58 protein-coding genes (1 of these 58 cut by a window edge) are annotated in these 55,561 nt (G+C 67.0%); 30 read left to right on the top strand and 28 right to left on the bottom strand.

Features of this window, described 5'->3' with window-relative positions; genetic code table 11:
- From TL10_RS20470 to ripD, 3 genes are all read right to left on the bottom strand, one after another.
- Positions 1–268, bottom strand: the 5' end (the start) of a protein-coding gene (locus TL10_RS20470; protein WP_276525130.1) for a sensor histidine kinase. 1,079 nt of this gene lie to the left of the window's left edge; 268 of the gene's 1,347 nt are visible here — the first part of the coding sequence; it begins with the start codon at positions 266–268; its stop codon lies off the left edge, out of view.
- Between the two features lie 78 nt (positions 269–346).
- Positions 347–841 (bottom strand): thiol peroxidase, encoded by a 495-nt coding sequence (tpx, locus tag TL10_RS20465; RefSeq protein WP_043392110.1) that lies wholly within the window; start codon positions 839–841, stop codon positions 347–349.
- 47 nt (positions 842–888) lie between these two features.
- A complete protein-coding gene (ripD, locus tag TL10_RS20460) occupies positions 889–1,569 on the bottom strand; it encodes an NlpC/P60 family peptidoglycan-binding protein RipD (protein WP_043392842.1) in 681 nt (226 codons plus the stop codon).
- Positions 1,570–1,840: 271 nt separating this feature from the next.
- On the opposite strand from ripD, the gene TL10_RS20455 reads away from it, so the two are divergent.
- The gene (locus tag TL10_RS20455) at positions 1,841–2,497 is read left to right on the top strand and encodes an MOSC domain-containing protein (RefSeq protein ID WP_043392112.1); all 657 of its coding nucleotides are present in this window, start codon (positions 1,841–1,843) and stop codon (positions 2,495–2,497) included.
- A gap of 3 nt (positions 2,498–2,500) precedes the next feature.
- Here the strand turns inward: TL10_RS20455 and TL10_RS20450 are convergent, their stop codons facing one another.
- From TL10_RS20450 to TL10_RS20435, 4 genes are all read right to left on the bottom strand, one after another.
- Positions 2,501–3,700, bottom strand: a complete 1,200-nt coding sequence (locus tag TL10_RS20450; RefSeq protein WP_043392115.1) for an MFS transporter — start codon at positions 3,698–3,700, stop codon at positions 2,501–2,503.
- A gap of 65 nt (positions 3,701–3,765) precedes the next feature.
- The gene (locus TL10_RS20445; protein ID WP_043392117.1) at positions 3,766–4,650 is read right to left on the bottom strand and encodes a LysR family transcriptional regulator; all 885 of its coding nucleotides are present in this window, start codon (positions 4,648–4,650) and stop codon (positions 3,766–3,768) included.
- 62 nt (positions 4,651–4,712) lie between these two features.
- A complete protein-coding gene (gene katG, locus TL10_RS20440) occupies positions 4,713–6,839 on the bottom strand; it encodes a catalase/peroxidase HPI (RefSeq protein ID WP_231575522.1) in 2,127 nt (708 codons plus the stop codon).
- 103 nt (positions 6,840–6,942) lie between these two features.
- Entirely contained in the window at positions 6,943–7,392 is a 450-nt protein-coding gene (locus tag TL10_RS20435) for a Fur family transcriptional regulator (RefSeq protein ID WP_043392121.1), read from the bottom strand.
- A 351-nt stretch (positions 7,393–7,743) separates the two neighbouring features.
- Between TL10_RS20435 and TL10_RS20430 the strand changes: the two genes are divergently transcribed.
- The gene (locus TL10_RS20430) at positions 7,744–8,823 is read left to right on the top strand and encodes a GGDEF domain-containing protein (RefSeq protein WP_043987056.1); all 1,080 of its coding nucleotides are present in this window, start codon (positions 7,744–7,746) and stop codon (positions 8,821–8,823) included.
- Here TL10_RS20430 and TL10_RS20425 read toward each other — a convergent pair.
- Positions 8,813–9,502: an Rv0518 family GDSL lipase gene (locus tag TL10_RS20425; RefSeq protein WP_110789158.1), complete on the bottom strand. Its 690-nt coding sequence runs from the start codon at positions 9,500–9,502 to the stop codon at positions 8,813–8,815. The genes TL10_RS20430 and TL10_RS20425 overlap by 11 nt on opposite strands.
- 40 nt (positions 9,503–9,542) lie before the next feature.
- Entirely contained in the window at positions 9,543–10,763 is a 1,221-nt protein-coding gene (locus TL10_RS20420; protein ID WP_043392127.1) for an acyltransferase family protein, read from the bottom strand.
- A 206-nt stretch (positions 10,764–10,969) separates the two neighbouring features.
- Here TL10_RS20420 and TL10_RS31295 point away from each other — a divergent pair, with 206 nt between their 5' ends.
- Positions 10,970–11,266, top strand: a complete 297-nt coding sequence (locus TL10_RS31295; protein WP_043392129.1) for a hypothetical protein — start codon at positions 10,970–10,972, stop codon at positions 11,264–11,266.
- 33 nt (positions 11,267–11,299) lie between these two features.
- A complete protein-coding gene (locus TL10_RS20410; protein WP_043987054.1) occupies positions 11,300–12,451 on the top strand; it encodes an alkaline phosphatase family protein in 1,152 nt (383 codons plus the stop codon).
- A 44-nt stretch (positions 12,452–12,495) separates the two neighbouring features.
- On the opposite strand, the gene TL10_RS20405 is transcribed toward TL10_RS20410, so the two are convergent.
- Positions 12,496–12,687, bottom strand: coding sequence for a hypothetical protein (locus TL10_RS20405; protein ID WP_081936564.1), 192 nt, complete (start codon positions 12,685–12,687; stop codon positions 12,496–12,498).
- 211 nt (positions 12,688–12,898) lie between these two features.
- Here TL10_RS20405 and yaaA point away from each other — a divergent pair, with 211 nt between their 5' ends.
- From yaaA to TL10_RS20390, 3 genes are all read left to right on the top strand, one after another.
- Positions 12,899–13,645: a peroxide stress protein YaaA gene (gene yaaA / locus TL10_RS20400; protein WP_043987053.1), complete on the top strand. Its 747-nt coding sequence runs from the start codon at positions 12,899–12,901 to the stop codon at positions 13,643–13,645.
- 174 nt (positions 13,646–13,819) lie between these two features.
- Positions 13,820–14,794, top strand: a complete 975-nt coding sequence (locus tag TL10_RS20395; RefSeq protein WP_043987052.1) for a TerC family protein — start codon at positions 13,820–13,822, stop codon at positions 14,792–14,794.
- Positions 14,795–14,835: 41 nt separating this feature from the next.
- Positions 14,836–15,753 (top strand): alpha/beta fold hydrolase, encoded by a 918-nt coding sequence (locus tag TL10_RS20390; protein WP_043392140.1) that lies wholly within the window; start codon positions 14,836–14,838, stop codon positions 15,751–15,753.
- A gap of 16 nt (positions 15,754–15,769) precedes the next feature.
- Here TL10_RS20390 and TL10_RS20385 read toward each other — a convergent pair whose 3' ends face one another.
- The 4 genes from TL10_RS20385 to TL10_RS20370 form a co-directional block, all read right to left on the bottom strand.
- Positions 15,770–17,071 (bottom strand): competence/damage-inducible protein A, encoded by a 1,302-nt coding sequence (locus TL10_RS20385; RefSeq protein ID WP_452297015.1) that lies wholly within the window; start codon positions 17,069–17,071, stop codon positions 15,770–15,772.
- 43 nt (positions 17,072–17,114) lie between these two features.
- A complete protein-coding gene (locus tag TL10_RS20380) occupies positions 17,115–17,372 on the bottom strand; it encodes a hypothetical protein (RefSeq protein WP_390892799.1) in 258 nt (85 codons plus the stop codon).
- Between the two features lie 6 nt (positions 17,373–17,378).
- Positions 17,379–20,261 (bottom strand): glycoside hydrolase family 2 protein, encoded by a 2,883-nt coding sequence (locus tag TL10_RS20375; protein WP_052506482.1) that lies wholly within the window; start codon positions 20,259–20,261, stop codon positions 17,379–17,381.
- A 131-nt stretch (positions 20,262–20,392) separates the two neighbouring features.
- Positions 20,393–21,130 carry a glucose 1-dehydrogenase gene (locus tag TL10_RS20370; protein ID WP_043987051.1) on the bottom strand — a complete coding sequence of 246 codons (738 nt, stop codon included), beginning with the start codon at positions 21,128–21,130 and terminating at the stop codon, positions 20,393–20,395.
- Between the two features lie 58 nt (positions 21,131–21,188).
- On the opposite strand from TL10_RS20370, the gene TL10_RS20365 reads away from it, so the two are divergent.
- The 5 genes from TL10_RS20365 to TL10_RS20345 all read left to right on the top strand — a co-directional run bounded on the left by TL10_RS20365 (position 21,189) and on the right by TL10_RS20345 (position 26,559).
- A complete protein-coding gene (locus TL10_RS20365; RefSeq protein ID WP_081936565.1) occupies positions 21,189–21,968 on the top strand; it encodes an HAD family hydrolase in 780 nt (259 codons plus the stop codon).
- 137 nt (positions 21,969–22,105) lie between these two features.
- Complete coding sequence (locus TL10_RS20360; RefSeq protein WP_043392144.1) at positions 22,106–23,239, top strand: nitronate monooxygenase; 1,134 nt, start codon at positions 22,106–22,108, stop codon at positions 23,237–23,239.
- Positions 23,240–23,280: 41 nt separating this feature from the next.
- Complete coding sequence (locus TL10_RS20355) at positions 23,281–23,682, top strand: hypothetical protein (RefSeq protein ID WP_043987081.1); 402 nt, start codon at positions 23,281–23,283, stop codon at positions 23,680–23,682.
- 73 nt (positions 23,683–23,755) lie between these two features.
- A complete protein-coding gene (locus TL10_RS20350; protein ID WP_043987050.1) occupies positions 23,756–24,325 on the top strand; it encodes a TetR/AcrR family transcriptional regulator in 570 nt (189 codons plus the stop codon).
- Positions 24,322–26,559, top strand: a complete 2,238-nt coding sequence (locus TL10_RS20345) for a molybdopterin-dependent oxidoreductase (protein ID WP_043987049.1) — start codon at positions 24,322–24,324, stop codon at positions 26,557–26,559. Before TL10_RS20350 ends, TL10_RS20345 begins: the two co-directional genes overlap by 4 nt.
- Here TL10_RS20345 and TL10_RS20340 read toward each other — a convergent pair whose 3' ends face one another.
- The gene (locus TL10_RS20340) at positions 26,560–27,075 is read right to left on the bottom strand and encodes a hypothetical protein (RefSeq protein ID WP_043987048.1); all 516 of its coding nucleotides are present in this window, start codon (positions 27,073–27,075) and stop codon (positions 26,560–26,562) included.
- Between the two features lie 282 nt (positions 27,076–27,357).
- Here TL10_RS20340 and TL10_RS20335 point away from each other — a divergent pair, with 282 nt between their 5' ends.
- The gene (locus tag TL10_RS20335) at positions 27,358–28,617 is read left to right on the top strand and encodes a cytochrome P450 (RefSeq protein WP_043987047.1); all 1,260 of its coding nucleotides are present in this window, start codon (positions 27,358–27,360) and stop codon (positions 28,615–28,617) included.
- Here the strand turns inward: TL10_RS20335 and TL10_RS20330 are convergent.
- Positions 28,589–28,933 (bottom strand): hypothetical protein, encoded by a 345-nt coding sequence (locus TL10_RS20330; RefSeq protein WP_043987080.1) that lies wholly within the window; start codon positions 28,931–28,933, stop codon positions 28,589–28,591. The two genes, TL10_RS20335 and TL10_RS20330, sit on opposite strands and share 29 nt — an antisense overlap.
- A 169-nt stretch (positions 28,934–29,102) precedes the next feature.
- Here TL10_RS20330 and TL10_RS20325 point away from each other — a divergent pair, with 169 nt between their 5' ends.
- The gene (locus TL10_RS20325; RefSeq protein ID WP_043987046.1) at positions 29,103–29,846 is read left to right on the top strand and encodes a helix-turn-helix domain-containing protein; all 744 of its coding nucleotides are present in this window, start codon (positions 29,103–29,105) and stop codon (positions 29,844–29,846) included.
- Here TL10_RS20325 and TL10_RS20320 read toward each other — a convergent pair.
- Positions 29,836–30,543, bottom strand: a complete 708-nt coding sequence (locus TL10_RS20320) for a L,D-transpeptidase (protein ID WP_081936594.1) — start codon at positions 30,541–30,543, stop codon at positions 29,836–29,838. The genes TL10_RS20325 and TL10_RS20320 overlap by 11 nt on opposite strands.
- Positions 30,544–30,703: 160 nt before the next feature.
- The gene (locus tag TL10_RS20315; RefSeq protein ID WP_052506481.1) at positions 30,704–32,005 is read right to left on the bottom strand and encodes a DUF7159 family protein; all 1,302 of its coding nucleotides are present in this window, start codon (positions 32,003–32,005) and stop codon (positions 30,704–30,706) included.
- 367 nt (positions 32,006–32,372) lie between these two features.
- Here TL10_RS20315 and TL10_RS20310 point away from each other — a divergent pair, with 367 nt between their 5' ends.
- Positions 32,373–32,579: a hypothetical protein gene (locus tag TL10_RS20310; RefSeq protein ID WP_234711495.1), complete on the top strand. Its 207-nt coding sequence runs from the start codon at positions 32,373–32,375 to the stop codon at positions 32,577–32,579.
- A gap of 80 nt (positions 32,580–32,659) precedes the next feature.
- A complete protein-coding gene (locus tag TL10_RS31000) occupies positions 32,660–33,076 on the top strand; it encodes a DUF6188 family protein (RefSeq protein WP_043392166.1) in 417 nt (138 codons plus the stop codon).
- A 12-nt stretch (positions 33,077–33,088) separates the two neighbouring features.
- Here TL10_RS31000 and TL10_RS20300 read toward each other — a convergent pair whose 3' ends face one another.
- A complete protein-coding gene (locus tag TL10_RS20300; RefSeq protein WP_043987076.1) occupies positions 33,089–35,017 on the bottom strand; it encodes a flavin-containing monooxygenase in 1,929 nt (642 codons plus the stop codon).
- Positions 35,018–35,098: 81 nt separating this feature from the next.
- Here TL10_RS20300 and TL10_RS20295 point away from each other — a divergent pair, with 81 nt between their 5' ends.
- Positions 35,099–36,382 (top strand): cytochrome P450, encoded by a 1,284-nt coding sequence (locus TL10_RS20295; RefSeq protein WP_043987042.1) that lies wholly within the window; start codon positions 35,099–35,101, stop codon positions 36,380–36,382.
- A 4-nt stretch (positions 36,383–36,386) separates the two neighbouring features.
- Here TL10_RS20295 and TL10_RS20290 read toward each other — a convergent pair whose 3' ends face one another.
- Positions 36,387–36,770: a cupredoxin domain-containing protein gene (locus TL10_RS20290; protein ID WP_043987041.1), complete on the bottom strand. Its 384-nt coding sequence runs from the start codon at positions 36,768–36,770 to the stop codon at positions 36,387–36,389.
- The gene (locus TL10_RS20285) at positions 36,767–37,678 is read right to left on the bottom strand and encodes a dienelactone hydrolase family protein (protein ID WP_043987040.1); all 912 of its coding nucleotides are present in this window, start codon (positions 37,676–37,678) and stop codon (positions 36,767–36,769) included. Before TL10_RS20285 ends, TL10_RS20290 begins: the two co-directional genes overlap by 4 nt.
- Before the next feature lie 124 nt (positions 37,679–37,802).
- Between TL10_RS20285 and TL10_RS20280 the strand changes: the two genes are divergently transcribed.
- The gene (locus TL10_RS20280) at positions 37,803–39,602 is read left to right on the top strand and encodes an N-acyl-D-amino-acid deacylase family protein (RefSeq protein ID WP_043987039.1); all 1,800 of its coding nucleotides are present in this window, start codon (positions 37,803–37,805) and stop codon (positions 39,600–39,602) included.
- Complete coding sequence (locus TL10_RS20275; protein ID WP_020100212.1) at positions 39,592–40,035, top strand: nuclear transport factor 2 family protein; 444 nt, start codon at positions 39,592–39,594, stop codon at positions 40,033–40,035. Before TL10_RS20280 ends, TL10_RS20275 begins: the two co-directional genes overlap by 11 nt.
- On the opposite strand, the gene TL10_RS20270 is transcribed toward TL10_RS20275, so the two are convergent.
- Both TL10_RS20270 and bfr read right to left on the bottom strand, forming a co-directional pair.
- On the bottom strand, positions 40,032–40,514 hold the full coding sequence (locus TL10_RS20270) for a carboxymuconolactone decarboxylase family protein (RefSeq protein WP_043392181.1): 483 nt from the start codon (positions 40,512–40,514) through the stop codon (positions 40,032–40,034). The two genes, TL10_RS20275 and TL10_RS20270, sit on opposite strands and share 4 nt — an antisense overlap.
- A 114-nt stretch (positions 40,515–40,628) precedes the next feature.
- Positions 40,629–41,108: a bacterioferritin gene (bfr, locus tag TL10_RS20265; RefSeq protein WP_043392183.1), complete on the bottom strand. Its 480-nt coding sequence runs from the start codon at positions 41,106–41,108 to the stop codon at positions 40,629–40,631.
- A gap of 272 nt (positions 41,109–41,380) precedes the next feature.
- Here bfr and TL10_RS20260 point away from each other — a divergent pair, with 272 nt between their 5' ends.
- Together TL10_RS20260 and TL10_RS20255 are read left to right on the top strand one after the other, a co-directional pair.
- Positions 41,381–42,028, top strand: coding sequence for a hypothetical protein (locus TL10_RS20260; protein WP_043987037.1), 648 nt, complete (start codon positions 41,381–41,383; stop codon positions 42,026–42,028).
- Positions 42,028–42,216 carry a (2Fe-2S)-binding protein gene (locus TL10_RS20255; RefSeq protein WP_043392187.1) on the top strand — a complete coding sequence of 63 codons (189 nt, stop codon included), beginning with the start codon at positions 42,028–42,030 and terminating at the stop codon, positions 42,214–42,216. The genes TL10_RS20260 and TL10_RS20255 overlap by 1 nt, the downstream gene beginning before the upstream one ends.
- A gap of 12 nt (positions 42,217–42,228) precedes the next feature.
- Here the strand turns inward: TL10_RS20255 and TL10_RS20250 are convergent, their stop codons facing one another.
- Genes TL10_RS20250 through TL10_RS20240 form a run of 3 tightly spaced genes read right to left on the bottom strand, consistent with a single transcriptional unit; the run spans position 42,229 to position 44,338 of the window.
- Entirely contained in the window at positions 42,229–42,999 is a 771-nt protein-coding gene (locus tag TL10_RS20250; RefSeq protein ID WP_043392189.1) for an enoyl-CoA hydratase/isomerase family protein, read from the bottom strand.
- Complete coding sequence (locus TL10_RS20245; RefSeq protein ID WP_043987036.1) at positions 42,996–43,703, bottom strand: EthD domain-containing protein; 708 nt, start codon at positions 43,701–43,703, stop codon at positions 42,996–42,998. Before TL10_RS20245 ends, TL10_RS20250 begins: the two co-directional genes overlap by 4 nt.
- Positions 43,704–43,714: 11 nt before the next feature.
- A complete protein-coding gene (locus tag TL10_RS20240; RefSeq protein ID WP_043987035.1) occupies positions 43,715–44,338 on the bottom strand; it encodes a PaaI family thioesterase in 624 nt (207 codons plus the stop codon).
- Positions 44,339–44,854: 516 nt separating this feature from the next.
- Here TL10_RS20240 and TL10_RS20235 point away from each other — a divergent pair.
- The 5 genes from TL10_RS20235 (at position 44,855) to TL10_RS20215 (ending at position 49,781) form a co-directional block, all read left to right on the top strand.
- Entirely contained in the window at positions 44,855–45,547 is a 693-nt protein-coding gene (locus TL10_RS20235) for a LuxR C-terminal-related transcriptional regulator (RefSeq protein ID WP_043987034.1), read from the top strand.
- 18 nt (positions 45,548–45,565) lie between these two features.
- A complete protein-coding gene (locus TL10_RS20230; protein WP_043987033.1) occupies positions 45,566–46,045 on the top strand; it encodes a nucleoside deaminase in 480 nt (159 codons plus the stop codon).
- 175 nt (positions 46,046–46,220) lie between these two features.
- Complete coding sequence (locus TL10_RS20225; RefSeq protein WP_234711494.1) at positions 46,221–46,919, top strand: VC0807 family protein; 699 nt, start codon at positions 46,221–46,223, stop codon at positions 46,917–46,919.
- Between the two features lie 29 nt (positions 46,920–46,948).
- Positions 46,949–49,306, top strand: a complete 2,358-nt coding sequence (gene lon, locus TL10_RS20220) for an endopeptidase La (RefSeq protein ID WP_043392199.1) — start codon at positions 46,949–46,951, stop codon at positions 49,304–49,306.
- A gap of 85 nt (positions 49,307–49,391) precedes the next feature.
- On the top strand, positions 49,392–49,781 hold the full coding sequence (locus tag TL10_RS20215) for a nitroreductase family deazaflavin-dependent oxidoreductase (protein ID WP_043392202.1): 390 nt from the start codon (positions 49,392–49,394) through the stop codon (positions 49,779–49,781).
- Positions 49,782–49,784: 3 nt separating this feature from the next.
- On the opposite strand, the gene TL10_RS20210 is transcribed toward TL10_RS20215, so the two are convergent.
- The gene (locus TL10_RS20210) at positions 49,785–50,801 is read right to left on the bottom strand and encodes an ABC transporter ATP-binding protein (RefSeq protein ID WP_043987031.1); all 1,017 of its coding nucleotides are present in this window, start codon (positions 50,799–50,801) and stop codon (positions 49,785–49,787) included.
- Positions 50,802–50,804: 3 nt separating this feature from the next.
- Positions 50,805–51,854, bottom strand: a complete 1,050-nt coding sequence (locus TL10_RS20205) for an ABC transporter permease (protein WP_043392206.1) — start codon at positions 51,852–51,854, stop codon at positions 50,805–50,807.
- Between the two features lie 86 nt (positions 51,855–51,940).
- Here TL10_RS20205 and TL10_RS20200 point away from each other — a divergent pair, with 86 nt between their 5' ends.
- From TL10_RS20200 to TL10_RS20185, 4 genes are all read left to right on the top strand, one after another.
- Positions 51,941–52,273, top strand: coding sequence for a TfoX/Sxy family protein (locus TL10_RS20200; RefSeq protein WP_043987030.1), 333 nt, complete (start codon positions 51,941–51,943; stop codon positions 52,271–52,273).
- Between the two features lie 88 nt (positions 52,274–52,361).
- The gene (locus TL10_RS20195; RefSeq protein ID WP_043987029.1) at positions 52,362–53,594 is read left to right on the top strand and encodes an NAD(P)/FAD-dependent oxidoreductase; all 1,233 of its coding nucleotides are present in this window, start codon (positions 52,362–52,364) and stop codon (positions 53,592–53,594) included.
- Positions 53,595–53,654: 60 nt separating this feature from the next.
- Positions 53,655–54,194 (top strand): GNAT family N-acetyltransferase, encoded by a 540-nt coding sequence (locus TL10_RS30265; protein WP_082068020.1) that lies wholly within the window; start codon positions 53,655–53,657, stop codon positions 54,192–54,194.
- Between the two features lie 161 nt (positions 54,195–54,355).
- The coding region (locus TL10_RS20185) for an HNH endonuclease signature motif containing protein (RefSeq protein WP_082068025.1) at positions 54,356–55,561 on the top strand (1,206 nt) is incomplete at its 3' end.

The following is a 55,561-nucleotide window of genomic DNA, read 5'->3' as shown; positions in this document are numbered from 1 at the left end:
TGGCGGCACCGATACGGACGGTGCGCACCAGCGAGCCCTCCGACTGGGGTGTCCCCGTGGGGCTCTGCTTGGCGATGCTCAGCAGGGTGTTGACGTCCGGCAAGCTGCTCAGGGAGTCCAGCCGGCGGTCGAGCTGGCTGTACTGGTCCTTGGTGACGCCGATCCACACCCAGGTACCGATGATCAGCACCGTCGCGACCACCGACAACGCGGCGACAACGACGATGGCCCGCAACGACAAGGCCGGTATCGGTGATCGCAGCTGCACCAGGTCATCATGCCCGATGCAAAAACGCGGACGGGGCACATGCCCCTGGCACGTGCCCCGTCCGTCGAAGAGCTGGTGTTACTTGGCGGCGGCCAGCGCCGCGTCGTAGTCCGGTTCCTGGGCGATCTCGGGGACCAGTTCGGTGTACGCCACGTTGCCGTCAGCGCCGATCACCACGATGGCGCGGGCGAGCAGACCGGCCATGGGGCCGTCGGCCAGCACGATGCCGTAGTCCTGGCCGAAGCTGTCGCGGAACGCCGACGCGGTGATGACGTTCTCGATGCCCTCGGCACCGCAGAAGCGCTTCTGCGCGAAGGGCAGATCCTTGGACACGTTCACCACGGTGGCACCGTCGGCCGCCGCGCGCTCGTTGAAGGTCCGCACGCTGGTGGCACACACCGGGGTGTCGATCGACGGAAAGATGTTGAGCACCACGGGCTTACCGCTGAACTGCTCGTTGGTGACCGCACCGAGGTCGACACCGGTCAGGGCGAAAGCCGGAGCCGCGGACCCGACAGCGGGCAGGTCGCCGACGGTGTTGAAGGGGTTTCCACGCAGGGTTATCTGTGCCATACCCGACAGTCTGTCAAGACCACGTCACGTTCGCAGCGTGGGGGTGGCTACTGCCACTCGATGATGCGGCTCAGGTACGGGTCCATGCCGTTGGTCCGCACCTGGGTCACCGACACGGAGGGCTCGGTGCCCTCGATCATCTGGCCGTTGCCGACGAACAGCGCGACGCTCTGCGAGCCGGCCGGTCCGTAGAACAACAGGTCGCCCGGCAGCGCCTGGTCCGCGGTGATCTTGCGGCCGACCTTGTACTGCTCGCCCGACGACCGCGGCAGCTTGATGCCGACGCCGGCGAACGCGTACTGGACCAGGCCGGAAGCATCGAACCCCGGCGTGGTCGGCACCGGCGTGATGGCGCTCGCCGCCGGCGTCGGGCCGAACAGGCCCGACAGGCCCGGGATGACGGCGTTGGACTGAGGCGCGGCCGCGGGCTGCGTGACGCCCATCGGTTGCAGGCCGACCTGAGGCGCCGGCTGGGCTACCGGGGCAGCCGCGGTCGTGACATTGGCCGGGGGCAGGCTGGGTCCGTTGGCGTTCCCGCCGCCGTAGACGAACGGCACCCCACGCTGCGACACCGCGCGCTGGATGACGAAGTCGATGGCCTGCCGGTGGGTACCGCCGGTCCAGGTGGTGTCGGCCGATGCGAGGGGCGCCGATACCAGCGGGGCCGCCACCGCCATGGGCGTCGCCAGCAGTGCTGCGCTCGCCACCATCACAATCATCCGTCGCATTTCGGCCACCTCTCTTCGTGCGCCACCGAGACGCACGACGCTGCGTGGTCTACGCAGGGCTCGCGTCCCCGGTGGTCCCTCTCACCACAAATTTCACTACCGTCACTTTTACCCCACACGCGCGCCTTATCCCACATAAATGCAGGTCAGCGCGCGATCTTTATCGAAAATGTGATCGAATGGTGACCAGAGCCAACGAATCTCGGGGCTGCGGGTGACCCGTGCCACTTGCTTCCGCGAACCGGCGCCGCGGCCCCTCTAGGCTTGTCGCATGGCAGCGATCCTGACGGTGAATCTGGCGGTCCCACAGCCGAACCCCGACAAGGACAAGTTGACCACCGGCATCGACAAGCGGCCGACGTCCGAGCCGGTGCCGGTGCGTGCGCCCGGACCCATGCACGGCGGCCTCGGCAGCGGCCTGGTCGGCGACACCATCGGCGACCAGCAGTTCCACGGCGGTGACGACCAGGCTGTGTACGCCTATGCGCGCGAAGACCTCGACGAGTGGCAGGCCCGCCTCGACCGGTCGCTGGCCAACGGTTCGTTCGGCGAGAACCTCACCACCGCCGGGCTCGCGGTGAACGACGCCCGCATCGGCGAGCGCTGGCAGATCGGCGACGACGGCCCCCTGCTGGAAGTCAGCCGGCCACGAATCCCCTGCCGCACCTTCGCCGCCTGGCTCGAAATCGGCGGTTGGGTCAAGACTTTCACCGCGCAGGCGGTGCCCGGTGCCTACCTCCGCGTGGTGACGCCCGGAACGCTGCGCGCGGGAGCCTCGATCGAGGTGGTGTCCCGCCCGGCGCATGACGTCACCGTCGCGCTGGTGTTTCGCGCCCTGACCCTGGAACCGGAGCTGCTGCCGAGCCTGCTGCCGGCCGATGCGTTGCCGGACGTGCTCAAGCAGCGAATCCAGCAGCGGGCGAACTAGCGCTCAGTCCCGCAGCACCACAGCGGCCGCCAGCCCTGCGACCACCTCGAGCAGCACGATGACGGCGGCCACCGCTGACCACCCGGCGGCGTCGAAGGCGATGCCGCCGACCCATCCGATGACACTCGATCCGGCGTAGTACGCCAAGTTGTACAGCGAGCCCGCCTGCGCCTTGCCGACCGTGGCCAGCTGTCCGGTCCAGCCCGATGCGGTGGCGTGGGCGCCGAAGAATCCCGCGGTGGCGACCAAGAGCCCGGCGAGGACCGTGATCACGTTGTGGCTCAGCGTGATCGCCACGCCGATACCCATCACCACGACACTGCCCAGCAGCACCGGACGGCGGCCGTAGCGACTGGCCGCGGACCCGGCCCACGCCGATGCCCAGGTGCCCGCCAGATAGGCCACGAACACCAGGCTGACGACGGTCTGCGGCAAGCCGAATGGCGCCGCGCTCAGGCGGAAGCCGAGGAAGTTGTACATCGCGACGAACCCGCCCATGAGCAGGAAGCCCTGCAGGTAGAGCACCAGTTGCCTGGGGTTTCGCAGGTTGGCGGCCAGGCGGTGCGCCAGCGAGCCCTCGGTATCCTCGTCGGCCGGCACGAACCCCTGAGGTTCGGGGGCCAGTCGCATGAAGCCGACAGCCGCTGCGCTGCAGAGCAATCCGACGACGAACATGGCCCACCGCCAGTCGGTGAGTTCGGCCACGGGCGCGGCCACCAGCCTGCCGAGCAGGCCACCGATGGTGGTGCCGGCCACATAGGTGCCCGCCGCCCGTGCGGCATGGCCGGCTTCGATCTCCTCGGTCAGATATGCCACCGCGATGGCGGGCACTCCCCCGAGCGCCAGGCCTTCGGCGAAGCGGCCGGCCAATAGCAGCTGGAACGTCGGCGCGAACGGCACCATCAGCGCCAAACCTGTTGCGACACAGACCGAGTAGGACATCGCCTGGACCCGTCCGATGCGGTCGGCCAGTGTCGACCAGCCGATCACCCCGACCGCCAGCCCGATCGTGGACGCCGACACCATGAGCGCCGACGCAGCCGCACCGGTATTCAGGCTGCGGGCGATCAGCGGCAGGACGGCCTGGGGCGAGTACAGCTGCGCGAAGGTCGCAACGCCCGCGCAGAACAACGCCCCGAGCAGCCTGCGATAGTCGGTGGACCCCCGCACGTGGCCGGTCCAGACAGGCGCTTCAACAGTCACGAAAGCAGGCTAGGAAGCCCGCCGATCATGTGTCCAATACATTAATCGAGGTCGAACCATGCGTTCTACGCATGATCAGCCGTGGTACTCACGAACTCCGCGAATCGTGCTGCGGCGGGCGACAATTCGCGACCCTTGACCCACGCCATGCCTATCTCGCGCTTGACCCGGGTATCGGACAATGGGACGTAGATCACCGAGGGATCGCCGCGGCCGGGCCGCGGCACCGGTACGACCGCCACTCCGAACCCCGCCGCGACCAATCCCTCCATCGTCGGTATCTCCATGGCCTCGAACGCGATCTCGGGCGTGATGCCGCTCTCGGCCCACACCTGATCGGTCAGCTGGCGCAGCCCGAAATCCGCCCCGAGCGCGATGAAGGTCTCGTCGGCCACCTCGCTCAAGCGCACCCGGGCGCGCCCCACCAACCGGTGTTCGGCGGGCACCGCCAGGCACAACCGTTCGACATACAGCACCCGCCAGCTGCACGGCACCTGCACCGGCCGCGGCGAAGTGATCGCCACGTCGGCCTGCCCCGTACGCAGCCGCTCCGCGATGTCGTGCGCCGCGCCCTGGAACAGCTCGAAGCGCACCGCGGGAGCCAGCGCCCGGAACTGCCGAAGCACTTCCGGCACAAACCAATTCGCGGTCGAATGCAGAAAGGCCAACCGCACCAGGCCGCTGTCCGGGTCCAGTAATGCGGCGATCCGGCTGCGTGCCGCATCCATTTCGGCGATGCCGCGGCGCGCGTGTTCGAGCATGATCTGCCCGTACTCGTTCAGCCGGAGCCGTCGGCCCGTGCGATCGAAAAGCGGTGTGCCGACCTGACTTTCCAGCCGGGCCAGGGCCCGTGACAACGTCGGTTGGGTGACGCCCAATTCTGCGGCGGCGTCGGTGACGTGCTCGGTCTCAGCCAGGACGACGAACCAGCGCAGTTCGTCGAGGAGCACAAAAGCACAGTACCCCGCGAGCGCGAAGGCTCACGGGGTACTGAGTCAGGTTGCTACGCCGGTCAGATGTCGAACCGGTCGGCGTCCATCACCTTCGCCCAGGCCGCGACGAAGTCCTTGACGAACTTCTCCTTGGCGTCGTCCTCGGCGTAGACCTCGGCCAGCGCCCGCAGCTGCGAGTTCGAGCCGAACAGCAGGTCGACCCGGCTGGCGGTCCACTTCGGCGCGCCGCTGGTCCGGTCGGTGCCGACGTAGGTGCCGTCATCGGCCGGCGACGGCGCCCACTTGGTGGACATGTCGGTCAGGTTGACGAAGTAGTCGTTGGTCAGGTGACCCACGTTCTGCGTCAACACGCCGAGGTCCGAACCGCCGTGGTTGGCGCCCAGCACGCGCAGGCCACCGATCAGCACGGCCAGCTCGGGACCCGACAGGCCCAGCAGGTTGGCGCGGTCGATCAGCCGGTACTCGGACGGCAGGGTGTCGCCCTTGCCGACGAAGTTCCGGAAACCGTCGCCCTTGGGCTCCAGGTAGGCGAACGACTCGACGTCGGTCTGGTCCTGGCTGGCATCGCCACGACCCGAGGTGAACGGCACCGCGACGTCGAAACCGGCTGCCTTGATGGCCTTTTCGACGCCGACGACGCCGCCGAGAACCACCAGGTCGGCGAACGACACACCGGTCGACGACGCCTGCTGGATCTCCTCGAGCTTGCGGATCACCGGTGCCAGCTCGTCGGGCTCGTTGACCTCCCAGCCGAGCTGCGGCTGCAGCCGGATGCGGCCGCCGTTGGCACCACCACGCATGTCGCTGGAGCGGAACGAGGCCGCTGCCTTCCACGCGGTGTTGACCAGCTGCTGTACCGACAGGCCGGACTCGGCAATGGCGGTCTTGAGGGTGGCGACGTCAGCTTCGGACAGCGACTTACCGGCCGGGACGACGTCCTGCCACAGCCACGTCTGCTTCGGTACCAGCGGGCCGAGGTAGCGCACCACCGGACCCATATCGCGATGCAGCAGCTTGAACCACGCCTTGGCGTATTCCTCGGCCAGCTCCTCCGGGTGATCCAGCCAGCGGCGCGTGATCTCGCCGTAGATCGGGTCGAACCGCATCGACAGGTCGGTGGTGAGCATCGACGGGTGGGTCTTGCCGGCCCCCTGCGCCATCGGCACCGAGTTGGCCCAGCCGCCATCCTTGGGCTTCCACTGGTTGGCGCCGGCGGGGCTCTTGGTCAGCTCCCACTCGTTGCCGTAGAGGATCTCCAGGAACGAGTTGTCCCACTTGGTCGGGGTATGGGTCCAGGTGACCTCGATGCCGCTGCTGACGGTCTCGTTGCCGACGCCTGGGTTGGCCCAACCCAGGCCCATCTGCTCCAGCGAGGCGGCCTCGGGCTCGGGGCCGTTCTCGATGTCGGTGGCGCCGTGGGTCTTACCGAAGGTGTGGCCACCGACGATCAGGGCGGCGGTCTCGACGTCGTTCATCGCCATGCGGCCGAAGGTCTCGCGGATGTCGATGGCAGCGGCCAGGTAATCCGGATTGCCTTCGGGGCCTTCGGGATTGACGTAGATCAGACCCATGTGGCTGGCGGCCAGCGGGTTCTCCAGCTTGGTGCGGTCGGTGCCGGCGTAGCGGTCCTGAGAACCGAGCCACTCGTGCTCCGAACCCCAGTAGATGTCCTCCTCGGGCTCCCAGAAGTCCGGGCGACCGAAGGCGAATCCGGCGGTCTTGAAGCCCATGTGCTCCATGGCGCGGTTGCCCGCGTAGACGATCAGGTCCGACCAGGAGATCTTCTTGCCGTACTTCTTCTTCAGCGGCCACAGCAGACGACGGGCCTTGTCGAGGCTGACGTTGTCGGGCCAGCTGTTCAGCGGGGCAAAGCGCTGCATGCCGCGACCGCCACCACCGCGACCGTCCTCGACGCGGTAGGTGCCGGCGGCGTGCCACGACATCCGGACGAACAGCGGACCGTAGTGGCCGAAGTCGGCGGGCCACCAGTCCTGTGAATCGGTCAGCAAAGCGTCGAAATCACGCTCGAAGGCCTCGAAGTCGAGGGTCTTGACGGCCTCGCGGTAGTCGTATCCCTCGTCCGTCGGGTCGATCGCCGGCGGGTTCTTCTGCAAGATCTTCAGGTTGACGGCGTTGGGCCACCAGTCGCGGTTGCTGCCTCCCTCGACGGGCGGCTTGATGCGCATCGGGCAACCGCCTTCGGCGGGCTCGGTCTGTGCTTCTCCGATCGGAGGGTGAGTTTCCTCAGGCACTGCACTTCCTTTCGCGGGTGGTGAAATTGGGCTGCGATCACGGATGTGATCGTGAAGTTGTTGCCGCCGCGCAGTCGGGACACACGCCCCAATAAATGACTTCGGCCTCGTCGACGACGAAACCGTCGAGCACACCGAGACTGTCTGACGGGGTCAGGCAGGGCGCTTCCCCGGTGGCACAGTCGATGTCGGCGATGGCGCCGCAGGAACGACACACGACGTGGTGGTGGTTGTCCCCCACCCTGGTTTCGTATCGAGCCACTGAACCTGAGGGCTGAATGCGGCGGATCAGCCCGGCGGTGGTGAGGGCAGCCAACACGTCGTAGACCGCTTGGCGGGATACGTCAGGCAGGATCGCGCGGACCGCGTCGAAGACGCTTTCCGTATCGGCGTGCGGCCGGCCGGACACCACCTCCAGTACTGCGAGGCGGGGCCGTGTCACACGGAGATCTGCGGAACGCAGCTGCTCCGTGTAGTCGGTCGTCACGTGTTCACTTCTACGCGCTTTTTTGGACTGAGTCAAGACTTGTGAGTGATTTGCGTCACGGCGCATCGGGCGGGCGCCAAACGGCGACCGTCATTCGCAGAGGTCAAAACCGTTGTTCCGCAGACACTTTAGGCGACGTGCTGCGCGCCCGCAGGAGAATCACCCGAACCGGCGAAACCGGCGCGCCAATTCGCCGACGGCTGCCGAGCCTCAGGCTGAGCGTCTGCGCAGAGTTTGCCGACGACCGCCGATACCACGTCACGCGGTTGTTAATCTGCTGCATATGCAACGGAGCGTGACACGCCTCCCGGTTCGCCGGTCGGCTGCAGCGGGAGACCGCCGGGTACCCGCATGACCGCTGCCGGACAGAATCACTACTACTGGCTCACCTCCCTGCTCGCCGCCCGCGGCCTGCAGACCCGAACCTGCCGGGTGATCGCCGCGCTCAACGCGCTGCTCGGTGTGGTTCCCGTGCTGTTGATGCTCAGTCCGGCCGGGCCGCACGGCCCGGTGCGCCAGGCGATCGCCATTGTGATCGGGGTCTTCGCGATCGGCGTCGGCGCCGTCTGGCTGCGGCATGCCTGGCCGTCCCAGCGGTTCTCGGCGGTGTCGGTGTCCCTCGGCGCCATTCCGATGAGCGCGGCCTGCCTGATCATGTCGGATCCGATGCTCGGACTCCTCGCGACCACCGCATTCATCTTTTCCAGTGGATATGTGGCCTTCCTGCACCGCCCGAGCGTCCTGGCCGGTCCGTGGACGCTCGGCGGACTCACCGCGGGCTACCTGGCGGTGCAGATCGCATCGGATGATCCCGCACTGGCGGTCTGCGCCGTCTTGATCATCGCGCTGCTCAATGTCTTCGTGTTCTTCACCTGCAGAGTGGCGATCGGGCTCAGCTCAACGGACATCCACCACAGCGAGATCGAACCGCTGACCGGTCTGCTCAACACCGACGGCTTGTACTCGCGCGCCGCCAATCTGCTCGCGGCCCGCAACCGGCAGGACGACCGTCACATGGTGCTGGCCGTCGTCAGCATCGACAGCTTCCCGCTGCTGTCGTCGATGTCCGGACCCCGGCGCGCCAACCGGGCCCGCATCGACGTCAGCCAGGCGCTGCGGGAGACGGTGCGCCGCAATGCGATCGCCGCGCACATCTCCGACAGCGACTTCATCATCGCGGACACCTTCACCACCCCCGATGCGTCGCCACTGATCGACCGCGTCCAGGGCGCCATGAAGTCCACGCCATCACGGGTGACCGCGAGCATCGGCGTGGTGGTCACGCCATTGGCCCCGCTGACGGTTCACCCGCCCGAGATCGTCATCGACGCGTTGCTGGCCGCCGCGGCGGGAGCCATGGAACATGCCCGCGAGGACGGCGGCAACGACGTCCGCTACGACGTGCGGGACGACCTGCCGATCAACGAATAGGCAGTTCGGCTCGGATCCGCGGTGCGATGAGGCCCGCCAGGTAATCGTGTCCGGCGTCGGTCGGGTGGACGCCGTCGGGCGCGATCAGATCGGGACGGTCGACGAACCAGCGCTCGGCGATCGGGTCGATGAACGTGGCGCCGGCCACCCCGGCCTGCATTCCCAGCACGTCTCGAATCTGCAGCACCGCGGGCGGCACGTCGGCCGTGGGCCACGGCGGCCCGATCACCAGCAGCTTGGCACCGGGCGCCGTCGCCCGCGCCTGCATGAACGCGTCGTGTGCCATCCCCGACAGCTGCATGAGGTCGGCTCCCTGGTCGTTGCGGGAGCCGAAGAACACCACGAGGGCGTCGTCCGGCCGCACCGCACGCGCCGTCAGATCCCGGAAGATGCTGCCGTGGTCGCCGCGCACCACGTACCCGGCCCGGCCTTCGGCCGCGACGTCGGCGATGATCGGCACCCCCCACGCATCCAGGTTCCGGTCCGCTTGCGCCGGCCAGCTCCGCGGACCCTGGCCCCCGAAATTGGTGCCATTGGTGTACGAATCACTGATCACCGCGACGCGGTCGGGTGGCGTCCCGGGACGCACGCTCGAGTATGCGTGCGCCGACCCGGGTGCGCTCACCACGGACACCACGCACAGCACAGCTGCCAGCAACAAAGCGGTCAGATGACGCACTGCTCTCCCATGATCCAGTCGGTCCTGCGACGTTTTCCGGTCAGCCTGCCCGTTCGGCGCGCTCGACGTCGTCGTCAGATATCGCCTGTAGTTTACGTTGTCCTGCAACAGCTTTCGATCCGTCCGCCGGGCCGACCATGCGGCGCATCCAGTGCCGTGCCGGTTCTTCGACGTAGTGGAACAGCACCACCGCGCCGGCGAAGGAGCCGGCCAGCAGCGCCAGCACGATGAACTTGGTCCCCCAGCTCGCGGTCATGTCGATGCGGTACTGGGCAGCGGCCCAGTTCCAGCTCTGGTGCACCAGCTCGTGGACCATGTACAGGCTGAACGACACCTTGCCGCCGTAGACCATGACCCGGGTCGACAGCAGCGCGGGCAGGGTCCCGGTGCCGACCGACAAGACCACCACCAGCGGCAGGAAGAAGATGTCGACGAGGCCGAAGTCGTCCCGGATCGTCGGGATCGGATGGGCGTCGAACCAGTACACGAGGCCCACGATCACAGCCAGCAGCACCACCGACAGCACGCCTGCGACGGTCCGGCCGCGATCGGTCAAGTTCAGCTTGCGCACGGCGGCGCACGCCAGGGCACCTGCCGTGAACTGCAGGACGATGCGCGGCAGCCAGCTCCAGGGCGTGTAGAACTCGCCTGTCGCGGCCAGGAAGAGTATCGGCGGCAGCGTCGCGGCGAACGCCAGCCACAGCAGGGCGCGCGCCCGGCTGGCCCGGGCGACCCGGAACAGCACGATGACGAGCAGCCCGAACATCAGGTAGGCCAGCCATTCCGCGCTGATCGACCAGGCCGGGCCGTCCCAGCTGGAGTTGTCGAAGTACGGCACCACCCACAGCTGGACCAAGAACAGCTGGCGCAGGTAGTTGGGGCCGGTGAGGGTGGCCGCCGCCTGCGACGGGAAATCACCGACGTTGAGGGTGAAGATGATCCAGGCGACCGCGAGGTGCATGGTGACCAGGTAGACGGGCCAGACCCGGGCCAGGCGCAACCAGAGGAAATGCAGCGTCGCGCGGGTCGACCAGGCCGGACCCATGCGCTCGAGGTAATTCCAGGTCAGGACGAAACCGCTGAGGATGAAGAACAGGTCCACGCCCTGGGCGCCGCAGTCGAGAATCGGCGCGAGGGCCTCGCTCAAGGGCGGTGATGCCTGCTGCAGCAGCGGACGAAAGTGGAACAGCACCACCCACACTGCGGCGACGATGCGCAGGCCGGACAGTGCCTTGATCTCACCGCTCGGCACAACACTCATGACGGGAAAAGGGTAACAGCGGTGACGACGTGGACCCGGATCGGAAACCTGTGACTTTCCTTGGCTGACACTCCCGACCGCGGGGTACCCGATCGAAATTTTTTGTCGGCGAAAATGGCGTTGCTACCAGTAAGGCTGCTCACAGAATTCAACTGAGAGGGCATCAGTGGCTGGAATATCCAGCCTTTCGGGAGCATTCTGTAGACATGCTAATTAGGCGGAAGTTCACGACATCGGCGGTCGCCGCGGTGGCCGCCACAGCAGCGATAGTGGCCGCTCCAGCGGCTGCGATGACGCTCTCCGGAAGCTTCGGCCCGGACCGGACTGTGGTTGCCGACAACGGCTACGGCGGACCTGACGGCCAGGGCGGCGGAGGCGGCTGCGGCGACGGAGCCAACTGGCGGGGCTGCGGCGGCTGGAGCCCGGGCACCGGCGGATTCGGCCACGGCTGCATCAACGGCATCTGTGGCGGCTGGGACGGCAATCGCGGCTGGGGCGGATAGCCCCTCACACCCGAAATCCCTAAGCTCGCGGCCATGGATGTGCCGAGCCCGTCACCTGACGTATTGCATCTGGCCGACGTGGTGCCCGCCGTGTTGGCGGCGATGGGAGTGACTGACGCCCAACGCGAAGGCGTGCACCACCACATCGACCTGCCCGACGACATTCGGGGCGCGTGCGTCCTGCTCATCGACGGGCTCGGGGCCCAGTTGCTCGACACCTACGCCGACGACGCCCCCGTGCTCGCCGGACTTCGCGGCCGGAATCTGCGTGTCGGTTACCCCTCGACCACCAGCGCGGGCCTGGCGGCGGTGGGCACCGGCCGGCGCTCGGGCGAGCACGGCATGGTGGGTTACTCGTTCCGGATTCCCGACCACGGGGTGGTGAACGCGCTGCGCTGGACACCGCATCCGTTCGGCGCCGATCTGCGCGACGTGCTGGTGCCCGAGGACGTCCAACCGCTGCCGACCACGTTCGGTCAGGCCGCCGCTGCCGGCATGGCCGTCAGCGTCATCTCAGGTGCCGAATTCACCAATTCGGGATTGACCCGGGCGGTGCTCCGCGGCGGACAGTACGTCGGGGTGCATCGGCTCGGTGACCTCGCGGCGCGGGTGCAGCAAGCCGTCGCCGATGGCGGATTCTGCTACGGCTATCACGCCGATCTCGACATGCTCGGCCATCTGTACGGCGCTGGGTCGACGGCCTGGCGAATGCAGTTGCGGCAGGTCGACCGGCTGGTCGAATCGATCGTCGATGCGCTACCGGCCGGTGGACTGCTGGCGGTCGTGGCCGACCACGGCATGGTCAACCTCGACGAAGCCGACGTCGTCGACCTCGATTCGCGTCCGGATCTGCTGGACGGCGTGGTCGCCGTCGCCGGAGAAGCCCGGGCCCGGCACGTCTACGTCGCCGACGGGGCGGCCGACGCGGTCGCCGAACGCTGGCGAGAAACGTTGGGCGCCAAGGCCTGGGTCCGCACCAAAGAGCAGGCCATCGCCGAAGGTTGGTTCGGTGCGCGGGTCAGCGACGCGGCGCGGAGCCGGATCGGTGACGTCGTGGCAGCGGCGCGGGACAACGTGGGATTGGTGCGTCGGACGGTCGAACCTCTGGAATCAGCCCTGATCGGACAACACGGGTCGTGGACGGATGCCGAGCAGCTGGTCCCGCTGCTCATCGCGGGTGGTTGACCGGCGGCTTTTGGGCTCGGACAACCGAGAGGGAAGGCGCCGGATTACTCCGGCTTCAGATGCGCGTCGTCGGCGAAAACCAGGGTTCCGCTGTCGAGCAGGACAGCCCAGCGGCGTGCCGCGTCGACAATATGGTTCTCGCCGACATCGACCGAATATCCCGCATGATCGCCGTAATCCTCGACGATCACGCCACGCACGTCCTTGGCGTCGCCGCGGTTGACACGAACCCGCATGTCAACGGCGAACTTGGCGTTCCTACCCATAACCACCCCAGCATTCCCTGGTAATCACCGCAGGTACGGAACCTCGGCCTACCGACCTCAGCCCCGACGTCAGTAGGTACCGAACTTTAGGCCACCTCGACCACAGCGGCAAAGCAAACACCCACGATTGACACGTTGATGGTACGCGCCGTACCAATCGCCGTCGGATACCGTCTTCGCCGTGATCGTGCTGCTACCGCCCTCGGAGACCAAGCGCCCAGGTGGCGACGGACCACCGCTGCGGATCGGCACGCTGAGTGTGCCGGAACTCACGCCGCTACGGACGGCCCTCGTCGACGAACTCGTCGCGCTCGCCGCCGATCCGGAAGCCAGCCGCAAAGCCCTCGCCATCTCCGCTTCGCAGGATTCCGAGATCGCCCGCAACGCGGAGCTGCTCACCGCCCCGACCATGCCGGCCATCGACCGTTACACCGGGGTGCTGTACGACGCCCTCGACGTCGGGTCGCTGCGCGGTGCCACCGCGACCCGCGCCCGTGCCCGCCTGGCAGTCGGATCGGCCCTGTTCGGGCTGCTGCGCGCTGACGACCCGATTCCGGCGTACCGACTGTCGGCATCGTCGAAGCTGCCCGCGGGCGGCACCCTGGCCAGCCGGTGGAAGCCCGTCCTGGAACCCGTGTTGGCCCAGCTCCAGGAGCAGGAACTCATCGTCGACCTGCGGTCCGGCTCATACGAGGCGCTCGGCAAGATCCCCGGCGCGGTGACGGTCGACGTCTACACCGAACACCCCGACGGGCGCCGCACCGTGGTCAGCCACTTCAACAAGGCCCACAAGGGCCGGTTGGCGCGTGCCCTGGCCGGCAGCCGGGCCGAACCGAGCGACGCCGCCGCGGTAGCCGCCGTCGCACGTCGCGCCGGCATGCGGGTCGAGCGCGACGGCGCACAACTGACCGTGCTGGTCACGGCGTGACACCCCGCCGCAGCGCCGGCCCCGACGACCGTCTGCGATAATGGATGCCGAGGGGAGTATTCCTTCGCCGCGGTGTCGTCATCACGTTGCCCAACGTCGGGTAGCCGGTGCTGCGGGCCGTTGCGGCGGCGGTAGAGACCTCGGTCGCTCACTGACGCCCGGAGGCGCCCCCGCATGAATGTTTCTACGCTTGAATGGTCCATCACCCTCGGGGTGACGATCGCTGTACTCCTCTTCGACGTGGTGGTGATCGGCCGCAGGCCACACGAACCAACCACCCGCGAAACCGCCGGCTACCTCGCCACCTACATCGGGCTCGCGATCGCGTTCGGCATCTGGGTGTGGCGCTTCCACGGCGGTGACTACGGAGTTCAGTTCTTCGCCGGCTGGCTCACCGAATACAGCCTGTCGGTCGACAACCTCTTCATCTTCCTGATCATCATGGCCAGCTTCAAGGTGCCCAGGGTCCTGCAGCAGCAGGTCCTGCTGATCGGCATTATCCTGGCGCTGATCTTCCGCGGCATCTTCATCGCCCTTGGCGCCGTTGCGATTTCGCAGTTCTCCTGGATCTTCTACGTCTTCGGCGCGTTCCTGGTGTACACGGCGGCCAAGCTGGTCCGCGACACCGAGCACGACGACGACGCCGAGAACTCGATGGTGCGGTTCGCCCGCAAATACCTGAAAGCCTCCGACCAGTGGGACGGCTCCCGGCTGCACACCGTGGTGAACGGCAAGCGGGTACTGACCCCGATGATTCTGGTCATCATCGCCCTCGGCACCACCGACCTGCTGTTCGCGCTCGATTCGATCCCGGCGATCTACGGCCTGACCCAGGAGCCGTACCTGGTCTTCACCGCGAACGTCTTCGCGCTGATGGGTCTGCGCCAGCTGTACTTCCTGCTCGGCGACATGCTCAAGCGGCTGGTGTACCTGTCGCAGGGCCTGGCCTTCATCCTGGCTTTCATCGGCGTGAAGCTGGTCCTGCACGCGCTGCACGAGAACACGCTGCCGTTCATCAACGGCGGTGAGCCGGTGCACGTGCCGCAGATCCCGACGCTGCTGTCGTTGGCGGTCATCATCGTCACGCTCATCGTGACGACGGTGGCGAGCCTGTGGAAGACGCGCGTCGACGCCCGCAGCGCGGGGTAGCCGCAGGCCGCCGCAGGTTCCGGGGGTGCGACAATTCGGCCATGGTCATGTCGATTGAGCGCCCGAAGCTGGAAGGCAACATTGCCGTCGGCGAGGACCGCCAGATCAGTTTTGCCGAGTTCGGGAACCCGCAGGGACGAGCGGTGTTCTGGCTGCACGGGACACCCGGCGCGCGCCGGCAGATCCCGACCGAGGCCCGCACCTTCGCCGCGCGCAAGAACATCCGGCTGATCGGCATCGACCGGCCGGGCATCGGCTCGTCGACTCCGTACCAGTACGAGAACGTGCTCGGATTCACCGACGATCTGCGGACCATCGCCGACACCCTCGGCATCGACCGGTTCGCGGTGATCGGCCTGTCCGGCGGCGGCCCCTACACGCTGGCCACCGCGGCCGCGATGCCCGACCGGGTGGTGATGGCCGCGGTGCTCGGCGGCGTCGCCCCCTTGATCGGTGAGGACGGCATCAGCAGCGGGCTGATGGAGCTGGCCAAGATCGTCCGTCCGGTCCTCGAGGTCGCCGACACCCCCATCCGCTGGGTAGCGGGGTCACTGATCAAGCTGATCGGGCCGTTCGGCTCCCCCGCTCTCGACCTGTATGCCCGGATTTCTCCGGACGGTGACCGAAACCTGTTGAGCCGTCCGGAGTTCAAGGCGATGTTCCTCGACGATCTGCTCAATGGCAGCCGCAAGCAGCTGGCGGCGCCGTTCGCCGACATCGTGGTGTTCGCCCGCGACTGGGGCTTCCGGCTGGAGGACATCAAGGTGCCGGTGCGCTGGTGGCACGGCGATGCCGACCACATCGTGCCCTACGCCCACGGCGAGCACGCGGTGGCGCGGATTGCCGATGCCGAGATGTACACGCTGCCAGGCGAAAGCCACCTGGCAGGGCTGGGCGTACCCGAAGACATCCTGACCAAGATTCTCGAGGTCTGGGACGCCGACCTGGCCGCGCAGTAAGGGTCAGGCTGCTCCGTCAGACACTGACGGGCAGACCGCTGAGCACCCGGCGCAGCATGTGCATCGCAACGGTCGTCGACCGCTCACGGATATCCGCCCGGTTACCCGGCAGGTGAATTGTCCGCGTCTGGGTCGTGCCGTCGGCCAGGCCCACACTGAAACACACTGTGCCGACCGGCTTTTCCTCACTGCCGCCGCCGGGACCGGCGATGCCGGTGATGCCCACGGCGATGTCGGCACCGAATCGCCGCAGCGCGCCGGCCGCCATGGCCTCGGCGACCGGTTCGGATACCGCACCGTGGGTGGCGATCAATGCGGGATCGACGCCGAGCAGCTCGGCCTTGGCCTCGTTCGAGTACGACACGACGCCACCGGCCAGGTAGGCCGACGAGCCGGGCCGGTCGGCCAACCGGGCCGCGAGCAGGCCGGCTGTGCACGACTCGGCGGTCGCGATGGTGCGGCCCGAAAGCAGTTGCGCCACTTGGTCATCGACCAAGGTTCCGTCCTCGGAGTAGACGTCCCGCGGATGGCGCTCGCGGAGCAGCGCGGCCAGTTGCCGGTAGCTCTCGGCGGCGTCGGGTTCATAGCGGGTGACGATCTCCAGCTCGCCGCGGCGCAGACACGTGGTGATCTCCAGGCCCGCGAAACCGGGCACCAGGGTTTCCGCATCCCGCAGGGTTTCGGCCAGCCCGGACTCGGGCAGGCCGAACATCCGGATGGTCTCCTGCCGGTAGATGGTGCGCCCGGCGACCGCCCGCTGGGCCGTCGCCGTCTCGATGGCGCGGTGCCACATCGGCCGTAGTTCGCGGGGCGGCCCGGGGAGCACGATCACCGTCGGCCCGCCCCCGGCCCGGGTGACCACGACGCCCGGCGCCGTACCCACGGGGTCCAGAATCTCGACGCCGTCGGCGCTCCCACCCTTGGGCACCAGCGCCTGCTTGCGGTTGGCCGCGCGCACCGCGTCGAAGTCGGCGCCCGGGAACCGGCCCATGAAGGACCGCAAGATTTCTGCGATGCGTTCCTCGAGCGGCTCGTCGAGCACCAGCTCGCGGCCACAGAACTTGGCGACCACGGCGACGGTCATGTCATCGGCCGTCGGTCCGAGACCGCCGCTGGTGACGATCAAGTCGACGCCCTGGCCGGCGAGGAAATTCAGTTGGGCCTCAATGTCTTCGGGCCGATCGCCACAGATGGTGATGTGGGCGAGTTCCACGCCGAGTTCCAGCAACTGATCCGCCAGCCACGGCCCGTTGAGATCCTGGACCCGCCCGGTGAGAACTTCGGTCCCGGTCACCACGATGCCCGCACGCACACCCATGGCGATCACAGTACGACGGTGCCGGACGGTACTGCGGACTGAGTCAGCCCGCCAGCCAGGCGCGCACGGTGTCGAGGTCGCGCGTGTAGGTCTCCATGATGTCGTCCTGGAAGCGGGAGCTGCCGCTGATCGCGTGGTCACCCTGCCAGATGACCCGGACCCGGGACGCGCCACGCAGGTAGATATCGACGCGGTCGTCCGTACGGCGCTGCCACCCCTTTTCGGCGGTGTATGCGGCGAGTGCGGAACGTTCGTCAGCCACCTCGTGGGCCATCAGCTTCTCCTTCGTCTGTGCGTTCATCATGTCTCATGCGCCGGGCCGCGGGACCCGCGGTACCGCGTCGGGCGCCGCGGGCCGGACGTCCGGCTCGGCCAAACCCGGGTCGGTCACCGCGGCCCGCGCTGCGGCGTCCGCCGAGTCGGACGGCCTGGAGCCGCCCGTAACCGGGACTGTCACCGGCGGCGTGTTGTAGCCACCGACCCGGACCCAGCCCGCGTTCACACCCGGTTTCGGCACCAGCCCGCGAACATGGGCGGTCTCCCCCGGATACACGGTGACGTAGTTGTCGCTGTACTCGATGGGCAGGATCTCGTCGGCGTCCGGAGCGGAGGTCAGCTCTGCCCGCTCGAAGAACGCGACCTGCTTGGTCGGGTTGCGCAACGTGATGTCGACGACCTGCTGGCCGGCATCGTTCATCGAACCGGCGGCGCTGACGTCGAGCCGGGCCTTCTGCATATAGTTCAGCGGCGTCATGTCGGCCCATGCGGTCTGGTGCAGCTCGAACGCGACGTCCTTGCCCGGTTCGCCGATGTCGTCCTGCTGCGACTGCCAGTAGTCGTTGTTCGCAATGACCGCGCCGGCAGGGTTCACCAGCTCGGCCCGGACGAAGAAGACCCGGGAATCGGGCACCACCCGCGGCAGCGTCAGGGCCACCGCGGCGGCGCCCGAGACCACGTCGTACGGGTCACTGATGCGGTCGTCGCGCATGGTCCCGTTGATGTCGTACACCCGCGTACGGACGCGGAGCCCGACGACGTTCTCCGGGCTCTGGTTGACAATGCTCACCTTGGCGGTGCTGTGATCGCCGGTGGCGTACGAGTCGAACGTGACCGACAGCGGCTGCAGGCCCTTCTTGGCTCCGTAGTACGCACCGCCGGGCCGTAGGTAGTAGTCGAAGATGTTGCCGAAGAACGACGGCCAGTGGTTGTTGAGCATCCAGTAGATCGTCATCTTGCGGTCCGCCCAGCCCAGAGCGGCGAACGACTCGAACTGGGCCCGGGTCGCCTCGTAGTGGGCCAGCTGTGCCTTGCGCGCGAATTCCTCAGCGCCAGTGGATGATCCGTATCGCTGGACGATCGCGGTGCGGATGCTCGCCAGGGCCTCGTTACCGGGGTTGGAACCGGCGTGGAAGTACCACATGTCGTTGATCGGCCAGAGCTTGTCCGGCGGAATGAACTTGCGCAGGCTCGCGAACGGCGGGATGTGCTCGTTGTCGCCCTGCTCGGCCGACGCTCCCCGGGCGGCGGCGTAGCTGCCGTCGAACCAGTACGCGGGCGCCCGCCAGGTGTACGGGCCGGCCATCTGGATGCCGTCCCACAGCCGGTTACCCGACGAATCGGTGGTGTACGACGACACCGTGTCGACAACGGCGTTCTGCCAGTGCAACTTTCGCAGAATGTCGTGGTACTGCGCCAGGATGTCGGCCGGCGGGTGCCCGTCGCTGGCGTTGGCCCAGACGAATGCCGACGCATGTGACCGCAGCATCAGGATCTGCGAGCGCAGACTGTCCTGCGCGACCCGGTGAGCCTCCTGGTTCCACTGTGGCCATTTCTCCCACTGGTTACAGCACATCCAGCCCACCATCAGCGGGATGCCCAGTTCGTCGGCCCGCTCGATGAAGCGCGCACCGGGAATCTTGGATTCCATCCGGATCATGTTCAGACCCAGATCCTTGACGTAGCGCAGGATCGCGTTGTCGCGGTCGGGATCGTCGCGGTACAGCAGGTCGGGAGTGTAGGTCGCCCCGCGCGCCAGGAAGTCCCGGCCGTTGACCTTCAGATAGAAGTTGCCGCCCGAACCCAGCTGCGGGAACTCCTCGCTGCCGTCGCGGCCCTGCTCGATGGAGCGGATGCCGAACCGCTGTTTCAACTCGTCAGTGGTCTGGCCGTACTGCAGGAACTGCACCCGCAGGTCGTAGAGGTCGGGCTTGCCCATCGTGTACGGCCACCACAGGTCGGGATTGCCGATCCGCAGCGCCTCGTAGTCGCCTGCGCTGAAGGTGACGTCACGGCTCTCCCCCGGCCCGAGCGAGACCGGTCGCTCGATCTCGATGTCCGTCTTACCGGCACGGGTGATGGTCGCCCGCACGACGCCGTTGACCCGTTGGTCGGAGTAGTTGGTCAGGCCGGACCGGACGCTCAGCTGGGCGCTGTCGGTACGCGGCAACGGCAGCTGGCTGTTCACGGTGGCATCGGTGATCGCCACATCGCCGGACATCTTCAGGGTGACCGGTTTGAGGATGCCGGCATTGCGGTCCGCGACGAACGAATTGCCGTTGGCCGGGTTCTTCCCCGGTCCCTGGTAGCCGAGGTAGTTCCAGTTGATCCAGTCGAACCAGCTGTCGGCCAACTCCACGCCGTCGACATCCTGCAGCGCCCGCTCCGGGGTGACCTTGACGGCGAGCGTGTTGGCCCGGCCGCGATCGATCCACTTCGACACATCCAGGGTGTGGTCGACGTACATGCCGGCGATCTGCCCGCTGTCGGCGATCCGGTGCCCGTTCAGCCAAATCTCGGCCCGGTAGTTGATGCCAGGGAAGTTCAGCCGGTACGTCGAGTGCCCGGCCGGCGCGACGAACGTCGTGCGGTACCACCAGTCCTGCTTGTACAGGTCCTGCGGCACTTTGGTCAGCAGGTTGTCGCCGTAGTAGAGGTCCGGGTAGGTGCCGTCGTCCTCGAGCGCCTGCAGCACCGTCGCCGGCATGTGCCGCACCTGGTGCCAGCCGGCACCGGTCGCGCCGAACCCGTCGGTGCTGAGCTGCGCTCCGGTGGCCGCCAGGCCCTGCGCCGAGGCCAGCTGCCAACCCTGCGCCAACTCGACCTCGGCGGCCGGGCTCATGGGCCTCAGCAGGCGCGGCAGATCACCGGTACAGGCGAACAGCAGCACCAGGAAAATGACAGCACCCAGCACTGCACCGCGGCGCAACTCGGTTGATATAGCCCTGCTCCCTCCGGATCTGAACGCGCTTCAACAAGGGGGATACGCGATGTGGGGGCTCCTCATTGTGCCCCGTCAGACCGGTAGTTCCAGAAACGTTGAGGTCAGAACTTGTGCGGCACGTCGGTCGTCAGACCGCCGTCGACGACGAACTCGCTGCCGGTGGCAAACGACGATTCGTCGCTGGCCAGGAACACCACAAAGGTCGCTACCTCATCGGCCTGCCCGGGCCGGCCCAGCGGCGCGGTCATCATGTCGTCGGGGAAATATTTGGTCATCGGCGTGCGGATGAAGCCGGGCAGCACCGAGTTGACCCGGATCTTGTCCTTGCCCAGATCGATGGCCGCGGACTTGGTCAGCCCACGCACCGCCCACTTGGACGCGACGTACGGATGCAGCAGCGTCGCGCCGCGCATGCCCTCGATGGACGAGATGTTGATGATCGAACCGCCGCCGGCCTCCCGCATCGGCGCGACCACTGCCTGCATGCCGAGAAAGGTGCCGGTCAGGTTGACGTCGATGCACTTTTGCCACTTGGCCATGTCGAACTCGCCGATCTTGCCGAGGGCGGTGATGCCGGCGTTGTTGACCAGGACGTTGAGCAGACCGAACTGCTCGGTCGCGGTGGCGACCGCGGCGGTCCACTGGTCGGCGTCGGTGACGTCGAGGTGCACGTAGCGCGCGGCGTCACCGAGCTCGGTGGCCAGCGCCTCGCCCGGTTCATCGAGGATGTCGCCGATGACGACCTTGGCGCCCTCGGCGACGAGCATGCGGGCGTGCGCCGCACCCATCCCCCGTGCGCCACCAGTGATCAGTGCAACTTTGCCGTCCACGCGTCCCATGACGGGTCAGGCTACCGCCCGGCCGATGGGCAGCCGGGCATCCCGGCATACTGGGAACATGTCTGCGCCGAACGCCGGGCCGATCACGGGGCCGATCACTGCGATCGACGCCGATGACCGTGGCGCGACGAGCTCGAACGTCGGTGCCTTCTTCGACGTCGACGGCACGCTGGTGTCCGGTTTCATCGCGACGGTCCACGCCGCGCACCGGTTCCGGCAGCGGCAGGCCGCCTTCGGCGAACTGACCGGCATCCTCGAGGCGACCGTGCGATACAAGTTGCGCCGCATGGAGTTCGAGCGACTGCTGATTCGCGCCGCCGGCTATATGCGGGGCGAGTCGCTGGCCGAGCAGGAGTCACTCGGTGAGCAGTTGTTCCACAGCCACGTCCAGGCCAGGATGTTCCCGACGATGCGCGAGATCGTGGGTGCCCATCAGCGGTCGGGCCACACGGTGGTGCTCAGTTCGTCGGCGCTGACCATGCATGTCATGCCGCTGGCCCGCTACCTGGGTGTCGAGCACGTCATCTGCAACCACTTCACCGTCGACGGCGACGGCACCCTCACCGGTGACATCGTCCGGCCCATCGTCTGGGGCCACCGCAAGGCCGCCGCGGTCGCGGAGTTCAGCCAGGCCAATTCTGTTGACCTGAAACAGAGTTACTTCTACGCTGACGGCGACGAGGACCTGCCGCTGATGCACGCCGTGGGGCACCCGATTCCGGTGAATCCGCGTCCCGGGCTGGCCGCCGAAGCGGAGCGCCTCGGCTGGACGGTGGTGCGCGCGGCAGCCCCATCCGGCCACCGGACCGGTTGGCTACGACGACTAGTGCGGCGCTGACCGTCAGGAACGGTATTCGCCCCGAATCTGGGCCCCAATGCGCGCGTGGCCTTGCGCGCCGGACTGTCACGCGGTACTAAATTAGAACACGTTTCAGTTTTGCCACTACGGCTTCGGCACCAGCACAAGGAACTCCTATGCGCACCGCTCTCTGCGATCAACTCGGCATCGAATACCCGATCTTCGCCTTCACCCACTGCCGCGACGTGGTCGTGGCAGTCAGCAAAGCCGGCGGATTCGGCGTCCTGGGCGCCGTCGGTTTCACTCCTGAGCAGCTCGAGATCGAGCTGAAGTGGATCGACGAGAACATCGGCGACCACCCCTACGGCGTCGACATCGTCATCCCCAACAAGTACGAGGGCATGGACCAGGTCGACCTGGATCCCGAGGTGCTCAAGAAGCAGCTCAACGCCCTGGTACCGCAGGAACACCTCGACTTCGCGAAGAAGATCCTCGCCGACCACGGCGTGCCGGTCGACCACAGCGACGACGACGCCCTGCAGCTGCTCGGCTGGACCGAGGCCACCGCGACCCCACAGGTCGAGGTCGCTCTGCAGCACCCGAAGTGCACCCTGATCGCCAATGCGCTGGGCACGCCGCCCAAGGACATGATCGACCACATTCATGCCGAGGGCCGCAAGGTGGCGGCACTGTGCGGCTCGCCGTCACAGGCCCGCAAGCACGCCGATGCCGGCGTCGACATCATCATCGCCCAGGGTGGCGAGGCCGGTGGACACAGCGGTGAGATCGGCTCGATCGTGCTGTGGCCCCAGGTCGTCAAGGAGGTCGCGCCGGTACCGGTGCTGGCCGCCGGCGGCATCGGCAGCGGCCAGCAGATCGCCGCGGCACTCGCCCTCGGCACGCAGGGCGCGTGGACCGGTTCGCAGTGGGTGATGGTCGAAGAGAGCGAACACTCCGAGCAGCAGCACGCCGCGTACGCCAAGGCGAGCAGCAAGGACACCGTGCGCAGCCGGTCGTTCACCGGCAAGCCGGCGCGCATGCTGCGCAACGATTGGACCGAGGCCTGGGAGCAGGAAGGCAACCCGAAGCCGCTCGGAATGCCGTTGCAGTACATGGTTTCCGGCATGGCCGTCGCCGCGACGCACAAGTACCCGAACGAGAGCGTCGACGTCGCGTTCAACCCCGTCGGCCAGGTGGTCGGCCAGTTCACCAAGGTCGAGAAGACGTCCGCGGTGATCGAGCGCTGGGTGCAGGAGTACCTGGAGGCCACCGGCCGGCTCGAGGAATTGAACGAAGCCGCGTCCGTGTGATCGAGGCCGCCGGCAGCGGGTTCCTGATCGCCGTCCTGTGGATGGACCTGATCTTCGATGTTCAGGTGCTCCGCCATCGCAGGTCGGCCGACGTGCCGGAACCCGTGCTGGCGTCCATCGCCGCCTACTACCACCGGGCCACCACAGCATCGCGCCCGATGAGCCTGGTGATCGCCGCCGTGATGGTGATCCTATTGGCGGCGTTGGCTTTTCATGCTGTCCGCGGGGCGGCGCCCGGATGGTTGCTGGCGCTCTCGGCTGTTCTTGCCGGTGGGCCGGTGCTGCTGGCGCTGCTGCGCACCGTCCGGCACGCCGTGACCCTGGGGCACCGGACCGGGACGCTCGCCGAGCAGTCGCGGCTGGCCCGGTCCATCTGCCGCGACCATCTGTGGTGCCTGACGAGCATGTCGGCGTTCCTGGCGCTCTGGCTGTCGATCAGTTAGGCCGCGCGCCGGCATAGACCCCTGCCTGCCGATTATGTATGGTTGCATACATATCGGCGAAGGGACCGCAGCCATGGCCAGCCCGCGTGACCGCATGATCGTTTCTGCGGCATTGCTCATCCGCGAGCGGGGCGCGCATTCGACGGCGATCGCCGACGTGCTCGCCCACAGCGGAGCGCCGCGCGGCTCGGCCTACCATCACTTCCCCGGCGGTCGGACCCAACTGCTCTGCGAGGCAATCGATTTCGCGAGCGATCACGTCGCCCGCCGGATCGCCAAGGCCGGCACGGCACTCGAAGCGCTCGACGTGCTGATCGACGGGTTCCGCACCCAACTGACCGACAGCGGATTCCGGGCCGGTTGCCCGGTGGTCGCAGTCGCCGTCGAGGCCGACAACCCGCCCGTGATCGAACGGGCCGCCGCAGCCTTCACCCGCTGGCTCGACCAACTCGAAGTGCAGTTGCAGGCCGACGGAGCCGCCCCCGAACAAGCCGCCGAGCTGGCCATGCTCGCCACCACCGCCATCGAAGGCGCCGTCCTGGTGGCCCGTACCACCGGCTCGACCAACCCATTGGACCTCGTGCATCGGCAGCTACGCGCCCTCGTGTCTGCCGCGACAACACAACGGAAGGCGTCGTCATGACCGAAACCCAGGAGTGGCAGTCCACTGCCTGCATCCTGTGCGAGTGCAACTGCGGCATCGTCGTGCAGCTCGACGGCCGCACGCTGTCGAAAATCCGTGGCGACAAGGCGCATCCGGCCTCGCAGGGCTACACGTGCAACAAGGCACTGCGCCTGGATCACTATCAGAACAACAGCAGCCGCCTCACCTCGCCGATGCGCCGCCGGCCGGACGGCAGCTACGAGGAAATCGACTGGGACACCGCGATTTCCGAGATCGCCGAGGGGTTCTCGCGGGTCCGCGACGAGTACGGCGGCGACAAGATCTTCTACTACGGCGGCGGTGGCCAGGGCAATCACCTGGGCGGCGCGTACAGCGGCGCCTTCCTCAAGGCACTCGGCGCCCGGTACCGGTCAAACGCCTTGGCGCAGGAGAAGACCGGCGAGTTCTGGGTCGACGCACAGCTCTACGGCGGACATACCCGCGGCGAGTTCGAGCACGCCGAGGTGTCGGTGTTCGTCGGGAAGAACCCGTGGATGTCGCAGAGTTTCCCGCGCGCACGCACCGTGCTGCAGGACATCGCGAAGGATCCGCAGCGGTCCATGATCGTCATCGACCCGGTACTAACCGACACCGCCAAGATGGCCGACTTCCACCTGCGGGTGCGGCCCGGCACCGATGCCTGGTGCATCAGCGCGCTGGCCGCGGTTCTGGTCCAGGAAGACCTTTGCGACGAGGCGTTTCTCACCGAGCATGTCACCGGTGTCGAGCCGGTTCGCGACGCGCTACGCGCAGTGGACGTCGACGACTTCGCCCAGCGCTGCGGCGTCGACGCCGAGCTGTTGCGCGCCGCTGCCCGCCGGATTGCCGGTGCGGCAAGCGTTTCGGTGTTCGAGGACCTCGGCGTTCAGCAGGCGCCGAACAGCACGCTGGTCTCCTATCTGAACAAGATGTTGTGGATCCTGACCGGCAACTTCGCCAAACGCGGTGGGCAGCACCTGCATTCGTCATTCGCGCCGCTGTTCGCGGCGGGCGGCGTCGGCCGCTCGCCGGTGACCGGCGCTCCCATCATCGCCGGGCTGCTGCCGTCCAACGTGGTGCCGCAGGAGATCCTGACCGACCATCCGGACCGGTTCCGGGCGATGATCGTCGAGAGCAGCAACCCCGCGCATTCCATTGCCGACTCGGCCGCGGTGCGCGACGCGCTCGGGGCGCTGGAACTGCTGGTGGTCGTCGATGTCGCGATGACCGAGACCGCGCGGCTGGCCCACTACGTGCTGCCGGCGGCCAGCCAGTTCGAGAAGCCCGAAGCGACGTTCTTCAATCTCGAGTTCCCGCACAACACCTTTCACCTGCGGCACGCCCTGATGACGCCGCTGCCCGGCACCTTGCCCGAACCCGAGATCTGGGCTCGGCTGGTGCGCGCGCTCGGCGTCGTCGACGACGCGGAACTCGACCCGCTGCGCCGGGCCGCCCGCGACGGCCTCGACGCCTACCTCGGGGCATTCTTCAGCGCAGTGGGCGCCAACCCGGCGCTGGGCAGGGTGCTGCCCTATGTGCTGTACGAAACCCTGGGCCCGGCGCTGCCGGACGGCCTGGCCGGTGCGGCAGCGCTGTGGGGACTGGCCCAGAAAGCCGCGATGACCTATCCCGATGCGGTCCGCCGGGCCGGCCATGCCGACGGCAACGCGCTGTTCACCGCCATCCTCGAAGGCCGGTCCGGGGTGACGTTCACGGTGCACGAGTACGAGGACGACTGGAACCTGGTCAGCCACAGCGACCGGCGCATCGCCTTGGAGATCCCCGAGATGCTCTCCGAACTCGGCGCGCTCGCCACCGATCGACCGCCGCTGATCTCCGATGACTATCCGATCGTGCTGTCGGCCGGCGAGCGCCGGGCGTTCACCGCCAACGACATCATCCGCGATCCCGGCTGGCGCAAGCGTGACGCCGACGGCGCACTGCGGGTCAGCGTCGAAGACGCCGCGGCGCTGGGCCTGGTCGACGGTGGCCGCGCCCGGATCACCACCGCGGCCGGCAGCGCGGAAGCCTCGGTGGAGGTCACCGATGTCATGCTGCCCGGACATGCCTCGCTGCCCAACGGTTTCGGGCTGGACTTCACCGACGCAAACGGCGAACAGCAGGTGCCGGGCGTGGCCCCCAACAACCTGACCTCGGCCGACTGGCGCGATGAGTTCGCGGGCACCCCATGGCACAAACACGTGCCGGCCCGGATCGAAGCGCTGACGGCCTAGCTACTCCGGGGGCGGCGGAACGTCCACAGGGGCAGGCGCTTCCGGGGCCGGCGGCCGGACCGGCGCTTGCGCCTGCGGCCCGGCCGGCATGCCCGCGGGAGGTGCTGCGTCAGCGTCCATGGGGCGCTGCGCCAGCAGCACGAGGGCCTGCTTGGGGCTGATCTCGCGCTCCTGGACGGCATGCCAGACGTCGCGCAGATACGACAGCTGGTCGGTGTCCTGGGACCCTTCCGCGGTGCTCGTGGTGTACGGCGGCAGATTCTCCGGGCTGGACAGGTGCGGCACAGGGGTGGCATTCGCCACCGGGACCGGCTTGCCGGCCGGCACCGGCTTGGGAGCAACGGGCGGCGGCGGGTCGATCGGGGCCGCCGCGAGATCGACCGCCGAGCTGTCACCGGACTTGGTATCGGGCGCGGCGTCGTCGGCCCATGCGGCCGCGGCCGACCCGATCGGCAGCAGCAACGCTGCGCAGGCCAGCCCTACGGCGCGGATTCTGGCGTCGCCAAGGATCCTCATCTGAAGCCCTCCCGTGCATGTCCGGTAACCAATGGTGCTACAGGTGACTGCGGTATTGCTGGGAAATTGCCGGATCAATCTGGTGCGGCCGTACGAATCCCCGCTCGCGGACTTGGCCCCCACGACGGCTCACGCGCCGGAATTGCTACGACGAATAGTGCTCGGCAAATCGGCAGCCATCGGCATTCACCCAGAATCTGAGCCGAATTATCGGCATAACCTTGCGGCCCCGACCTCCACGCGGTACTAAATTGAAACACGTTGCAGAGTGAGGAGCGCCACATGTCGGCACCCAACATCCCAGCTGGATTCGACTTCACCGACCCCGACATCTACGCCCAGAGGCTGCCGGTGGCCGAACTCGCCGAACTGCGGGAGGTCGCGCCGATCTGGTGGAACGAACAGCCCATGGGCAAGGGCGGTTTCGATGACGGTGGCTACTGGGTGGTGACGCGGCACAAGGATGTCAAGGAGGTGTCGCGTCGCAGCGACGTGTTCTCCAGCCAGGAGAAGACGGCCATCCCCCGGTACCAGGACGGCACCGTCACCGAACAGATCGAGCGCGGCAAGTTCGTGCTGCTGAACATGGACGCGCCACATCACACCCACCTACGGAAGATCATCTCGCGGATGTTCACCCCGCGGGCCATCGAACTGCTGCGCGACGAACTGAGCAAGCGGGCACAGCAGATCGCGCAGGAGGCCGCCGCCAAGGGCTACGGCGACTTCGTCGAGCAGGTCTCCTGTGAGCTTCCGCTGCAGGCGATCGCCGGCCTGATGGGCGTGCCACAGGAAGACCGCAAGAAGCTGTTCGACTGGTCCAATCAGATGGTCGGCGACATGGATCCCGAATTCGCCGGCAACGACGCCATCACCGCGTCGGTCGAACTGATCATGTATGGCATGGCCATGGCCGCCGATCGGGGCGCCAACCCGCGCGACGACCTGGTGACCCGGCTGGTCCAGGCCGACGTCGAGGGCCACAAGCTCTCCGACGACGAGTTCGGATTCTTCGTCATCCTGCTGGCGGTGGCCGGCAACGAGACCACCCGCAACACCATCACCCAGGGCATGATGGCCTTCGCCGAGCACCCGGACCAGTGGGAACTGTTCAAGCGGGAACGTCCCGCGACGGCCGCCGACGAGATCGTCCGCTGGGCCACCCCGGTCACCTCGTTCCAGCGCACAGCAACGCAGGACACAGAGCTCGGCGGCATGCCGATCAAGAAGGGCCAACGGGTGGTGATGTGCTATCGGTCGGCCAACTTCGACGAGGAAGTGTTCGACGACCCGTACGCGTTCAACATCATGCGCGACCCCAACCCGCACGTCGGCTTCGGCGGCACCGGCGCGCACTACTGCATCGGGGCGAACCTGGCCCGGATGACCATCGACCTGATGTTCAACGCGATCGCCGACCACATGCCCGACCTGCGTCCGCTCAGCGAGCCGGAGCGACTGCGGTCCGGCTGGCTGAACGGCATCAAGCACTGGCAGGTCGACTACACCGGCGCTAACGCGAAACCAGCTGTTGCGCAGTGACCTTGGGCCGATCCGGGTAGTCCAGAAGCGACTGCCAGTAATCGTCGGACAACTCCTGGCCGGAGCGCAGCACCATCGCCAGGCCGGTCGCCATCGCGACGCCGAGCAGGCCGAGCCACAACCCGGTGACGGAGATGATCACCCATAGCACCGTGGTCAGCGCCGGCCACGGCGAGACCACCAGCAACGCCGGCGCGAAGAAGAAACCGGTACCGACGTACCAGGCCGATCCGGTTCGGTCGGCCGCCATGACCGCCCGCAGCCAGATCGGCGGCGCCTTCGTCGACGGTTCGCTTGCGGGGTGGGTCGTGCGCATCTCGATCGCCTCCTGGTGCGTTGCCGGCCGATTCGAGCCTGTCCCCATCAGGTAATTGCCGCAATTACCTGACAGGTAGTCGCCACCGAGACCTGCAGCCGCGACACTGGAGAGCGTGACCGCCGCTACCACTGCCCCACCGCACTCGCCGCAACCGTTCGGAACCCTCATGCGGCAGTGGCGGCAACGGCGGCGCATCAGCCAGCTCGACCTGGCGATCGAGGCCGACGTGTCCGCGCGCCATCTCAGTTTCATCGAGACCGGCCGTTCGACGCCGAGCCGGGCCATGGTACTCAAACTCGGCAGTGTGCTGAATGTCCCTGCGCGAGAACAGAACCGGCTGCTGCTGGCCGCCGGGCACGCGCCCGTGTACGCCGAGCGGGCACTCGACGACCCAGAAATGAGCGCGGTGCGCACCGGGATCGACCGCGTGCTCGCCGCGTATGAGCCGTTCCCGTGCCTGGCCGTCGACCACCTGTGGAACATCGTGGCCGGCAATGCCGGCATCGTGGTGCTGCTCGAGGGCGTGGCTCCCCCATTGCTGAAATCGCCCAACGCCCTTCGCATTTCGCTGCATCCGGACGGGTTGGCGCCCCGGATCCGCAATCTCGGACAGTGGCGCCACCACGTGATCGGGCGGCTACGGCGCGAGGTGGCCAGCAGTGCGTCGGCCCAACTTCACGACCTGTTGACCGAGATCGAGGCCTACCCCGGTGGAAACGTCGAATCGTCCGATCTGGGCGGCGTCGCGGTACCGCTGGAGATCGACGGCCCGGACGGCCAGGTGCTGACCTTCCTCAGCACCGTGACCACCTTCGGCACGGCGCTGGACCTGACCGCCGTGGAATTGAGCATCGAAGCATTCCTGCCCGCCGACGACGCGACGGCGCAGGCGCTGCGGTCTACGAGTTGATGATGATCGGGTCGCCGATGTTCACCTGGTTGTAGTACCAGGACGCGTTGTCGGCGCTCAGGTTGATGCAGCCGTGGCTGACGTTCGAATAGCCTTGCTGCCCAACGGACCACGGCGCGCCGTGCACGTAGACGCCACCCCAGGTGACTCGCACGGCGCTGTACACCGTCAGCTTGTAACCCTCGGGGTCATTGAGCGGGATGCCGATGGTCCGCGAATCCATGACGACGGGGTTCTGCTTCTCCAGCGCCGTGAACGACCCCACCGGTGTCGGGTGCTTCGGCTTGCCCATCGATGCCGGCATGGTCTTCACGACCTGGCCGTCGATGCTCACCGTGAAGGTGTGTCCGCTGATGCTCGCGACTCCCAGCGTGGCCGACCCGGTCTCGAACGACTGCTTGGCCCCGCCGACCGACACCTTGATGGATGAGTGCGCAGGCCAGTAGGTGCTGGGCGTGAACTGCACGCGGTTGTCGGCCAGCCAGGCGAACGTACCGGCGGGCGCCTTCGTCATCTTCGGCGACGAGAACTCGATGGTGCGTTCGGCGCGCACCCGGTCCGCGACCGGCTGGCTGAAGGTCACCGTGACGGGCATCCCGACACCGACCACGGCACCACTGCCTGGCGTGATCATCGCGACCGGAAGGGACTCGGGCAATGCCGCGACAGCAGCACCCACGGAGCCGCTCAGCATCATCACCGCAGATGCGGCAACGGCCAGCGCATAACGCACAGTTTTGGGCAAGGGGTCCATCCTCAGGTCCGAGATACGTTCACTACATATCGTAGTTCGGCGGCGGCGTTACTTTCGTTAGCCGCACGCCGTCGGCCCGGCCGACGCGGTTCGACCTCGGGGTTTACTGCGGCGGCGCGGCGGGCTCGGCCGGCGGGGCCGCATCGGTGGGTGCCGGAGCGACGGGAGCTGCCGGAGCCGGGGCCTCCGCGGGCACCGCGACGGCGACCGAATTCGACGGCATTTCCGCCGGCGGGATGTCCGTGGCGGCGGACGGCTGACCCTCGGGATGTGCTGCCGGGTCCGGTTCGACGGCGGGAGCCGGCTGTGGTTCGAGGATCGGTGCATCCGACAGCGGTGCCTCGACCGGTGCCGACACGTCGGCAGACGGCTCGGCGGCGGGCACGACGTGGACCGTAGGAGGCTGGACGGGCGCCACTGCCTGCTCGGCGGCAGCGGGCCGCGGGCTCTTGGTGACGGACGTCGACGCGGCGCCACGGGTGGGCAGGAACTGCAGCGTGACGGCCATCGACACGGACGCCACGAAGGCCGTCGACCCGACGGCCAGCATGGTCAGGGGCAGCGCGGGCGAGCTCGAGACCTGCTGCCACCGCGACGAATTGCCCGACCGATGCCGTCCCACCGGCACCACCGCGTTGCGCTCGAACGCAGCGGCGGCCTCGAATGGATCGAAGGTCGGGTCCCAGCCGAAATCCTGACCGGCCCATTCGTCCGGGCGGGGCTCGTCGCCGAAGAAGTACGGCTCGGACAGGTCGGATTCGCCCGATCGCACGGACACCAGCGCCGCACCGCGGGCCAGCGCCAAGTCTGCTTCTTCCGGGGTGAAGACCGGAACCGAGAGCGCGTCCTGCAGGCCCGGCAGAATCGCCTCGAAGTTGCCGGCGGATCCGATGACCACCAGCGCCTCCGGCTGCCAGTCCGCGCGAGCGAAAACGGAGCTGAGCCAGCTGGTCAGCACCGATCTGGAGCCGATGGAGTGGTTCACGGCCGTGTGGACGGCGCCGCTGGCCGCATGCACGATCATGGTGATCGCGAATTCCGGCTCGATGGTGCACACCGCCGTCGTCCCACAGCCCAATGCGTCCGCGATGCCGCGGGCCACGGCCTCGTTGGCCTCCGGGAAGCGCACCGGCACCACATTGTCGAAACCGGAATCCGAGAGCGACTGCATCAGCATCGAGGCCTCGACGTCGGCGTCGTCGCTCCACGTCAGTCCGATCGACTTGAGCCGCAACCCGCGCGTCGCCGCCCGCGCCTCGCTGCGCAGCACTGCAGCGGTGGCGTCCCCGGAGTTCATGATCTCGACGGCGTCGTGGTCCATGGTGAACCCGTCGACGTCATTGCCCTCGACCAGCACCAAGCCGATGGACGACGGAGTCATGGCCAAACCGAGCACCGCGTCCACGCAAACAACCCCTTCAAAACCGCATGGTGGCGCCGCACGATCCGCGATGACGCGCGCTTGGGCGGGCGAAAACTATCCGGAATCGTGGTGAGAAAAGCCACCCTTTGACCGCTGACCTTACCCGTTACCTGGGCCACAGGGCACCCGTCCGCAGGCCACCGACCTGCGATGATTTGCCAGCTTCCGACTGCCCTGTGTTCAAACCGTTATCAGCATTTGCCATCTTCACGCCGGCCGGTCGGCGTGGCAGCGAACCGCCGGGGCCGGACGACCGCGCGGCGTTGGCCTAGTTGTGACCTGTCGCTGCTGGTTCCTGTGATGCGGCGGCGCGAGAATTGTCGACAAGACCGGCCAGGAGGTCAGCATGATGACGGCACCGCCCCTCACCCCACCCACCGTCGTGTCGCATGACGAGGTGGGCGTACATGTTCGCGGGCTCGGCTGCTCCTATGCGACGTGCACCTGCGGCTGGACCGCGCGCCCCCGGCACCTGCGGGCTTCCGCCGAGCAGGACGCCTGGACGCACTCCATGGAATCGGGCTGCGCGCTGGCCTTCCCCCTCGTCAACCGGTAGCGCTCACTGTTCCCGGCCACCCGGACCCACCAGACGTTGCGCGTTGTTGCGCGCCGGGCCAGGTCGTAACACAGTGGGTTATGACCGAACAGTGGATAAAAGGATGCGCAGTGCAGCGGATCTCCTTCCGCGACGGACTGGTGCTGGACCTGGAGGACTACAACGAGCTCGTCATCTCGGCGCCCCTGGCACTGACCCTGCCGGCCACCGAGACCGACCCGCAGGAAGTCGTTGCGATCAATCCGGCCGACGTGCGCAAGCAGGAACGGCCGTTGTTCGATTTCGCCGGCCAGAAGTGCACGCACGCCGAATGGGACGACAACGGCAGCCTGCACCTGGCGTTCGCGGACGGACACCGGATCGACGTGCCCACCGACCAGGAGCACACCTCCTGGGAGCTCTACGGCAAGCGCCATGGCTACGCCGCATGCCTGCCGCGCGGCCAGGTGCGCGTCGTCCGGCACGACTTGCCGTACGACGAATCCGTCAACAACTGACCGCGCGTCGGTTCACCCGAAGGTGTAGTCCTCCGGGTCGGCATTGCGCGTCCAGGTCCAGTAGTCGACCAGGCGCCACGGGCTGAGCGTGTAGATGTCGCCGTCGGCGTTCTTGTAGAACGAGTGCCGCACGGACGGCTGCGACCACACCATGGTCCGCATCTCGGCCTGGCTGCGCTGCACCCAGTCATCCAGCCGCTCGGGCCGCGGTTCCATCCAGTTCCCGTGGCCGGTCAACAACAGGTCCAAACATTCTGAGATGTAACGCATCTGGCATTCCGAATGGAAGATCAGGCTGCCGCCACTGGCGAGATTGGTGCCAGGCCCGTACATACAGAAGAAGTTCGGGAATCCCGGGACGGTGATGCCGAGATACGCGGTCGGCCGTTCACCCCACTGCTCGCCCAGTACACGGCCGTCGCGGCCGACGATGGTCATGGGCCACAGCACCTTTCCGGCGTGAAAGCCGGTGGCGTAGACGATCACATCAGCGGGATGGCGCCGGTCGTCGGCCGTCACGACGGCGTCGCGTTCGATACGTGCGATGGGCGTCCGGATCAGCTCGACGTGATCCTGCGTGAGCGTCTGGAGCCAGCTGCCGTTGTCCTGCAACGTCCGTTTGCCGGTCGCCGGGTAGTCCGGGATGACCTTGGCCAGCAGGTCCGGGTTGTCACCGATCTGGCCTTTGATCCACTCGGTGAACATGATTCGCGTGACGTCGTTGATCTCGCTGACCGCGCGTTGCTGATCGGGATAGTCCGGATCGACGCGGGCCGCGGCCAGGCCCTTGTCGCAACCGGGCCAGAACAACAGGAAGCGGTACCAGCGGCCGTAGAACGGCAGGTGCGTGAGCGCCCATCTGACGCCGTCGCCGACCATTGCGTGATAGTTGGGGTTGGGGAACATCCACTGCGCGGTTCGCTGAAAAATGTTGAGCGAAGAGACTTTTCCGGAGATCGACGGCGCGATCTGGAACCCGCTGGCACCGGCGCCGACCATCGCGACGTGCTTGCCGGTGAGGTCGACATCGTGATCCCACTCCGCCGAATGGAACGACGGACCGTCGAAGTCGTCCTGCCCCGAGATCGACGGCAGGTAAGGACGATTGAGTTGCCCGACGGCGCTGATCACCGCCCGTGCCGACACCGTCTCGGCCGTCCCGTCCGGCGTGCGCACCACCACCTGCCATGTCGCGGTCGCCTCGTCCCACGTCGCGCCGGTGACCTCGGTTTCGAACCGGACGTGTGGGCGGATTCCGTACTTGTCCAGGATGCGTTCGAAATAGGCCTGCAGTTCAGGTTGTTCGGCGAAGAACTGCGTCCAGTGGTCGCTGGGTTCAAAGCTGTAGCAGTAGAAGTGATTTCCCACATCGACCCGGGCGCCGGGATAGCTGTTGTGCCACCAGGTGCCGCCGACACCGGCACCGCGTTCGATGATGCTGAACGGAATCCCCGCCTCTTTCAAGCGGATACCGGCGAGCAGTCCGGACTCGCCGCAGCCGATGACAAGCACCGGAAAATCCGCGGCCGATTCGGCTTCACGGCCGGCCGCACCGGCCCGCACATCCCGCCCGTCGAGCTCCATCTCCTCCAGCACCATCGGCACGTACTCGTCGGGCACCGGTTCGCAGACCAGCCACTCCATCATCTCCTTGAGCAGCTCGGCGCCGATGGGCTCCGGCTCCGGGCAGCCGCGGTCGCGGTAGTCGGCGATCACCTTCAGGGCCAGGGTGCGAACCGCTGCCTTGTCGTCCTCGGACATGTAGCCCTGGACCTCGTTGAGGAACAGTCCGGCAGGGCGCAGCGCACCGCGGATCAGCTCGGGATCACCGGACATGTGTACCAGCGACAGCATCAGTGTGGGGATGCTGACGTCCATCAGGGCACGGGCGATGTCCTCGTCGGAGGTCGTAAATGGTTGTCCTGCATGTGGGTTGCGCACCACAAGGAACTATCACGTCCAACGGAATGTTCGCAGCCGATTCTCCCGCGGTGCGGTACAGCCGGGCTTTACGCTCCGAAGATGGCCATCGCGTTACTCGAGAACGGCGTACCCCCGGCGGACCTCGCACTGTCCGACATCGACCTCGGTTCGATCAAGTTCTGGGGCCGGCGCGATGCGATCCGGGACGGCGCGTTCGCCACGCTGCGGCGCGAGGCACCCATCGCCTTCCACGGCGAGCTGGCCCAGGAGGGGTTCGAAACGGGCCCCGGCCACTGGGCGTTGACGCGGTACGACGACGTGTTCTTCGCCAGCCGTCATCCGCACATCTTCAGCTCCGCCGACGGCATCACGATCCCTGAACAAACGCCGGAATTGGCCGAGTATTTCGGCTCGATGATCGTCATGGACGACCCGCGGCACACGCGACTGCGCAACATTGTGCGCAGTGCGTTCACCCCGAAAGTGGTGGCGCGGACGGAGGCGTCGGTGCGCAACCGGGCCCGCGGCCTGGTCGAGTCCATGATCGAGCGGCACCCGGACGGGCACGGCGACATCGTGGCCGACCTGGCCGGTCCCCTGCCGCTGCAGATCATCTGCGACATGATGGGCATCCCGGAGCCGGATCACGAACGGATCTTCCACTGGACCAACATCATTCTCGGGTTCGGCGATCCCGATCTGACCACCGACTACGAGGAGTTCTTCCGGTGCGCCATGGACATCGGCGCCTACGCCACCGCCCTGGCCGATGATCGGCGCAGCAATCCCCACGACGACCTGACCACGGCCCTGGTGCAGGCCGAGGTCGACGGCGAACGACTGACCTCGAGCGAGGTGGCGTCATTCTTCATCCTGCTGGTGGTCGCGGGGAACGAGACGACGCGCAACGCGATCAGCCACGGCGTGCTGACGCTGAGCCGATTCCCCGACCAGCGGGACCAGTGGTGGGCCGACTACGACGCGGTGGCGCCCACCGCCGTCGAGGAGATCATCCGCTGGGCCTCCCCCGTCGTCTACATGCGCCGGACCTTGACGCAGGACTTCGAGCTGAGCGGCGTGAAAATGCAAGCCGGGCAGAAGGTTACGCTGTGGTACGGCTCGGCCAACCGCGACGAGGCGAAATTCGACCGGCCCTGGCTGTTCGACGTGCACCGCAACCCCAATCCGCACCTGGGCTTCGGCGGCGGTGGCGCACACTTCTGTCTGGGCGCGAACCTGGCCCGCCGCGAGATCGCCGTGGCGTTCGAGGAGATTCACCGCCGGGTGCCCGACCTGACGGCCACCGACGAGCCCGACCGGCTGTGGTCGCAGTTCATCCACGGCATCAAGCGCCTGCCGGTCAGCTGGACGCCGCCGCGCTGACCGGTTACTGGACGATCAGGACACCGACCATCCCGGGGTGATACACGCAGTAGTACGGATAGCGGCCCGGTGCCGTGGGTGCGGTGAAGGTGGCTTGCGCATTGCCGCCGACCTTGACGTCGAACTGCCCCTTCACCTTTGACGTCACGGTGTGCGCGACGTCGTCGCTGTTCACGACGGTGATCTTCGCGCCGGGCGGCACGGTCAGCGGGTCGCCGAAGTTGAGCGCGGTGATGGTGATGGCCGGCCCCTGCACCGGACCGGTCACCGGTACGGCGCTGGTTGTCGGGGTGCTGTTGGGTGCCGGGGCCGGAGCCGAACACGCCGCGGTCACTGCCGTGGCGAGCGCCGCTGCCACGAGCAGAGCCGGGATGCGCGTCGTCGTCATGCCAGGTACCTCTGCAGCCAGGACTGCGTCTGTGTCCAGGCGTCGGCGGCCGCGGTGGGGTTGTACCGCTGGCCCGAGTCGTTGAAGAACGCATGATCGGCGTCGGGCTCGACGACGATCTGATGGACCATGCCGGCCTGCTCGAGCGCGGCTGCCGCGGCGTCCTTGCTCGCCGTCACGCGCGCGTCCTTGGCGCCGTAAAAGGCCAGCACCGCAGCCTGTTTCGAGCCGGCGAAGTCGTGCGGGTCGGGCAGCGGACCGTAGAACGGCAACGCCGCCGCCAGCCTCGGCTCGCCGGCGGCCAGGAGCTGCCACGTGAGCCCACCGCCGAAGCAGAATCCGAGCACCGCGAGCTTCATGCCGGGCGCCCGCCGCTGCAGTTCGTCGAGCCCGGACCGCAGGTCGGCGATGAACTGGTCCGGCGGAATCTTGCCCAGCGCCGCGGTGGCCTCGGCCGGATCGGTGAAGGCCGCGGTGCCGCCCTGCGCCGACAGCAGGTCGATGCCCAGCGCCGAGTACCCGATACCGCCGAAGCGGCCGACGACCGACCGCACCCAATCGGTCAGGCCCTTGTTCTCGTGGATCACCAGGACGGCACCGCGCGGCTGGGCGGCCGCGGCCCAGGACCCCTGCAGCTTGCCGTCGGCCCAGGTGATCGGTTCGGGCTGGATGGCGTTCTCCATACCGGGCGGTGGCCCGGGCGCGATCGACGGCTTGCCCGACGTCGTGCTGGATGTGGTGGCCGCGGTGGGCCCTCGATTCTCACCGCATGCCGCGATCAGCGCACTGGCGGCCGCAGTGCCCACGCCCAGCAGCGCGAGCCTGCGCAGCGCCTCACGACGGGACAGCAATCCGTCGACGTGGTCGGTGGCGATTTCCTCGGCGATGTACCGCTGCAAGGGGGTCACCCGAGCCAGTATCCGCCCTGATCCTGAGCGTCGTCACAAGGTTTCCCCAGGACGAGTAGACATTTTTTGGAAAGTGTTCACTTTTTCATTGACATGGGCCTGACCGGCACGCTTCTATAGCTAGGTGACCTCTGCAACGACGTTCGACACGATCATCGCGGGCGGCCGTTGGTTCGACGGAACCGGCGCGCCTTCCGCGGTCCGGGACATCGGAATTCGCGACGGACACGTCGTGGCGATCGGCGTGGACCTGGACGACACCGGGTGCCCGAACGTCGTCGACGCCACCGGCAAATGGGTGACGCCCGGCCTGTTGGACATCCACACGCACTACGACGTCGAGGTGCTGGCCGGCCCCGGCCTGGCCGAGTCGCTGCGGCACGGCGTGACCACCGTGATGCTCGGTTCCTGCTCGCTGTCCACGGTGCACGTCGGCGGTGAGGACGCCGGTGACCTGTTCGGCCGGGTGGAGGCCATCCCGCGCGACCACGTCATCACCGCCGTCGACGAGAACAAGACCTGGGACACCGCAGAGGGTTACGTCACCGCGCTCGAGGACCGGCCGCTCGGGCCGAACGTGGCCGCATTCATCGGTCACTCCGACATGCGCACCGCCGTCATGGGTCTGGACCGCGCCACCCGCAAGGACGTGCGTCCCACCCGCGGCGAGCAGGCCGAGATGGAGCAGATGCTGGCGGCCGCGCTGCAGGCCGGATTCGTCGGAATGTCTTCGCAACAGCTGCTTTTCGACAAGATCGACGGCGACACCTGCCGGTCCCGCACCCTGCCGTCCACCTATGCCAAGGCGCGCGAGCTCCACCGGCTCAAGACACAGCTGCGTCGCTCGGGCCGCATCCTGCAGTCGGGTCCGGACCTGCAGAACCCACTGAACCTGGTGTCGCAGTTGGCCCAGTCGCTCGGCCTGTTCCGTGAGAACCTCAAGACCAGCCTGCTGTCGGCCGCCGACATCAAGGCCAACCCGTACGCCATCACCATCATGGGTCCGGTCGCCCGGCTGGTGAACAAGCTCGGCGGCAACTTCCGGTGGCAGCACCTGCCGGTGCCGTTCGAGGTGTACGCCGACGGCATCGATCTCGTGGTGTTCGAGGAATTCGGTTCGGGCGCAGCGGCTTTGCACCTGCGCGACGAGGTCGAGCGCAACGACCTGATGCGCAACGACGAGTACCGTCGCCAGTTCCGCAAGGACTACGAGAACAAGTTCGGCGTACGCGTGTGGCACCGCGACTTCTTCGACGCCGAGATCGTCGGCTGCCCCGACGCATCCCTCGTCGGCAAGACGTTCGGTCAGGTCGGCGTCGACCGCGGGCTGCATCCGGTCGATGCCTTCCTCGATCTGGTGCTCGAATACGGCCGCGATGTCCGCTGGCGCACAACGATTTCCAACCACCGCCCCGAGGTGCTGAAGAAGCTGGCCCGCGACCCCGGCATCCAGCTGGGTTTCTCCGACGCCGGTGCGCATCTGCGAAACATGGCCTTCTACAACATGGGCCTGCGCCTGCTGCGGCACGTGCGCGACGCCGAGCGCGCCGGTACGCCCTTCCTGTCCGTCGAGCAGGCCGTGCACCGGCTCACCGGTGAACTCGCCGACTGGTACCGCCTGGACGCCGGGCATCTGCGCGTCGGCGACCGCGCCGACCTCGTCGTCATCGACCCCGAGCGGCTGGACGATTCGCTCGACGCCTACGCCGAGGACCCCGTCGAGCAGTACGGCGGGCTGTCCCGCATGGTCAACCGCAACGACGCCACCGTCGCCGCGGTGTTCGTCGGCGGCCGGCAGGTCGTCCGCGACGGCGTGCCGACCGATCTGGTCGGCACCACCCGCACGGGCCGCTTCCTGCGGTTCGCCCGTCAGACCCCTGCTCTGCCCGTCGCCAAGGAAGGTGAGTTCGCCAGTGTCGGTTGAGGATACGGTCCACGGTCTGTGGCAGGCGCTGTCGGCGCGCGATTGGGAGCGGCTGAAGGATTTCGTGTCCGACGACTGCATCTACCTGGACATGCCGGTGGGGCCGGCCGCCGCCGCGCGCGGGCCCGAGGACATCGTCAAGCGGCTCAAGATCGGCCTGGAGCCGCTGGCCTCATATGAGAACTTCGACGGCCTGTTACTGACCAACGGCGCCGACGCCATGTACGAGCACCATGAGGAATGGCATTGGGAGACCGGGGAATCCGCGATCCTCAAGTTCGTCACCGTGCACCGCGTCGAGAACGGCAAGGTGACGCTGTGGAAGGACTACTGGGACATGGGCGCGCTGTCGAACTTCGCCCCGCCGTCCTGGCTGGAGAATTTCGCCACCGCTGACATGTCGTGGATCTTCGACGCGACCGGGTTGGTCTAGAGGGTGATCTTGCAGGCCTGACCGATGTCGAGGGTGCGCAGCATGCGGCCCATGCCGAGCCACATGGCACACGACAGCGCCAGGTCGGTCAGCAGCTCGTCGCTGAAATGTTCTGCGGCGCGGGCCCAGAAGTCCTCGTCGTCACGCAGCCCGGTGTGGTCGGACGCGAAGCGGTAGGCGAACTCGGCGGCGATGCGCTCCTGCTCGGAGTAGCCCGGCCAGGTCTGCCACACGCCGGCATGGTTGTAGAGGTCTTCGTCGACACCGGCCGCCTCGGCAGCCGAATCGCGGGTGTTCTGGCACACGACGCACTCGTTGTCGAGTGCGATGACCACGCGGGCCAGCTCACGAACCCGTAATGGCAAGCGCCCCTTGGTGTAGACGGCGTTAGTAAAACCCGCCATGGCCGTGCCGATGTCGGGCGACTTGAGCACCCAGGCGGTCACGTCTTCGTCGGTGAAATCTCCGATTCGGCTCACTTTTCGAACGCTACGCCAAAACTGAAACAAGTTCTAGTTTTTTGCCGGAGAAAGTCGCGCACCGACGACAACGGCCCCGCCCCGGGGAGGGCGAGGCCGTGTTCGTGAATTCGGTTACGACGGCGGGCGCGACACGCACTGTGCCGCGTAGAGCTGCTCGCCGAGCTTGTCCATCAACTCCAACTGCGTTTCCAGGTAGTCGATGTGGCCTTCCTCGTCGGCGAGGATGGCCTCGAAGATGTTCGCGCTGGTGGCGTCGCCCTTCTCTCTGCACAGGATGATGCCCGGCTTCAATCGGGTGACCACCTCGTACTCGATGGCCAGGTCGGCCTCGAACTGCTCGCGCAGGGTCTGGCCTACGCGCAGCGAGAACAACCGCTGGTAATTGGGCAGCCCGTCCAGCAGGAGAATGCGATCAGTGAGCGTTTCCGCGTGGCGCATTTCCTCGAAGGACTCTTCGCGGGTGTGCTTCGCCAGTTCGGTAAACCCCCAATTGTCCTGCATTTTCGAATGCAGGAAATATTGGTTGATCGCGGTCAGTTCGCTGGTCAATTGCTCGTTGAGCAATTTGAGGATTTCGGGGTCGCCTTGCATTTCGGCTCCTAAAACACCATCGGGGCTGGGTCAAGTGTCACTGGCGCGGAACAACAACGTGCCGCCTACAAACCTAGTGCAGTGACTCGCCACCGGCGACAGGATCGACGTGTGTTTCCCGCCGGGATTTCACCCCGCACTCGAGGTTTCCGGATTCGCTGCTCTGCCGCTGGCCAGCGGCTATGGACTGGCTGCCCTAAGTAAGGTTAGACTGCACTAACCGCCGCGGCGCCCGTCCGCGGTACTGAGCGACCCCCGGGATGGGAGGACCGATGAGCGAGCAGCCGTTGCACTCGCTCATTCTGGCCGCCGATTATCGCGTCGACGACGTGGAATCGATGTGGACGCGACTGAAATCGCAGCGATCAATTCTGAGCGAACTCTCCGCACACCACGTAGTCGTATATTCCTCGCTCTGGGAGCCGGGACGGGTATTGGCCACCGTCGGCATCCATAACGCGAATTCCGTCCGCGAGGTGTTGCGGTCGCCGGCGATATTCGGATTCTTCGATGCCTCCGGCGTGGACGACATTCCCGCGATTTTCGCCGGCGAGGTGCTCGAGAAGATCGATCTGGCCGAACCGCCACCGGGCGAGCATGCCGTCGCGTCCGTCGTCGTCGGTGTCGTCACCGCGGTCGAGGACGTGCCCGCCCTGATGGACAAGGTGCACGACGCCGCCGGACGGTTCCGGGAAGCCGGCGTGTGCAAGGTCTGGGTGTACCGGGCCTTCGACGACGGCCACGAGGTGCTGATCCTGCAGCAGATCGAGAGCGAAGCCGCCGCACGCCGCTGGATCGATCACCCCGATGCCGCCGCCGAGTGGATGTCCGCCGCTGGATTCGGCGTCTATCCATCGGTTTTCGTCGGCACCCTGGCCCACATCACGTCGATCGACGCCGCCGACGAGGCGGCCAACTGATGTTCGTCTGTCTGTGTACCGGGGTGACCAGCCAGGTCGTCACCGAACTCGTTGCCGGTGGCGCGACCACGTCGAAGCAGATCGCCGAGAAATGCGGCGCAGGCCTGGACTGCGGCCGGTGTCGCCGCACCGTGCGGGCCATCATCGAATCGGCTCGCACCGACTGCCCGGTACACAAAGCCGGCTAGGGCGGGCGGCCGCTAGCCCTTCCGCCCCACGAACGCGCTCAACGCATCGGCGTTGGCAGAACCACCCAGCAACTCGGCGAACTGGCCAGACTCGCGCTGCGTCGCCGCGACAATCGCCGCACGCGTCGGCTCCACCATCGCGTGCTTGACGGCCATCAGACTCGAAAGCGGCCGCGAGGCAATGATTTCCGCGTGGCGGCGCGCCTCCGGCAGCAGGTCGTCCGGTTCGCAGACCCGCCACACCAGGCCCATGCGCAGGGCTTCGTCGGCGCTCACCCACTCCGAGGACAGCAGCAGCCAGGCGGCGTTCTGCCGTCCCATCAACCGCGGCAACAGGTATGACGACGCCGCCTCCGACGCCACCCCGAGACTGGTGAACGGGCATTTGAGCCGCGCGGTCGTCGACATGAACGCCAGATCGGCATAGCCAAGGATCGTGGTGCCGATACCCAGACCGACCCCGTTCACCGCGCAGATCAACGGTTTGGGGAATGCGGTCAGAGCCTCGATCAGACCGGGAAAGCCGTACTCCCCCATCTGATATTCGGGGTTGGTGACCATCGCCTGCATCTCGACGAGGTCGTTGCCCGCGCTGAAAGCCCGTCCGGCGCCGGTGAGCAGCACGACGGAGACGTCCGGATCGGCCGCGGCTTCCTTCAGTGCGATCGTGGTGGCGTCGTACAGCGCCTCGCTGAACGCGTTGAGTGCGTCGGGCCGGTTCAGGGTCAGGGTGCGGACCCGGTTGGTGTCGTCGATCTGAACGAGCGCGGCGGGGTCGGTCACAGCTTGTCTCCAAACGGGTTTCGCATGACGTAGCGACTGGTGGGCACGGTGTCCACGTTGACGTTGGCGCCGAAAGCCGACGTGCTTGCGGTCATCTTGGCTGCGCGGTCGGCCAGGTCGGCATCGTCGGCGGCGCCGAAGAATGCGTGCAGGCTCGCGGTCGCCTCGATGGGGAACAACTCCTCGACGATGGCGCCCAGTTGCGGGGCGTCGGGCGTCAGCGAACGGACCACGGCGTTCTGCGTGTAGCCGAACGTGGATTGAGTGTCGATGGCGATCTGCGTGTGGTCAATGTGCCAGCGGCGGAACCACTCTCGTTCATCCATCCCGTCCGGGCGGCGCAGCAGCGCGACGTTCGCCAAGCCCGTGGTGCGCTCGCCGAGAACGATTGCCGGGCCGGCCATCGGAACCGATTCGGTGACCAGATATGCGGCCAACTCGGTGCATTCGGCGCGCAGTCGTTCCAGCACCGCGGTCATCTGCGCGCCGTAATACTGCTGCGTCCACACGCTGAGCACAGCGACGACCGGCGGGTCGAGCGTGGTCAGCAACATCAGAGAATCCCGCACCGCAACGTCTTTCACGTTGACCGCCAACCCGGGCACACCCAGCGCCAGCAACTCGTCGGCGACCTCGGTGCGCAGGCGTTCACACCAGGCGTCGTCCGCGGTGTCACGCCGCAGCGTGACCATGACCTTCTCCATCGAATCTCCCGTCAGTCCCGCGCCCAGCGCGGAGTGATGAACACGCCCTCGGCCTCGACCGTGATGCCCTCGGCATCGGAGATGTGCCCGACGGCATAGGTCTTGACGCCCTCGGTTCGGACGATGCGGGCCTCGGTGTGCAGATCCCCGAGGCGCGTCATGCGCCGGTAGCGCATCGTGAGGGTGCCGGTCAGCCGCGGCCGGCCCGGCAAGCTCGCGCCCTCGCCGAGCACATGGTCGAGAATCATGGCCGACACCCCGCCGTGCACGTGGCCCGGCGGACCTTCGTACGCGGCACCCAGATGGAAGTCGGCCGACACACTGCCGTCGTCGGCCCGGATCAGGACCACCGGCGGGGCGATCGGATTGCGCACGCCGATCACCGCGTTACCCCACGGCATTTCACTGCCTTGCGCTCCGAATCGGACACCGAACGAGCCCTCGAGCTGGTCGGCGCGCAACTGGGCGGTCGCGGCGTCGATCTCGGCCTTGACCGCCGCGACGGCGTCGGCACCGGTCTCCGTGCGGATGGTGGCATCGATCAGCTCGCGCACAGACTGCGTCAAGGGTTCGTAGATGGCCCGCATCCGCGCCACGTCGTCGGCGCTCAGCTTCTGCAATGTGTCGTCGAGCACCCTTGAACTAGAACACGTTCTAATCAGGCTGTCGAGGTTGGGGTCCCATTGCCTGCGCGCCAACAGATTTCGGACGACTACGGCAGATCCCCGCGGGGCACGACGCCAAGCCGGCCCCGGCGTCGCCAGCTACTGCGTTAGTTGTCATCAGCAAATGCCATCGCAGCATCCGCGAACTGATTTTGGTGGGACCGACGGTCCGCCTGGACAAGCGTGCCGACCGACGACGTCAGTCGACGGACATGCCACAGTGGAACTATCCCGTCGGCCGACATAGAGCCCGCCTACCTGCCCATTAGAGAGTTTGCCTACCACATCGTCAAATAGCGACGCGACAAATTTGCCAAACATTCATACCTTTCGGCGGAATGCTGTACTTCGGCATACCCTGCGGATTAGAGTCTCAACACAGGCGCCGCCTTCGCACATTCAGCAAATCCTGATGGGCAATATGGCAATGCGATCCCGAACACTGCGGCAAGCGGGCGGGATCCGGTTGTTAAGGAGTTCAGGCCGATGCGGATCGATGTGTTCGCCGGATGTCAGGTGACGCGGGTGACCGTCGTGGATTCATATGAGGTCGTCTATGCGGGCGTCGCGGCCTGGCTCCACGAGGACGCCACACTCTGCGGGACCACCACGGCCCACTACACCGATACCGGGCAGTTCCTGCGTAGTCACCCGATTCGCGAAGACGACCCCGAACGCGATGCGGAGGTGGTGTTGCTCGGACTGCATGCGGACGAAGCGACGGGTCTGGCCGGCGTCCGCGAACTCGCGAACCGCAACTACAACGTCGTGGTGTACTCCCACCTCACGGACCGCGACGTGATCCGCACCGCGATCGACTCGGGCGCCATGACCTACCTGACGCAGACCGAGGGCCGGGAGCACCTCCTCAAAGCCATCCGAGCCGCTGTCACCCCGTTCCCATACCTCGGGCCGAGCATGGTGGCCGCCCTGGACGACCGGGATATCTGCCTGCGCCCGGTGCTGGCGCCGCGAGAGCAGGAGGTACTGCTGGCGTGGTTCCGAACGGACAGTAAGGAACTCGTCGCCCAACAGTTGTTCCTGGCGCCCAGCACCGTGCGCACGCACCTGCAGCGCATCCGCGCCAAGTACATCGCCGCCGGCCGACCGGCCGGCACCAAGGCTGCCCTGGTGGCACGGGCCATCCAGGATCGGATCATCAGTATCGACGATCTGTGACTCCGTAAACTTCACCCCATGACCGTCGCCGCCGATGATCTGCGCCACCTGAACCGCTGTATCGAGCTGGCCCGCGAGGCGCTGCAGGACGGTGACCAACCGTTCGGCTCGCTGCTGGTGGATGCCGACGGCGTCGTGGTCTTCGAGGACCGCAACCGCGTCTCCGGTGGCGATCAGACGCAGCATCCCGAGTTCGCGATAGCCCGTTGGGCCGCAACCAATCTCGATCCCGCCCAGCGGGCCGCCGCGGTGACGTACACCTCCGGCGAGCACTGCCCCATGTGCTCTGCCGCGCATGCCTGGGTGGGCCTGGGCCGCATCGTCTACGCGACGTCGTCGGAGCAACTGGGCGGCTGGCTCGGCGAGTGGGGTGTCGCGCCCTCCCCTGTTGCGGCATTGCCCATTTCCGTGGTTGCGCCCGGCGTGCCCATCGACGGCCCCGTCGCTGAGTTCGCCGACACCATGAAGGGGTTGTACGAAGCGGCATTCCGCCGCTGACTCCCCTTCCGAGTCTCAACCGTTAGCCAACTGCGACGTCACTCTTCGGCATCGAGAGCAGGAACCCGGCGCCCTGGGTGTTTCACTATTCAGTACGGGAGCCTGCCGTTACCCCCGAGACGGCAGGCTCCCTGTTCTCTGCGATGTGCCAGGTTCAATGGCTACTGTCGGCGACGTGCCGGATTCAGTGCCGACAGTCGCCGCAGAGGCGAACGTGGCCACGCAACCACCATCGATGCGACCAATCCTTCGGGGCATCCTGCTCGATATCGCTCCACCGCTGACCGCCTACTACGGGCTGCGGGCCGCCGGTGCATCGGAGTATGTCGCCCTGCTGACCGCAACCATCGTGGCCGGCATCAAGGTCGCGTACGACGCCATCCGAGCCAGGCGACTCGACCCCTTCGCCGGCTATCTGATGTTGAACTTCGGCCTGAGCCTGGCCGTCGGGCTGAGTACGTCGGACGCCCGGCTGCTGCTCGCCGGCACCACGCTGGTCGGCGGCATCGGCGGGCTGATCTTCCTCGGTAGCTGCGTGGTCGGCACACCCCTGACCCAGGTCATCGCCGAACGGGTCCAGACCGGCGAACAAGACACCGACCCGGCTGCGGTCGCCTACCGCCGGCGGGTGCAGATTCTGCTCTCAGCGATGTGGGGCGTCGGATTGATCATCGGGACCGGGGTGCAGGTGACGATCATCTTCGCCACGTCGGTGGACGTCGCCAACGCTGTGACCACAGTGTTCTCGCTGGCCACCACTGCAGTGCTGTTGGCGGCGACGTTCGTCATCGGCACGCGGGCCCGGACCCGGTGGGAAGAGCGGGAGCAGCGGGTGCCGACGGAGGTGGAACAAATCAACGACCCCAAAGGTTGAGCGCAGGAGATTCAACTTTGGAGGTACGGATGTCTGACGCCACAACAGCACCCATCGCTGTTCCCGTCCTGTTTGTCACCGAGCCGATCGTCCTGCCGGGCATGGTCGTGCCCATCGAACTCGATGATGCGGCGCGCGCCGCGGTCGACGCGGCCCAGGCCGCCGCTGCCGCCGGCGAGGCCGGCACGCTGCTCATCGCACCTCGCCTCGACGACCGCTACCCCACTCACGGTGTCCTGGCGTCGATCGTCCAGGTCGGTCGGGTGCCCGGCGGCGGCGCCGCGGCCGTCGTCCGCGGCGAGCGCCGCGCGCACATCGGTTCCGGTACCACCGGACCCGGTAGCGCGCTGTGGGTGCTGGTCGATGAGGTTGACGAGCCTGAAGCCACCGACGAAACCCGAGCGCTGGCAGCCGAATACAAGAAGTTGCTGCTGGCCGTGCTGCAGCGCCGGGAGGCGTGGCAGATCGTCGACGCCGTCAACCAGATCAGTGAACCGTCGGCCCTGGCCGACACCGCCGGCTACGCGTCGTACCTGACCGACGTGCAGAAGCGCGAGCTCCTGGAGACCGCCGATGTGGGTGAACGGTTGCGGAGGCTGGTCGAGTGGACCGGCGAGCACCTGGCCGAGGTCGAGGTCAACGACAAGATCGCCGAGGACGTCCGCTCCGGAATGGACAAGCGGCAGAAGGAATTCCTGCTGCGCCAGCAGCTGGACGCCATCCGCAAGGAGCTTGGCGAGTTGGACGGTAGCGCCGGGACCGAGGAGCCCGCGGACTACCGGACCCGGATCGAAGCGGCCGATCTGCCCGAGAAGGTGCGGGAGGCGGCGCTGCGTGAGGTCGGCAAGCTGGAGCGGTCCAGCGAGCAGACCCCCGAGGGCGGCTGGATCCGCACCTGGCTGGACACGGTGCTGGACCTGCCGTGGCACGAGCGCACCGAGGATTCGGCGGATCTGAAGGCTGCCAGGGAGATTCTGGACGCCGACCACCATGGACTGGACGACGTGAAAGACCGCATCGTCGAGTACCTGGCGGTGCGGGCCCGTCGCGCGCAGCGTGGCATGGCCGTCGTCGGCGGCCGGGGTTCGGGTGCGGTGATGGTGCTGGCCGGCCCGCCCGGCGTCGGCAAGACGTCCCTCGGTGAGTCGGTGGCGCGTGCACTGGGCCGCAAGTTCGTCCGCGTCGCCCTGGGCGGCGTGCGCGACGAGGCCGAGATCCGCGGGCACCGGCGTACCTACGTCGGCGCGCTGCCGGGCCGTATCGTGCGGGCCATCGGCGAGGCCGGATCGATGAATCCCGTTGTGCTGCTTGACGAGATCGACAAGGTGGGCTCCGACTACCGCGGCGATCCGGCGGCGGCGCTGCTGGAGGTGCTGGACCCGGCACAGAACCACACGTTCCGCGATCACTACCTGGACCTGGATCTGGACCTGTCCGATGTGGTGTTCCTGGCGACGGCCAACGTCATCGAGAACATCCCGTCCGCGCTGCTGGACCGCATGGAGCTCGTCACCATCGACGGCTACACCGAGGACGACAAGGTCGCCATCGCCCGGGATTACCTACTGCCCCGGCAGGCCGAACGGGCGGCGTTGACCACCGACGAGGTGACCGTGACGGACGCGGCGCTGCGCAAGATCGCCGCGGACTACACCCGCGAGCCGGGTGTCCGGCAGTTCGAGCGACTGCTCGCGAAGGCACTGCGGAAGGTGACCACCAAGCTGGCCACCGGTGTCGACGCGGTCACGGTCGACGAGCCGGATCTGGTCCAGTACCTGGGCCGTCCCCGGTTCATGCCGGAGTCGGCCGAGCGCACCGCGGTGCCCGGAGTGGCCACCGGCCTGGCCGTCACCGGCATGGGTGGTGACGTCCTGTACATCGAGGCGGGCTCGAACGACGGTGAACCGGGTCTGCAGTTGACCGGGCAACTGGGCGACGTGATGAAGGAGTCGGCGCAGATCGCCCTGTCCTACGTGCGGTCGCACGCCGCCGAGCTCGGCGTCGATCCGGCCGCACTGGACCGCAGGATCCACGTGCACGTGCCCGCGGGTGCGGTGCCCAAGGATGGTCCGTCTGCCGGCGTGACGATGGTGACCGCGCTGGTCTCCATGGCCACGGGGCGCCAGGTTCGTTCCGACGTCGGGATGACGGGCGAGGTCACGCTGAACGGGCGGGTGCTGCCCATCGGCGGGGTCAAGCAGAAGCTGATGGCGGCCCAACGTGCCGGGCTGACAACAGTTTTCATCCCGTCACGCAACGAGCCGGATCTGGACGACGTGCCGGCCGAGGTCTTGGACGCACTCGATGTGCGACCGATGACCGACGTGGCCGACATCATCGCCCAGGCGCTGGAGCCGGCCGCCGAGGCTGCGACTGTCGCTGCCTGACAACTGGATAACGCGAGCAGACCCAAATGCTCCTGTTCACCTCATGGTGGTAGGACATTTGGGTCTGCTCGCGTTAGATGGGGACATGCCCAACTTCAACGAAGTGAAACGGCGGGTGGTCCACACCGTGCAGCGCCGCCTCGTCAATCCGGTGGGCCGGCAACTGCCGGTGACCATGCTGGAGACCATCGGGCGCAAGTCCGGCGAACCCCGCCACACCGCGATCGGCGGCCGCGTCATCGACGGCGCCTTCTGGCTGGTCTCCGAGCACGGCGACCACGCTGACTTCGTCCGCAACATCAAGGCGAATCCCGCTGTGCGCGTACGTATCAACGGGGAATGGCGCTCCGGCACGGCCCACCTGGTGCCCGACGACGACCCCGCCGCCCGGCTGCGCCAACTCCCCCAGCTGAACAGTGCCGTGGTGCGGGTGATGGGCACCGACCTGTTATCGGTGCGCGTCGACCTGGCTTGATTCTCAGGCGATGTCGGCCGACGGTGCCTCGTCGGCCAGGTGGATCGCGCGGTGCTCGATGAGTTCGTGGATCCGATCCGGGCCGAGCCGGGCCCGAAAATCCTTCACCGTGTAGCCGACGACGACGCCGTCGGTGAGAGCACGGACCGTCGCCGTGCGCGGAATCCCGAACAGCGGCCCGATCTCGCCGAAGTATTCACCCGGTCCGGCGGTGAACAGCAGCATCGTCTCGCCGTCGGGCATCTCGCGGGTGATCTCGAACCGGCCCTGCCTGACCACGTAGATCAGGTCCCCGATGGTGGTCTGCTCGAACACCAGGTCGCCCGCGTCGAGCTCGAAGACCTCGGGCTCCCGCTCGGTGCCGGCGACGGTCGGGACGAGTTCGACCACCCGGTCCGCCAGCGGCAGCATGCGGCTGTCATGGGTGGCGACCACCACCACGCGGTCATCGGCCAACTCCCGGATGAGCCGCAGCACCTCCTCGACCTGGATGAAGTCCAGGTGCGCCGTCGGCTCGTCGGCCAGGATCAGCGGCGGATCCAGAGCGATGGCGCGCGCCACCGCGACGCGCTGCTGCTGTCCTCCCGACATGTCACCGGGGCGGTGCGTCATCCGGTGTGACAGACCTACTCGGTCGAGCAGTTCCGCGGCGCGCTGCCGCGATGCGCTGCGGCTCATGCCCGCGGCCCGCATCGGCACCATGACGTTCTCCGCGGCGGTCAGGCTGGGCACCAGGTTGAACGCCTGGAACACGATGCCGACGGTGTTGCGGCGGTAGTCGGTCAGCGCCTTGGGTCCGAGTGTGGTCACGTCGATACCGTCGAACAGGATCTGGCCCGACGTGGGCTTGAGGATCCCTCCCATACACGACAGCAACGTGGTCTTCCCACAACCGCTGGGCCCCAACAGGATCGCGAGCGATCCCGCCGACAGCTCCAGCTCGAAATTGTCGATGGGCCTGACCTTGTCGGCGGACTTGCCGTATTCCACCACCAGGTCACGAATCTGTAAGCCGCTCATGATCTATGGCCCCCCGAATGCCATCGCTGGATCGATCGTCACCGCTCTACGCATGCCCGCCAGACTGGCGATGAGCCCAATGGTGATGGCCACCACCGGCAGCAACAGGTAGGCCCCGGCCGGTACGTCAACCCGCATCGGGAACATCGGCCCGAGCCCCATCGCCAGCAGCACGCCGATCGCCGCGGAGCACACGGCGACGAATACGGCCTGCATCGCCAGCCCGGCCATCATCGATTTCGTCTTCACCCCAACGGCTTTGAACACCGCGAAATCGCGGGTGCGTTCCATCGCGGACATGTAGATGAACATGCCGATGATCGTCGCGGCCACCACCCACAGCAGCACGGCCATGATGCTGATGGCGTCCACCGCGACCTTCAGCGGCCGCATCATGTCATCAATGGCGCCGTGCCGGTCCACCAGCCGGTAGCCGTCGAGCGCTTTGGTCGGGTTACCCCGGATGCCGACCGACGCGATGACGGGCTGCCCGCCGTACACCAGGCGCTGGGCACCGAGCGTCGTCAGGAACAGGTTGGGCTGCTGCGCCAGCACCGTCGAGTTGTTGACGATCCCCACGACCTGCAGGTTGTGCGAGGCGATGTGCATCTGGTCGCCTATCTTGCGCCCCAGCGTCGACGACACCGCGATCTCGTCCGGCGTGGCGGGCGGGCGGCCCTGCGACATCGCCGGCATACCTGGCCCGGCGGTGGGTGCGCCGAACAGATTCATGGTGCGCGGCGTCCCGTTGTCGAGCGCCGTAGTACCTGCGTAGACGACCGCGGCGGCCGACTGCACGCCCGGAAGCTTCTGTGCGCGTTCAACTTCGGTCTGCGCGAACGGCGACGAGCCCAGGAACGGCCCGGCTGCCCCGTTCTGGATCATGAAGTAGTCGATGCCCAGTGAATTGACGGTATTGCTGGCCTCCACGCGGAACCCGTTGGCCAGCCCGGTGAGCACCAGGGTCATCGCGAACACGAAGGAAGTTCCGACGACCGCGATGAGAAATCGGCGGCGCCGCCACTGCAGGTCCCGCAACGCCGCGATCAGCACCCGAGAAATCTAACGTGTTCGCTGACCGCGCAACGGCAAGATAGCCAAAGCCGACCACGCCCGCGCAATGGTGCGACACTGGCTCCATGGCCTATGACGAGGATCTGGCCAACCGGATCCGTGAGCTGCTCGGCCCGGTCGGCGGCATCGAGGAAAAGCGAATGTTCGGCGGGCTGGCTTTCCTGGTGAACGGCAACATGTCGGTCGCAGCCAGTCACGACAGTGGGCTGCTGGTTCGCGTTGCGCCCGACGACACTGACAAGTTGCTGGAACGCCAGCACGTCAGCCTGATGGTGATGGGCGGCCGAGAGATGCGCGGTTGGCTGCGGGTCGCGCCCGACGGGTGGAAAACCAAGCGGCAGCTGCAGAGCTGGGTCGATCGCGGTGTCGGGTACGCGGGGACGCTGCCGCCCAAATAGCGTTTGCGCACCGCGAGGCTGGGTATGCGTGGAGTAGGACGCGGCCGCACGCCGCGGCCGCTCGACTGCCGTCGAAAGGAACCCCGACATGGCCAGCTCACCCACATTCGTGATCATCGGCGGCGGACTGGCAGGCGCCAAGGCCGCGGAAGCCCTGCGCGGCAAGGACTTCGGGGGCCAGGTCGTGTTGTTCTGCGCCGAGGACCGATTGCCCTACGAGCGTCCGCCGCTGTCCAAGGAATTCATGGCCGGCAAGAAGACCATCGAGGAATTCACGGTGCAGCCCAAGAGCTGGTACGCCGAACACGACGTCGATCTGCGCCTGGGTACCGAAATCACCACGCTCGATCGCACCGCACACATGGTGGCCTTCAATTCCGGTGATCACGAGCATTACGACAAGTTGCTGCTGGCCACCGGATCCCACGCTCGCAAACCACCGATTCCCGGCTCCGACGCCGACGGCGTGTACTACTTGCGCACCGTCGACGACGCCACCGAGTTGTTGGCCCAACTCGGTGACGGCCGACGGCTGGCGATCGTCGGGGCCGGCTGGATCGGGCTCGAGGTCGCCGCCAGCGCCCGTGGGCTGGGCACCGACGTCACGGTGGTGGAATCTGCCGCGCTGCCGCTGCTGGCCTCCCTGGGCCGGGAAGCCGCTGAGGTGTTCGTCGGCCTGCACCGCGACCACGGCGTCGATCTGCGGCTGGGCACCACGGTCGACGAGATCACCACCGCCGATCACAAAGCGACGGGGCTGCGGCTCGGCGACGGATCCACCGTCGATGCCGACGCGGTTCTGGTCGCGGTGGGTGCCATGCCGAACATCGAAGTCGCCGAACGGTCCGGGCTGGTGATTGCCCACAGCGGTATCGCGGTCGACAAGTCACTCAAGAGCAGCGACGACGACATCTACGCCGTGGGCGACATCGCGGCCGCCGAACATCCGTTGTTCGGCGTCCCGATCCGCACCGAGCACTGGGCCAACGCCCTCAAGCAGCCGGCTGTCGCCGTAGCCGGAATGCTCGGCACGCCAGGAACTTACGACGAGTTGCCGTACTTCTTCACCGATCAGTTCGACCTCGGCATGGAGTACGTCGGCTACGCGCCGCAGTACGAGTTGGCCGTCACCCGCGGCGATCTCGGGAAGCGCGAATTCACGATGTTCTGGTTGGACGGTGGGCACCGCGTGTCGGCCGGCATGAACGTCAACATCTGGGAAGGCCTCGACGACATCAAGCAGCTCATCCGATCCCGGCGGCCGGTCGACACCGAGGCCCTGGCCGATCCGTCGGTGTCGCTGGCTGCGCTGGCGGGTTGACGCGCGTCGCCAAGCCGAAATTCCTTTGATTCCAATGCAGCCGTGCTGTCACGATTGCCTATGCATGTCACCATCAGGGAAGCCGTAGCTGCGGACGCGATGGCTGTTGCGGAGGCGCATGTCCGGTCATGGCAAGTCGGCTACCGCGGCTTGATTCCGGCCAGTTACCTTGACGCCTTGCGACCCGAAGACAGGGCTAGTCGGTATGCCTTCGAACAGATGAACCCCGAAGGTCCATTCACTCACGTCGCCATTGCCGGAGACACGGTCTGCGGCCACGTCACCACGGGTCGTTGCCGAGACGATGACCTCCAAGGCAGTGGAGAGATCTGGGCAATCTACGTTGACCCGCACAGGTGGGGCAGCGGGATCGGACACCGCCTCATGACCGCTGGTTGCGCGTACCTGCGTAGCCGCGGCTATCACAGGGCCTCACTGTGGGTTCTGTCGGGAAACGATCGAGCCCGTCGCTTCTATGAATCGGCGGGGTGGCGCTGCGACGGTACACAACGCACCGACTCCATCGGCGATCATCAAGTCGATGAAGTGCGCTATCAGCGAGCAGTGCAAATCGCAGATCATCCGCAGTCTCATTTCTAAGGATTCGAGGCTGATCAGATCGTGCCTCGCCCTCGACATCACTGCTCGAACATTCGGCGCGCACAAGTGGTTTCAACGTTCGACGGACATTCCGATTCGGCCGCTCCGTTCGATGCTTTCTAGCAGGAAAACCTGTCGTACCCTTCTGCTTTGATGGTGTCATGTCCACCGCTGCAACGGCTTTCGATGTTGAGGCGTCGCCGTGTGAGCGCATGGATGCGTTCTTCGATGAGATCGGTGAGCTGACCGGTCAGCGCAACGCGATTGACGCGCGGCTGGTGGAGATTGCGGCCGAGATCGACCGCGATGGGCTGTGGGGCGCCACCGGAGCCCGGTCGCTCACGTCGTTGGTGGCGTGGAAAACCGGGGTGTCGCCGCGCAATGCGGAGGTGATGGTGGCGGTCGCGCACCGTCTGGAGGAGTTTCCGCGGTGCGCTGAGGCGATGCGTGAGGGCCGGTTGTCGTTGGATCAGGTCGGGGTGGTCGCCGAACACGCGGCCGAGGGGTCAGACGAGCATTACGCGCAGTTCGCCGAATGCGCGACGGTTACGCAGCTGCGTACCGCCGTGAGCCTGGAACCCAAGCCGGATCCGGAGCCAAAGCCGCAGCCGCCGCGGTCGATCAGCAAGACCACCCACGACGATGGGTCCACCACCTACAAGATCCGGTTGCCGAAGCTGGAGGCCGCGAAGGTCGATGCGGCCCTGGCGTCGCATCAGGATGCGTTGGTCGCGGACTGGAAGCGCGACCACGACAACGACAGTGCCGCCGGTTCCAATGGTGGTGCGAGCGGTCCGGTCTGCGAGCGCGTCCCGCCCGTGCCGCAGCCGTTCCCGAACGGGGTGGATGCGTTCATGAGCCTGGTCGACGCGGGCTGGGATTCCGATGTCGAGCGCCGGCCGCACGGGCAGCACACCACCGTGGTGATGCACCTGGATGTCGAACACGACACCGCCGCATTGCATCTGGGTCTGGCGCTGACCGACGACGAACGCGCATACCTGCTATGTGACGCCACGTGCGAACTGTGGCTCGAAAAGCACGGCCAGCCGATCGGCGCCGGCCGCAGCACTCGCACCATCAACCGCCGGCTGCGCCGCGCGCTGGAGCATCGTGACCGCTGCTGTGTGGTGCCGGGGTGCGGCGCCACCCGCGGCCTGCACGCCCACCACGTCATTCATTGGGAGGACGGCGGCGTCACCGAACTGCACAATTTGGTGTTGGTGTGCCCATATCACCATCGGCTGCACCACAAAGGCGGCATCACCATCACCGGACCCGCCGACCGACTCGTCGTCACGGACGCCGCTGGGCAACCACTGACCAACCGGTCTCTGGCAAGGCCGCCGACCACCCCGCCGCCGAAC

The organism is Mycolicibacterium llatzerense (genome assembly GCF_000878195.1).
Classification (GTDB): Bacteria; Actinomycetota; Actinomycetes; order Mycobacteriales; family Mycobacteriaceae; genus Mycobacterium; species Mycobacterium llatzerense.
Note: the sequence above shows the minus strand (reverse complement) of the source record. Positions and strands in the feature narration are given on the sequence as shown.

What these genes read in the sequence shown, in the direction of transcription:
- tpx (WP_043392110.1), bottom strand. Translation starts at nt 841, where the DNA reads ATGGCACAGATAACCCTGCGTGGAAACCCCTTCAACACCGTCGGCGAC.
- ripD (WP_043392842.1), bottom strand. Translation starts at nt 1,569, where the DNA reads ATGCGACGGATGATTGTGATGGTGGCGAGCGCAGCACTGCTGGCGACG.
- TL10_RS20455 (WP_043392112.1), top strand. Translation starts at nt 1,841, where the DNA reads ATGGCAGCGATCCTGACGGTGAATCTGGCGGTCCCACAGCCGAACCCC.
- katG (WP_231575522.1), bottom strand. Translation starts at nt 6,839, where the DNA reads ATGCGCATCAAGCCGCCCGTCGAGGGAGGCAGCAACCGCGACTGGTGG.
- TL10_RS20430 (WP_043987056.1), top strand. Translation starts at nt 7,744, where the DNA reads ATGACCGCTGCCGGACAGAATCACTACTACTGGCTCACCTCCCTGCTC.
- TL10_RS20420 (WP_043392127.1), bottom strand. Translation starts at nt 10,763, where the DNA reads ATGAGTGTTGTGCCGAGCGGTGAGATCAAGGCACTGTCCGGCCTGCGC.
- TL10_RS31295 (WP_043392129.1), top strand. Translation starts at nt 10,970, where the DNA reads ATGCTAATTAGGCGGAAGTTCACGACATCGGCGGTCGCCGCGGTGGCC.
- TL10_RS20410 (WP_043987054.1), top strand. Translation starts at nt 11,300, where the DNA reads ATGGATGTGCCGAGCCCGTCACCTGACGTATTGCATCTGGCCGACGTG.
- TL10_RS20405 (WP_081936564.1), bottom strand. Translation starts at nt 12,687, where the DNA reads ATGCGGGTTCGTGTCAACCGCGGCGACGCCAAGGACGTGCGTGGCGTG.
- TL10_RS20395 (WP_043987052.1), top strand. Translation starts at nt 13,820, where the DNA reads ATGAATGTTTCTACGCTTGAATGGTCCATCACCCTCGGGGTGACGATC.
- TL10_RS20390 (WP_043392140.1), top strand. Translation starts at nt 14,836, where the DNA reads ATGGTCATGTCGATTGAGCGCCCGAAGCTGGAAGGCAACATTGCCGTC.
- TL10_RS20385 (WP_452297015.1), bottom strand. Translation starts at nt 17,071, where the DNA reads ATGGGTGTGCGTGCGGGCATCGTGGTGACCGGGACCGAAGTTCTCACC.
- TL10_RS20380 (WP_390892799.1), bottom strand. Translation starts at nt 17,372, where the DNA reads ATGAACGCACAGACGAAGGAGAAGCTGATGGCCCACGAGGTGGCTGAC.
- TL10_RS20370 (WP_043987051.1), bottom strand. Translation starts at nt 21,130, where the DNA reads ATGGGACGCGTGGACGGCAAAGTTGCACTGATCACTGGTGGCGCACGG.
- TL10_RS20365 (WP_081936565.1), top strand. Translation starts at nt 21,189, where the DNA reads ATGTCTGCGCCGAACGCCGGGCCGATCACGGGGCCGATCACTGCGATC.
- TL10_RS20360 (WP_043392144.1), top strand. Translation starts at nt 22,106, where the DNA reads ATGCGCACCGCTCTCTGCGATCAACTCGGCATCGAATACCCGATCTTC.
- TL10_RS20355 (WP_043987081.1), top strand. Translation starts at nt 23,281, where the DNA reads ATGGACCTGATCTTCGATGTTCAGGTGCTCCGCCATCGCAGGTCGGCC.
- TL10_RS20350 (WP_043987050.1), top strand. Translation starts at nt 23,756, where the DNA reads ATGGCCAGCCCGCGTGACCGCATGATCGTTTCTGCGGCATTGCTCATC.
- TL10_RS20345 (WP_043987049.1), top strand. Translation starts at nt 24,322, where the DNA reads ATGACCGAAACCCAGGAGTGGCAGTCCACTGCCTGCATCCTGTGCGAG.
- TL10_RS20340 (WP_043987048.1), bottom strand. Translation starts at nt 27,075, where the DNA reads ATGAGGATCCTTGGCGACGCCAGAATCCGCGCCGTAGGGCTGGCCTGC.
- TL10_RS20335 (WP_043987047.1), top strand. Translation starts at nt 27,358, where the DNA reads ATGTCGGCACCCAACATCCCAGCTGGATTCGACTTCACCGACCCCGAC.
- TL10_RS20330 (WP_043987080.1), bottom strand. Translation starts at nt 28,933, where the DNA reads ATGCGCACGACCCACCCCGCAAGCGAACCGTCGACGAAGGCGCCGCCG.
- TL10_RS20325 (WP_043987046.1), top strand. Translation starts at nt 29,103, where the DNA reads ATGCGGCAGTGGCGGCAACGGCGGCGCATCAGCCAGCTCGACCTGGCG.
- TL10_RS20320 (WP_081936594.1), bottom strand. Translation starts at nt 30,543, where the DNA reads ATGATGCTGAGCGGCTCCGTGGGTGCTGCTGTCGCGGCATTGCCCGAG.
- TL10_RS20310 (WP_234711495.1), top strand. Translation starts at nt 32,373, where the DNA reads ATGACGGCACCGCCCCTCACCCCACCCACCGTCGTGTCGCATGACGAG.
- TL10_RS31000 (WP_043392166.1), top strand. Translation starts at nt 32,660, where the DNA reads ATGACCGAACAGTGGATAAAAGGATGCGCAGTGCAGCGGATCTCCTTC.
- TL10_RS20295 (WP_043987042.1), top strand. Translation starts at nt 35,099, where the DNA reads ATGGCCATCGCGTTACTCGAGAACGGCGTACCCCCGGCGGACCTCGCA.
- TL10_RS20290 (WP_043987041.1), bottom strand. Translation starts at nt 36,770, where the DNA reads ATGACGACGACGCGCATCCCGGCTCTGCTCGTGGCAGCGGCGCTCGCC.
- bfr (WP_043392183.1), bottom strand. Translation starts at nt 41,108, where the DNA reads ATGCAAGGCGACCCCGAAATCCTCAAATTGCTCAACGAGCAATTGACC.
- TL10_RS20260 (WP_043987037.1), top strand. Translation starts at nt 41,381, where the DNA reads ATGAGCGAGCAGCCGTTGCACTCGCTCATTCTGGCCGCCGATTATCGC.
- TL10_RS20255 (WP_043392187.1), top strand. Translation starts at nt 42,028, where the DNA reads ATGTTCGTCTGTCTGTGTACCGGGGTGACCAGCCAGGTCGTCACCGAA.
- TL10_RS20245 (WP_043987036.1), bottom strand. Translation starts at nt 43,703, where the DNA reads ATGGAGAAGGTCATGGTCACGCTGCGGCGTGACACCGCGGACGACGCC.
- TL10_RS20235 (WP_043987034.1), top strand. Translation starts at nt 44,855, where the DNA reads ATGCGGATCGATGTGTTCGCCGGATGTCAGGTGACGCGGGTGACCGTC.
- TL10_RS20230 (WP_043987033.1), top strand. Translation starts at nt 45,566, where the DNA reads ATGACCGTCGCCGCCGATGATCTGCGCCACCTGAACCGCTGTATCGAG.
- lon (WP_043392199.1), top strand. Translation starts at nt 46,949, where the DNA reads ATGTCTGACGCCACAACAGCACCCATCGCTGTTCCCGTCCTGTTTGTC.
- TL10_RS20215 (WP_043392202.1), top strand. Translation starts at nt 49,392, where the DNA reads ATGCCCAACTTCAACGAAGTGAAACGGCGGGTGGTCCACACCGTGCAG.
- TL10_RS20210 (WP_043987031.1), bottom strand. Translation starts at nt 50,801, where the DNA reads ATGAGCGGCTTACAGATTCGTGACCTGGTGGTGGAATACGGCAAGTCC.
- TL10_RS20200 (WP_043987030.1), top strand. Translation starts at nt 51,941, where the DNA reads ATGGCCTATGACGAGGATCTGGCCAACCGGATCCGTGAGCTGCTCGGC.
- TL10_RS20195 (WP_043987029.1), top strand. Translation starts at nt 52,362, where the DNA reads ATGGCCAGCTCACCCACATTCGTGATCATCGGCGGCGGACTGGCAGGC.
- TL10_RS30265 (WP_082068020.1), top strand. Translation starts at nt 53,655, where the DNA reads ATGCATGTCACCATCAGGGAAGCCGTAGCTGCGGACGCGATGGCTGTT.